We start from the raw sequence: 56,152 nt of genomic DNA, 5'->3' as shown, positions 1-56,152 counted from the left end.
AAGGGGCGTTGATCGCAAAGCGCTGCGATAACGCCCACCGGCTCCTTCATGGCCAGCGCAACGCCGCGGATGGGGACGCCGTGAACTTGCCCGTCATATTTGTCGGCCCAAGCAGCATAAGTGAACAGGGTCTGAAGTGCATCCTCGACCTCGTCCCGTCCTTGCTTGCCTGTCATGGATTTGATCCGATCCGCGAATTCGGAGGCACGGGCAGATAGGTTCTCAGCCATGTAATAGAGGATTTGCGCGCGCAGATGACCTGTGGTTTTAGACCACCCGTTCGCCTTGTGCGCTGCTTCGACGGCATTGCGCAGATCCTTGCGGTTGGCCAGCGATACCTCCCCCAAGGCATCACCCTTCGGGCCGTAAACGATGCGGGAATACCCGCCATCGGGGCGCGCTTGCTTGCCGCCGATGTAAAGTTTCGCGGTGCGGTCGATAGGGTCTGAAAGCCCGCCCTTACCCTCAAACGCTGCGACAGGCTTGGCTGGTTTCGGGGCGTTCTTTGCTCTTGTATAGCTGGACAACCCCTCCCATCCGCCTTCGCGACCGAAGCCGCTTTCGCGAACGCCTCCGAAACCTGCGGCAGCGTCCATGAGGTTGGTGGAGTTAACCCACACAATCCCTGCGACCAGCTGTGGTGCGATGTCGAGCGCCAGGTTCACATTCTCGGTCCATACTGTCGCGGCAAGCCCGTAGCGGGTGTCATTGGCCATTGCGACGGCCTCCGCGGGTGTGCGGAACGTGGTCGACACCAAGACGGGGCCGAAGATTTCTTCCTGCATAAGGTTCGAGGACGTGGTGAGGCCCGTGATCAGCGTTGGCGGGTAAAAGCATCCGTCCGGGGCGGTAGTTTGGTATGTTTCGCCCTCCGTGTTGGAGGCGACCATATCCGCGATGGTTGCGCGCTGGATCGGGTCGACAATCGCGCCGACATCAATACACTTGTCCAGCGGGTCGCCAATGCGCAGCCCGTCCATGCGGGATTTCAGCTTACGGTAAAACGTGTCGGCAACGCCTTCTTGCACCAACAGGCGCGAGCCCGCGCAGCAGACTTGCCCTTGGTTGAACCAAATGGCATCGACCAACCCTTCGACAGCGCTGTCGATGTCCGCATCGTCGAAGACGATGTAGGGGGACTTGCCGCCCAATTCGAGGCTGAGAGCTTTGCCCGATCCCGCAGTCGCCTTGCGGATGATCCGGCCGACTTCGGTGGAGCCAGTAAAGGCGAGCTTGTCCACGCCCGACGCGGTAATCATCTCCCCCACTGCGCCATCACCAGTCACGATGTTCACGACGCCTTTAGGTAGGCCGACTTGCTCGCATATCTCGGCAAACAGCAACGCGGTCAGCGATGTGTATTCCGCAGGCTTCAGAACCACGGTGTTACCCATGGCCAAGGCGGGCGCGATTTTCCATGCGAGCATCAGCAGCGGGAAGTTCCACGGGATGATCTGGCCGCATACCCCTAGCGGTTCGCGGTCGGGAAGTTCCGCATCCATCAATTGAGCATAACCCGCATGATGGTAGAAATGGCGCTGCGCCAGTGGCACGTCGATGTCGCGGCTCTCGCGGATCGGTTTGCCGTTGTCTAGGGTCTCCAGAACAGCGAAAAGCCGAGCGTGCTTCTGTAATGCGCGCGCTAAGGCATACAGGTACTTCGCCCGTGTGTGGCCGGACTTGGCCCAAGATTTTTGCGCTTTTCGGGCGGCAATTACGGCGGTGTCTATGTCGTCTTGCCGGGCTTGGGATAAACGGGCGAGGACTTCGCCAGTGGCAGGGTTCTTTGATGTGAAGTCCTGTGTGGGCGCGGTAAATTTGCCGTCAATGTAGTGCCCAAACTGTCGGGATTTGCTGTCCAGCCAAGCTAGCGCCTCCGCAGCGCTTTCAGGGGCGGGGCCATAGTCCATGGTCTCGAGGATGTTTTTTACGGTCATGTGCTTAGCCCATTGGGTGACGGTAGGAGGCGGAATATGCGCCGGTGACGTAGTGCTCTAGTTGGCGTTCGATATCGTTCAGCAGCGACGAGGCCCCGAAACGAAACAGATCGGGTTGCAGCCAGCGGTGGCCCAACTCGTCCTTCATCAGGGCCAGATAGGTTATCGCGTCTTTCGCTTTAGAGATGCCGCCCGCAGGCTTGTATCCGATGTGGAATCCTGTGGCGTCATAATAGTCGCGAATAGCGCGGATCATCACGAGGCTGACGGGCAGGGTTGCGTTGACGCTTTCCTTACCAGTCGATGTTTTGATGAAATCGGCGCCTGCCATCATGCAAATCAATGAAGCACGCGCGACATTTCGCAAGCTGCCCAACTCGCCGGTGGCCAGAATGGCTTTCACATGGGCATCACCACACGCCGCACGAAAGGCGCGCATTTCGTCATAAAGCGCCTGCCAGTTTTGTGTCAGCACATGGCGGCGCGAGATCACAATGTCGATCTCGCGCGCGCCAGCTTTGACGCTTTCTTCAATCTCAGCCACGCGCAGATGGAACGGGGACAATCCCGCCGGAAAACCGGTGGACACGGCGGCGACAGGTATGCCCGTGCCGTCCAGAGCCTGCACAGCAATTTCGATCATATCATGGTAAACGCATACAGCCCCAGTGTGGATGCCGCTTATGCCAAGTGCCTCTTGTATGTCCGCGCGAATAGGTTGGCGGGCTTTTGCGCAAAGGCGCCTAACACGGCCTACGGTGTCGTCGCCGGACAGCGTTGTGAGATCGATGCAAGTGACGGCTTTTACAAGCCACGCCGCTTGGTAATCTTTTTTGACGCTCCGTCGTCCGGGGAGCGTTGCCGCACGGCGCTCAATGGCCGACGTGTTCGCTTGGACCCGCGCGACCCAATCAAGATCAAGCGCCATTCCAGGATTGCGGGGCAGATGCACTTGCGGCAGTTGCGTCGGGGTCTGTGTCAGGGTGCTCACAATTGGCGTCCTTCGGGTGGAGAAGGACGAAACGTGGCACGTGCGCGGGATTGTTGCAAGACGCAGCCTACCTTCCCAAGCGGGAGCCTGCAGGTTAGGACGGGGCGACAGATGCACAAAGGGATTCTGCTATGACCATCGACCGTACCGTAAAAATCGCCCCCTCCATTCTTGCGGCGGATTTCGCCAATTTCGGTGCCGAAATCGTTGCAGTCGAGGCGCAGGGCGCTGATTGGATCCATGTGGACGTTATGGACGGCCATTTCGTGCCTAATATCACCTTTGGTCCGTCGACCTGTGCCGCGATCCGGCCCCATATCAAAACCGTCATGGATGTGCATCTGATGATTGCACCCGTCGATGCCTACATTGAGGACTTTGCCAAAGCTGGCGCAGATATCATCACTGCCCATGTTGAAGCTGGCCCGCATATTCACCGCACATTGCAGGCTATTCGCGGCGCTGGCGCAAAAGCGGGGGTTGCCTTGAACCCGGGCACACCTGCGTCGGCCATCGCGCATTTGCTGGACGTGGTGGATTTGGTGTGCGTCATGACTGTGAACCCCGGTTTCGGCGGCCAAAGCTTCATCCCGCTAGAAAGCAAAGTTATCGAGTTGCGCGAAATGATCGGTGATCGGCCCGTTCATATTGAGATCGACGGCGGCGTGACACCTGTGACTGCTCCAGGTCTGGTGAAAGCTGGTGCAGATGTGTTGGTAGCAGGATCAGCCGTCTTTAAAGGTGGCTCGGTCAGCGATCCGGCGCCCTATGGAGAAAACATGCGCGCAATTCGCGCGTCCTACAGCTAGAGCTTCAAGAAAAACGGGTCCTCTTCGCGCCAATATATTGAGAGATCGCGGCCAGTGGGCGCGAAATTCCCTCGCATTTGAAGGGCGAAAAGGTCGCTGGAAAGCAGGGCTGCCACGCGGAAGGTTTGCTGTACTTCCGCACGTGGCTCTGGTTCGGCGCCGAAAACCTGTTCAATTGCGTGGGCGGCGCTCACGAGAACAAATACAATTTGCGCGCCAGTGACATCAGGCCATTTCCGGGCCAGATCACGCACGACAGAGCGATGGCCGTCCGGTGTGGTCGACACCTCTGCAATCGCGAAGTCCACCATCGTGTCGATTTGCTGAAGGCTCACCTAGTCTTCGTCCTAATCGTTAAAATTCACTTTCCACCAAAGGGGGCGGGCCAAACAGTTGACAGTGAAGCGTTATAAAATACTTCGTGCGGCATAGAACGTTACGACGAATTTAACCAAATGTTTATACAAATCAACGCACAGAGATGCGTTGCACAGCCCCCTTACGTTCCTGCACAGAACTCTGGCTTTCCCTTCGGGGCGCCGCTGCCTACAACACCCGTGAGTTTTAATCGGGGGACGCATGTCAGCAATTGTACAAGCCAAGGACGTCACAAAGACCTATGAGGGCGGATTTCAGGCCCTCAAAGGGGTGTCATTGGATATCGAGCAGGGTGAGATTCTTGCGTTGCTTGGCCCGAATGGTGCAGGGAAAACCACCCTGATTTCAGTGATTTGCGGCATGGTCAACGCCTCTTCAGGCTCCATCACGGTGGGAGGGCATGACATCGTCCGTGACTTTCGGGCAGCACGACGGCTGATTGGGTTGGTTCCGCAGGAAATTGCATTGGAGCCCTTTGAGACTGTCATCAACTCCGTGCGGTTCTCACGCGGGCTGTTCGGCAAACCGCGAAACGACGCCTATATCGAACGTGTTTTGCGGCAGCTGTCACTCTGGGACAAGAAAGATGCCCGCGTCAAAGAACTGTCCGGTGGCATGAAACGCCGTGTTCTGATCGCCAAGGCGCTGAGCCACGAGCCGCGCGTGTTGTTTCTGGATGAGCCTACAGCGGGAGTTGATGTAGAACTCCGCAAGGACATGTGGGGAATCGTGCGCGGCTTGCAAGCGGACGGCGTGACCATAATTCTAACAACCCATTATATCGAAGAGGCTGAAGCCATCGCAGACCGAGTGGGCGTCATCAATGGCGGTGAAATTCTTCTTGTTAGCGATAAGGCAGATTTGATGGCGCAAATGGGTCGAAAGGAACTTCGGATCGAACTTCAAGCGCCAGTGACGGAGATTCCTGAGGCTTTGGCGCGTTACGACCTGAAGCTTGGAGCAAACGGCGAAAGCCTTGTCTATTCCTACGATACTCATAGTGAGCGGACGGGTATTACGGCACTGCTTAGCGATCTGGCGGAGCAGGGGCTAATCCTGAAAGATGTTTCGACATCACAATCCTCACTTGAGGATATTTTCGTCGGTTTGGTGGAGGGCGCGTCGTGAATTTGACTGCGATAAAGGCAATCTACGTTTTTGAGATGACACGGTTTTTTCGCACCTTGTTGCAAAGCTTCATCTCTCCAGTGATCTCAACCTCGCTCTATTTCGTGGTGTTTGGTGCTGCGATCGGCTCCCGCATCGAGTCGGTCGAGGGCGTCAGCTACGGCGCGTTTATCGTCCCGGGTTTGATCATGCTGTCGGTGATGACGCAGAGCACGGCGAATGCCAGCTTTGGCATTTATTTTCCGAAGTTTGTGGGCACAATTTACGAGTTGCTGTCTGCGCCTGTGTCATTCGTGGAAATAATGATAGGCTATGTCGGCGCTGCGGCTTCAAAGGCTCTGATGGTCGGCTTGATCATACTTGCCACTGCGCATCTGTTTGTTGATCTGAACATTGTGCACCCCGTCGCTATGGTCGCGTTTTTGACTTTGACGTGTTTCAGCTTTTCCCTATTGGGGTTCATCATCGGGATTTGGGCTAAGAACTTCGAGCAACTCCAGTTGATTCCCTTACTCGTGATTACACCGTTGGTTTTCTTGGGCGGGTCTTTTTATTCGATCTCAATGCTTCCGCCCGCATGGCAATCCGTCGCCATGTTCAACCCCGTGGTGTATCTCGTGTCCGGATTCAGGTGGTCTTTCTTCGGCACCGCAGAGGTTTCGATTGGGATAAGCCTGTTCGCAATTGCCTTGTTTACGGGCATCTGCATTGCAGTGATTGGATGGATATTTAAAACAGGTTACCGACTGAAAGGTTGAGAGCGATCCCGCCCGACCGCTTGTTTGGACGGTGAAAAGGACAAACTCGGTGCCGCTCATCTGTTCAAACCCAGTTTAGAGGAAGCTTAACGCTTCGGCAGATCATTAGGACCGGTTTTTGCTCAGCCAGTCGAAAGACCGTCGTATTGACCGTATCTCTAAGTCTTTGAAAAATATGTTTAATGCGTATGTTTCTGAAAGATTTGATCTGCAGGCCCACTCGAACCGAGTTCGGGAAATTAAGGGAAAGTAAACGCTTTGTTAATCTTTTCTATGTCAGTCTTGCGTGGCAATTCCGGATCATCGACACCGTTAATTAGTCTACTTGTTTGTTTTTTCACGAAGATCGAGAGCGCTCATGTTTACCTCAAGAATCCTTTGTTCACTGTCGGGCGAAAGCCTGGTTGTCGCGCTGTCGAGAGAGCTGGCCGGTGCTTATCGAGTCCGGTCGGTTGAAGTCGAGACAGACGATATGCGAAAAAGCTATGCCTTCCGAAGCTATCGGGCGATCGAGAGCGTTTTTGTGCCTCGGTTTGCGGACTGCCTAACAGAGCTTTTGCAAGGCCAAACAGATCAGACGCGTTCGGTTCAGCTGCCAGGATTCGCGTTTTCGGGAGCAGGCGTTGGCTTGTCGGGCCTACGCATCCAACCAGTAATCGAAGGTGGTGAACCACGGGGCATCACGCTTTTCTTCAAGAGATATATTGGCGACGCCGGACAGTTGCTGAACTTCGAGGCGTCGACCGAGTTAACACCAGCTGCCGTGCGAGAGCGCATCGCAGTAGAAGTTTTGAGCGATATTGTAACTCCAATTTTCGACATGATGTCCCTGACAGAGCCCAGCTCGAAAGGTATCTTGATGGACCATGGTGACGAGATTGAAGCACGACTTCAAAAACTGGCTGAGCAGCGCAAGGAAATACAATTCTATACCGGATTGTTGCAGCGTTACGTGGCCGGTTGCCAAGAGGATGCCGCGAAGCAGGCGCAGGCAGAGCCTGACGCTCGTCTTTCGCCCGAATGCAATCGCGCTACACTGGTGGACTGATCAGGTCTCGCGTCGGCTGCGCCTTGGTTCATTGGACGCGCCAATGAAGGGATCTGACTGATATCCGACGCCTGCCAAATACAAACCTGCTGCCGGACAAACCGGGCCGCAGGCCGCGCGGTCACGGGCCTCTAAAGCATGTTTCATTTGGATCGGGGTCCAAGACCCGCAACCGACACGCTCCAAAGACCCGACAAAGCTGCGGACCTGATTGTGCAGGAAGCTACGCGCGCGGATCGAGAAACGATACTCCGCGCCGTAAGGGACTTCTATCTCTTCGATTTCAAGGGCATCGAGAGTTTTCACAGGAGACAGCGCCTGACAGGTCGAGGAGCGGAACGTGGTAAAATCATGCTGTCCGATTAGATTGCTCGCCGCCTCACGCATCGGATTTATCTCAAGGGGATAATTGATCTGCCACACAAGGCCTTTGTCATGGGTTGCAGGTGCGCGGCGATAGAGCAACCGGAACCAGTAACGCCGCTCGGTCGCGTCGAAGCGAGCATGCCAGTCGTCAGCGACCTTTGCCACCTCGAGAATCGAAATGGGATGCGGCTTGAGGTGGTAATTCAGCGCTTCATTGAGACGGAACACCTCCCAATCGCGTGACAGGTCCGCATGGGCGACCTGCGCCAGTCCGTGAACTCCTGTATCGGTGCGCCCGGCGGCGGCGATCTTGTCGAAGTCCGGCTGCAATTTGCGCAAAGCATCCTCGATCGCGCCTTGCACTGTTGGCTGGCCATCTTGACGTTGCCATCCATTGAACGGCTGACCGTTATATTCGATTTTTAGTGCATATCGGGGCATGGCAGACAGGTAACCTGAGTATGACGTCGTGCCAAGGCCCTACACACAGCGCCTCGCGCGCCTTATGTAGTCTGTAACAACCCAAGGGGCAGACGTGATACTTTACGATATTGTTGATAGCATTGGCCGTAGTGTCGAGGGTGCGACGCAGTCTGTCACTGGAGTTTTCGAGCCTACAATCAGGCTGGGCGTCACGGGTCTGAGCCGTGCAGGCAAGACAGTGTTCATCACGTCGCTGATTGCGAACCTAATGGACCGCGCCCGCATGGGGCAGCTACGCGCGGCAGCGGATGGTGGCATTCAAGCCGCTTACCTGCACCCGCAACCCGATGACACAATCCCGCGTTTCGACTTCGAGAGCCATTTAGCTGCGCTTACGGGGGCAGAGCCGAAATGGCCTGTCTCGACACGCTCGATATCAGAATTGCGTTTGTCGATGCGCGTGCAACCGACGGGCTTGATGGGCATGGTCTCGGGGCCGCGCACGGTGCATCTAGATATTGTGGACTACCCCGGGGAGTGGCTGCTGGACTTGGGCCTTATGGAAAAGTCTTACGCAGAATGGTCGCAAGAGGCTCTGACGCGTGCGGACACCCGCGATGCAGGGGCGTCTTTTGCATCTTTGGCGCGATCAACTGATGGCGCTGGTAGGCTTGATGAGCCGCAGGCCAAGCGGATTGCCGAGGCTTACACTGCATATCTACAAGCGATCCGCGATGCAGGGTTTTCTGACTACACTCCGGGTCGGTTCTTGCTGCCGGGTGACCTCGCAGGATCGCCGGTGCTGACCTTTGCCCCGTTGCCTTCGCCCGAAAAAGCGCGACGTGGCTCGTTGTATCGAGAGTTCGAGCGGCGCTTCGAGGCTTATAAGTCCAAGGTGGTGAAGCCGTTCTTTCGTGATCACTTCTCCCGCATCGACCGGCAAGTGGTGCTTGTGGACGCATTAGGCGCGATCCATGCGGGGCCACAGGCGGTAGATGATTTGCGAAATGCTATGGCGGATATCCTTGGGGCGTTCAGGCCTGGGGCGAACGCGTGGCTGTCGCAGATGTTGTTTGGCAAACGTGTCGAAAAGATTCTTTTCGCCGCGACCAAAGCAGACCACTTGCACCACTCGCAACACGGGCGCCTGACAGCAATCATGGAGGCGCTTTTGCGGGACGCGCGCGACCGCGCCGACTTTGCTGGTGCGAAGACGCAAGCTATGTCGATCGCGGCGCTACGCGCCACGACAGAGGACCACCTTCAAGGGCTTGATGTCGTACGCGGTCGGTTGATGGACACCGGCAAGCAAGCTGCTTTCTACCCCGGTGACCTGCCGTCCGATCCAGCCAAAATTATCGGCGCAGCGCGCGATGGGGCACAGGCGTGGTTAGATGCTGAATACTCGGTGATGAATTTTGCTCCGGCAAAGCTGGATCTGGCACCGGGGGAAGGGCCGCCCCATATCAGGCTAGACCGCGCCGCCGAATTTTTGATTGGAGATCGTTTGAGATGAGCAAACGCCCTGTATTGATCGAGCTTGATGAACCTGCTGCGATAACCCCTGCGACGGCCCCTGTAATTGCTGACGAGGTGCCGCAAGGCCGCGCGATGCAGTCGGTTGCGGCATTGGCCGCGCGCAAGCCGTCTCGTCTGGCCAAGTTCTTCTGGTCTGCTTTGGTGGCGTTGGTGAGCTTTGTGGCGAGTGTCGCGGCATGGGATTTCGTCAACGGACTGATAGAACGCAGCCCGATCCTTGGCGCGATTGCAGTTGGGCTGACAGGCTTGTTTGTTCTGGCGTTGCTGTTGATCGCCGGAAAAGAGTGGCTGGCGATTGGAAGGCTAAAGAAAATCGACGGGCTTCGCAAAGAGGCTGAATCTGCTCTTGCGACGGGTGATCTAAAGGCATCCCGTGCGGTGTCGGCGCGCCTGATGACGCTCTATGCGAACCGGCCGGAACTGGAGGCTGGCCGCGCCGCAGTGAGGGCGCGTGACGGAGACAAGTTCGATGCGGACGCAGTCTTGGGCGAGGCGGAAACGCAGCTGCTTGTGCCGCTGGATGCCTTGGCCCGTTTGGAAGTTGAGGCTGCGGCACGCCAAGTGGCGACCGTTACAGCCATTGTGCCCTTGGCGCTTGCAGATTTGGTCGCGGCCTTGACATCTAACCTCAGGATGATCCGACGCATTGCCGAAATCTATGGCGGGCGGTCTGGTACATTGGGAAGCTGGCGTCTGACGCGAGCGGTTCTGACGCATTTGGTTGCCACCGGAGCTGTCGCTGTGGGTGACGACCTGATCGGCTCCATCGCCGGTGGGGGCGTCCTGTCCAAGCTGTCACGCCGCTTTGGTGAAGGTGTGATCAACGGGGCTTTGACCGCGCGTGTCGGTGTCGCTGCAATGGATGTGTGCCGGCCGTTGCCATACACCACGCAAGCCAAACCCTCCGTCTCAGGGCTTGTGCGCCGTGCTCTGACGGGACTTTTCCCGACGGGCTAATCGCGTGGGGTAAGGGATGCCATAGGGGGTATCATGTCGCCACGTACAAGTCGGGTAAGTATCTTCGGGACCGGTGGGATCTGGCTAACTGGAAAAAGCGCGCGATCCCTTAGGGCGGGAAGAATGCGGCTGTCGGACTGATACTGCGGCGTAAACGCCCATGACATCGCCTGATAGATGCGCACATGCCAACGCCGTGCCATGGCGTAGGCGGGCAGGGCATCCAGCAAAGGATATTGTGCTAGCGCCTTGGCCAACGCCGAGGCATCCAGCATGGCCATATTCGCCCCTTGTCCCAATTGCGGTGAAGCTTTGTGGGCGGCATCGCCAATGATGGCGAGCCCGTCTGAATAGGGCCTGCGCAACGTGCCATGCGCGTAGCGGGCCATAGTCATTTGGTCATGGCTGGTGATCTGACTGAAGATCGGTTGCGCCTCAGGCCAAAGCTGCGCGATTTCCTCCTGCCAGTCCGAAAGGGGATGTGTGCGCCATGCTTCATATGCGTTGCGCGGCATCGACCAGAAGATTGCGGCCTGCTGGTTGTCAGAGTCAGGCAATGTGCCCGACGGCATGACGCCGATCATCCGGTCTGCGCGGCGATAGACCTGCGTCAGTTGATCCTGTGGCAGTCCGCACTCGCGCCACGGCACGGTGCCCCAGATCGCGCCATATGGCAGGGGTCTTGCTTGGATCGGCGACAGCGGCGATGACGCGCCTGAGCTGTCGATCACAAGATCAAACGGGCCTTCTGGTGCGCGACCGTCAAAATGCAGATGACCGTCTTTGTAGCCGGTGATCGAGTGCGACGGGGTGATGGCGACGCCAGCCTCTGTCGCGGCGCGATGCAGAACGTCGAACAAGCTGGCGCGGTGAATAGCGAGGCCGAAATGCGCGCCGTCCGGATCGTGATCGTAGGTCACATCAAGGACGCGGCGACCGTTGTCCGCTTCATGGCCCAGCATGCGCCGCAGCGGATTGCCCTTGGCGCGGGCCGCATCGCCTGCGCCGATCTCATTTAGGACCGCTTGGCCGACAGGTTGCACCACAAGTCCAGACCCGACGGGTCGGGGTGCGTCGAACTGGTCGTAAATGCTAATTTGATGACCCTGTCGTGACAAAAGGGCCGCGGCAGTAAGGCCCCCAATGCCGGCGCCTGCGATAGCGATATTATAGCTCATACCCCGCAACTTAGGTGGTTAAGTCTTGGACGTCATGGGATAAATGAACGCAGTTAGAGGCTTGGTGGTGCTCCTGCAGGGGCGCGCAAATCCTCGACCCCCATGCGCAGTCCGCGGGCAATCCGATGTGCCAGTGCGGAGAAGGCGCGCGCGGTTTCCGGCGGCAGTTCCTGTGATAGGACCCCATCGAACAGCGACAGCCAGCGCGGGAAATGCTCACCATGGACGTCCCGCGCGGCCATGTGCTTTTGCATTGGGTTTCCGTCATAGCTGCGCTCATACAGGATAGCGTTGCGCCAGAAGCTTGCGATCTTGGACTCATGTGCGGGCCAGCCGCCCTCTGGCACATGCGCCGCGAAAACGGGGCCGAGCACGGAATCAGCGCGGACCCGCCCATAGAATTTCATCACAACGTTGTCGATTTGGTGAGGCGTGATGTCGAAACGGGGTGGTTGGGCTGTCAAAGAACGATCCATACAATCGGAAGAAGGACGCAGAGGTAGATCAGCATGTTAAACATGGAGCGGATCAGGCCCATGTCGTCGGTCGGCGGCACGCCAAGGTACTGGCAGATTTTGGTGCCCGGCCAAAGCAGGATATCGGCGACCTTCTCGGCGGTGGAAGCAACGGACATGTAGTTTCCCCTTATTGGGTATTTAAGATGCGGAATAACTATCGCTTTTAATTGCGCATTGCAAATGCTAATTAAGCTGTATGCAACTTGATAAATTCACCGACTATGGGCTGCGTGTCCTGATTTACCTCAACGTCTGTGACACCGGCAGAGCCTCGGTGACCGAAATCGCGACGAAGTTCTCTCTATCCGAGCATCACCTTTCCAAAGTGGCAACGGCCTTGGCCTCGGAAGGGTTCGTAAAATCCACACGCGGCCGCTCGGGCGGGCTAAGTTTGGCGAAACCTGCAAGCGAGATCCGAATTGGTGCTGTTGTGCGCAAACTCACGCGCAATTCGTCTGTGGCAGAGTGCTTTGCTAACAACGGTGCTTGCGTGATTACCCCTGCCTGCGGTTTGCGCGGGCCTTTGGGGGAGGCGCAAGAAGCCTTCTTCACAGTATTGGACGGCTACACTCTGGAGGGCGTCAGTCAACAGCGAGGCAGACTGGCAAGGTTGCTTGGGATGGATGCTGCAAGCGCACTGGACGAACCTGCATAGCCAAGGCTATAAGCGGCACATGACCTGTTATACCGTCATTATTCGAATTATATCCCCGGCGCTCTGATCCAGATGAGACGCCGGGCCAAGGTGTTTGAGCTGCTCGCACCGTCCCCATTCCGTATTACCAATTCGACGACAAAGGACGCCTGACATGTGCGCCGACACCACCGAAACCGTTTCCTATAAAGACACGCTGAACCTTCCCAAGACCGACTTCCCGATGCGCGCGGGCCTTCCCAAGCGCGAGCCGGGCTGGTTGGAACGCTGGGCTGCGATCGGTGTTTACGAAAAGCTGCGCGAGAAAGCCCGCGCCGAGACACGCCAACCTTTCACGCTGCATGACGGCCCGCCCTATGCCAACGGGCATCTGCATATCGGCCACGCGCTGAACAAAATCCTGAAGGATATGGTTGTCCGCTCGCAGCAAATGATGGGGCGTGACGCGCGTTATATCCCGGGCTGGGATTGCCACGGTCTGCCGATCGAGTGGAAAATCGAAGAGAAATACCGCTCCAAGGGCAAGGACAAAGACGCTGTGGACGTGGTGGAGTTCCGCCAAGAATGCCGCGAGTTCGCCGCGGGCTGGGTCGACATCCAGCGCGAGGAGTTCAAGCGTCTGGGCGTCACCGGCAATTGGGACGATCCGTACCTGACGATGAACTTCCACGCGGAGCGCGTGATCGCCGAAGAGTTCCAAAAGTTCCTGATGACGGGCACGCTGTATCAAGGTTCCAAGCCGGTCATGTGGTCGCCAGTCGAGAAAACCGCATTGGCAGAGGCTGAAGTCGAATATCACGACCACAAATCTGATATGATCTGGGTGAAATTCCCAGTGATCGGCATCGCGGGAACAGAGGCTTTGGTGGCCGAAATCACCGGTGGGGACGACAGCAAAACCTCCGCGGCTGCGCAGGAAATCGGTGCCGAGTTCGCCAACACCAATGTGGTGATTTGGACGACGACTCCTTGGACTATCCCGCAGAACCGCGCGGTCTGTTTTGGTCCGAAGATCAGCTACGGGCTGTATCGGGTGTCCGAGGCCGCAGAGGACAATTGGGCCAAGGTTGGCGAAAAGTACCTGATGGCGGATGCGCTTGCGGAAGCGATCTTTGCACAAGCTCGCGTGGACGGGTTCGAGCGGCTGCGCGATGCATCGCCAGCGGTACTGGGAGCCTTGACCTGCAAGCACCCGCTGCGCGGCGTGCCAGACGGGCAGGGCGAGTGGGATTACGATGTCCCGATGCTGCCCGGTGACCATGTCACCGACGATGCAGGTACGGGCTTCGTGCACACAGCACCTTCGCATGGGGATGACGACTATCAGATCGGCCTGAAGTTTGGCCTTCCGATGACCTATAACGTCATGGAAGACGGCTCCTACCGCGCGGACTTGCCGCTGTTTGGCGGTAAGGCAATCCTCAAGCCGAATGGCAAAGAGGGCGATGCGAACAAGGCGGTGATCGAGGTTCTGGCCTCCGGCAATCTTCTGATGGCACGGGGACGTCTGACGCATAGTTACCCACATTCGTGGCGCTCCAAAGCTCCGGTGATCTATCGGAACACGCCGCAATGGTTTGCCGCGATCGACCGCGAGGTCGGCGACGGTCAGGATACCTATGGCAAAACCATCCGTGACCGCGCTTTGCGCAGCATTGACGAGCTTGTGACGTGGACGCCAAAGACAGGTCGCAACCGTCTCTTTTCGATGATCGAGGCGCGGCCCGACTGGGTGCTGTCCCGCCAACGTGCGTGGGGCGTGCCGCTGACCTGCTTTACCAAGGTCGGGGCCAAGCCGGATGACGCGGACTTCCTGCTTCGCAATGAAGAGGTGAACGCCCGCGTCTTAGAAGCTTTCGAGGCCGAAGGCGCGGACGCGTGGTACAAAGACGGTGCGAAAGAGCGGTTCCTGAGCGGTATCGTGAACCCCGATGACTACAATCAGGTGATGGACATCTTGGATGTGTGGTTCGATTCCGGCTCCACCCACGCGTTCACGTTGCGCGACCGCGATGACGGCTCCGAAGACGGTCTGGCAGATCTCTACCTAGAAGGCACCGACCAACACCGCGGCTGGTTCCACTCGTCGATGTTGCAGGCCTGCGGGACCATCGGGCGTGCCCCCTATCGCGGCGTTCTGACCCACGGGTTCACTTTGGACGAGAAGGGCATGAAGATGTCCAAATCCGTCGGCAACACCGTGGCGCCTGAAAAAGTTGTGCAGCAATACGGCGCGGACATCCTGCGTCTGTGGGTTGCGCAGTCGGACTACACCGCCGATCTGCGGATCGGGGACGAAATCCTAAAGGGCGTGGCGGATAGCTACCGCCGATTGCGCAATACGATGCGGTATATGCTGGGCTCGCTCAGCGATTTCACAGAGGCCGACCGCATTGAGGCGGCCGACATGCCGGAGCTGGAGCGCTGGGTGCTGCATCGCCTGTCCGAACTGGACGGGGTCGTGCGCGAAGGCTACGCCAAGTACGATTTCCAAGGCGTGTTTCAGGCGATCTTTACCTTTGCGACCGTGGACTTGTCGGCGTTCTATTTCGACATCCGCAAAGACGCGCTGTATTGCGACGGCGATACTGTTCGTCGCCGCGCAGCCCGCACGGTGCTGGATATCTTGTTCCACCGGCTGACAACGTGGCTGGCACCTGTATTGGTGTTCACCTGCGAAGAAATCTGGCTTGAGCGCTTCCCGGGCGATGACTCCTCCGTGCATTTGGTCGATATCCCGAACACGCCTGCCGACTGGCGTGACACCGAGCTGGCGGCCAAGTGGTCGACCGTGCGCAAGGTGCGCCGCGTTGTGACGGGGGCTTTGGAAGTCGAGCGGACGGCAAAAGTCATCGGCTCGTCTCTGGAAGCCGCGCCGACTGTGTTCGTTGGGGCAGACGTTGCCGAAGTGCTGAAGACCGTCAACTTCGAAGACATGTGCATCACGTCTGGCATAACGGTATCGACCGACATCGCGCCGAATGACGCTTTCACATTGGAAGACGCGGATGGCGTGTCCGTCGTGTTTGCCAAAGCCGACGGTGACAAATGTCAGCGCTGCTGGAAGATTCTGCCGGATGTGGGCACGCATAGCCACGAGGGTGTCTGCCAGCGCTGCGACACAGCGCTGGAGTAAACGATGGACGACGGGGCGAAAGCACGGCTTGAAAGCCCCGTCGGACCAATCACCCTGATTGAACGGGATGGCGCGATTGTCGAGTTGGAATGGAACAGTTCCGGCGATGTCGCTGGGACGGGTGTTTTAAGCCAAGCAGTCACTCAGCTACACGAGTATTTTGCCGGCAACCGACGGCAGTTCGACCTTCCTTTGAAGCCACGCGGTTCCGGTTTTCAGCAGAAATTCTATGCAGCGTTGTGCGCGATCCCTTATGGCGAAACGCGGACCTATGGTGATCTGGCGGCGGAGTTGGGGGTATCTGCCCAAGCCATCGGGCAGGCCTGTGGGGCGAACCCGATCGCCATTCTGATCCCATGTCACCGCGTTTTGGGAGCGTCTGGTTTGGGTGGCTTCTCTGGCGCTGGCGGGGTTGAGGCGAAGGTCGAGCTGTTGAAGCTGGAAGGCGCGGCGTCGCTGCTGATTTAGCCGTCTTTGCCGTGGATGACCTGTTGCGCGACACCCGCAAAAAGCAAGTAGATCGACGTCACAACCAGACCCCAATGCGCCCAGCTTTGGGGGTCGAAATTCACCCACGCGGCCCAACCTGCGAAGAAAGTCCAAGCCAATGCCGTTGGCAGCGTGACCATTCTCCAGCGCTCCGTTCGGACAGGGTGGACGAACTTGAGCGGGATGAACATTGTGATCGCGAGTGCCGTGACGAGTACAAGGATGATCCAGAAATTCGGCTGCAACGCAAAGACGACTATTGCCACCATGTTCCAGCACCCCGGAAAGCCGGAGAATGAATTATCTTTTGTTTTCATCCGGTTGTCCGCGAAATACATGGCAGATGTAAACGTGATGACAATAATCACGAACCAACCTGTCCAACCCTCGAACAAGCCTGATTTGAACAACGCAAATGCTGGGATGAACACGTAGGTCAGGTAATCGATGATCAGATCCAGCAACACACCGTCGAATTGAGGGGCGTTTTGCTTCACGTCGTATTTTCGGGCGAGCGGGCCGTCGATGCCATCAACGCCGAAGGCGACGACGAGCCACAGGAACATCAAAGACCACTTCTCATCAACTGCTGCAAGCATCGCCAACATGGCAAATACGGCACCGGTGGCGGTCAGAAGATGGACGGATAGGGCTTTGATCTGCGGTGTCATTGCCTCTCATGGCCCAAAATGACGCAAATTGTAAAGCCCAAGGGATAGTGCTGTTTCAGATTGCAGGCGTGCCGCGACCGGCACGCCCTGACATGTTCGGGTCGCGGCGCTAGTTGCTGACGCGCACCTCTTCTAGCGGATAGGCAAGCATGTCTTGGTCGGGATATCCTGCATGACAATCATGGCAGAAGCTTTGCTTGATCTTCATGACTTTGCCATTCGGCTGAATGCCGGCATAGAGCCAATCCGCAGTCTCTGGGATCGAGCCGTCTTCCATCTTTGTCATGATGAACAACGGACCAACAACGGCCTGCTTCTTTTTCTTTGAAATGGTGATCGATTCCTTCGCCAGAACCGAGCCAACGGGCATCTTCACGCCTTCTTCTTCGAATTTCAGATACTGCGCGGCGGCGATGTCGTTGGCAAAGGTTTGCAACAGGCGGTTTCCGTGAGGACCAGCCACAGCAGGGCGGGTTGAGGTAACAGTCCAAGCGCGGAAATTCGATGCAACCGCGTCGCCTTCCTTTGCATAGCCTTCCGCCATCGCATCTTTCAGGCAGGAATAAATCTCTTCGATCTGAGCAGCCTCAAGATCAAACGGATCTTCGACATCGACAGCACAATCAGCAGCGTTCGCAGCGGTGGCCGTAAGGGCGGTGACAGTTGCAGTGGCGGCAATAAAGGTACGGATGGTCATGAATAGGTCTCTCCCAGCAAAGTGATGTTTGACAGCTTGTCGCAGGTGAGAGTGGTCATCTCCAAGACAACTGTCCTGACGAAACCACACAATGGCGTGAGAGGTTTGCTTTGGGGGGAGCGGGATTTGGATTTTTTGGGCCCTACGTTTGGCTAACTTACCCGTGCTTTAGTCCCTTTGGATGCGCGTTGTCGTAGACCTCCATCAGGCGGGCTGTGTCGACTGCTGTGTAGGCTTGGGTTGTCGACAGGGAGGCATGGCCAAGCAGTTCCTGAATGGTGCGCAGATCGCCGCCAGCTTCTAACAGATGCGTCGCAAACGAATGGCGCATCGCATGTGGGGTCGCTGTCGCAGGTAGTCCTAACTGCATCCGTGCGGTTTCCATCGCTTTGGCGATCACGCGCGGGCTGAGTGCGCCGCCACGCACACCGCGAAACAGGGGATCGTCGCGCTGCATTGGGAACGGCTGTTCGGCGAGATAGCGGTCCACCGCGGCTCGGGCCGGATTGATCACTGGCACAATCCTGTCTTTCCCGCCTTTACCGGTAATACGAAGAACTTCGGGCAATGGTGTGTCTGCAAATGTCAGACCAAGTGCCTCTGATATCCGCAAGCCGCACCCGTAAAGCAAGATCAGAACCGCGGCATCGCGCGCGGCGACCCAGTCTTTAGATGCCTGCGTGTCGACTGTATCTATCATCGCGCGAGCAGCGTCTTTGGCCAGCGGGCGGGGCAGCTTCTTTTGGAACTTCGGCGAGCGGGTGGCCAACACGGCCGTCGGCTCAAACCCTTCGCGCTCTGCCAGCCAACGATAGAAGCTTTTGACCGAGGACAGCTCGCGCGCCAAGGAACGGGCCGCAACTCCGCGCTTGCGTTCATGCGCCATCCAAGCACGCATATCAGTTGGCTTCACACGGGCAAGCGGCTTCAAACCGGTGCTGTCGCCGAAATGTGATGTGATGAAAGTCAAGAAGCCCAGCACGTCGCAGCGATAGGCCTCGACCGTATTCTCGGCCACACCGTCAAGCGATTTGCGATGGATAAGCCACCCCTCCAGCGCGTCGCGGGAGGCGGCGGAGATCAGCATTACGCCAGCCAGCGCTTGATTGCCCGCTCAAAGGCGGCGCCAAAGAACGTAAGCAAATCGGTGCCTTGATTTGGTCGGAACTGATGTGGGTCTTCGGAGCCCATGACCAGCAAAGCGGGCAGCCGGCCTTGGCCTAGATCTAGCCGTAGCAGGGCTTCGGATTTGATGTATGCGGCATTATCGCCGTAAACGTCCTCAGACGCTGGCGAGACCTGACGCAAGCTGACAGGGCGCACTGGGATGTCGCGGCCAGCGGTGATGTAGTGATCGACAACGCCCGGCTCGACGATGGACAGCACGTCTTCGAACCCGATCGACGGGCTGTCGTGTTCTTTGGACTCAAGGATCAGCCGCAAGCGGGAAACGCGAAGCGATTCCAGAAGATCACCTGACAGTGTTGTCAGAAACGCTGGAAAATCGGTAGGCTCCAGCACTTTCAATATCGCGTTGTGAATGAGGTTTGTGCCGGCCAAATTCTCGTAAGCGGCGGCGATGACTGAACGGTGGGTGTCCTCAAGACGATCAAGGCGGCTTTCCAGGCGTTCCATAGCGATTCCGCGCAGGTCGACAATGTTGCCGCCAAGAGAGCGCTCGTTCGCATCGATCAAAGCCCGCATAAGGTCTTGATCTTCCAGAATAACTTCCGGGTCAGAAAGAATCTTGTTGCGCAGCGCGTCCAGCACTTCGGCCTGCTCAATCATGCTCGTTGCCTTTGTTTAGGGCGTTGGTTTGCGGGACTATAGCCCAAGGGTTTCGCTTTTTCCACGCTCAGAATGTCCAAGAGCGTTGCGTGTCACAAATCTGATTCACCCCTGTTATGAACCCGCAAGTTGCGTCGCACCCCTCCGCAACAAACAAACTCGGGACCAAGCTAGTCATCGCCCAGAATAATGGCAGCGGATGCGCCCTATCCGCTACCCTTGGCGCTTGGGCGTCTGACGCTTGGCAAGCTGGTTTTCCCGCCACACGGTATACAGCCCAGAGGTGAGGATCAGCGCAATGCCCATCCATGCGACCGCGTCGGGCCATTCATCGAAGATCAGCATTCCCAGAATAATCGACAAGGGCAGGGCGAGGTACTCAAACGGGGCGACCAGTGCGGCCTCGCCCGTGCGATAGGCTAAGGAAATGAAGTAGCCGCCAACTGCGGCGAACACCCCAAGCACAAGGATAAACGGGACATCGCTTGTCTCCGGCCAGACCCAAGGGCGGAACAGAAATTCCAACGAGGGGTTTTCGGTGGTTGCGAACTTCCCGTCGCCCATGACAAGCCCCAGCACACAAGTCGCCAGAATGAACATGAGCTGGATGTAGAACACCATGGATACAGTGGTTTCAGTGTTGCGCAGATAGCGGGTCATGATGTGCAGCCCGCCGTAACCGAATGCTGCTGCGATGGGCAACAGGGACGCAAGCTGGAATGCCGAAGTGCCGGGGCGCAGGATAATCAAAACGCCGATCAATCCAACCGCCACGGCCCCCCAGCGTCGCGGCCCGACTGCTTCACCCAGAAACAGGACCGAAAAGATAGTGATTACGAAGGGCGAGACAAAGAACAGGGCCACGGCGTCCGCCAATGGCAGCGCTGCGAGCCCAAGAAAGAACGTCATGTTGGCGAAGAACACCATTCCCGCGCGCGCCATCTGCGCCCCGATACGGTTGGTTCTCAGGGCAGTGAGTCCACCTTGGAACGGGACCATGACCAAGAGCACTACAGCCATGCCGACAATGGAACGGATCAGCACAATCTGGTGCAGCGCATAGCCGCCAGACAGGAACTTCATGGTCACGTCATTCAACGAAAACAGCGTCACCGCAATGGATGCAAAAATCGGGCCAAGGGCCGCTGGGGAAAGCTTCATCAGGCGACGCTAGGACAGGGGGCGCAGTTGGTCCAGCGTCAAAACTGCGCCGCGCTACTTGCCGCGTAGTCTGCCCCAAGTCGGGATTAAGATCTTTGTTGCGATGGGGATGAGGATTAGACCAAGCCCAAGACCAAATATGCCGTCCATGGTGGCTTTGGTGATCCATTGCACCGCACCCTTTGCGGTGCCGATGGCGTCGGCAGCGGCGTAGGACACGTCGTGAATAATATGTTCTGGCCAGCTGAAGCCGAGGCTGTCCAGTCCGTGGATAACAATGGACCCACCGACCCAGAGCATCGCCGCGGTGCCGACGATCAGCAGAAGCTGCAAGAAGCCGGGCATGGCTTTGACGATGCCGCGCCCCAAGGCCCGTGTCGCAAACAGGCGGCCGCGCTCAGCCATGGTCAACCCTATGTCGTCGGCCTTCACGATCAGCGCGACGGAGCCGTAGACCAGTGCCGTTATGCCGATGGCCACAGTGACAAGGGTTGCGGCCTCCATCGCGAAACTGCTTTCAGGGATGGCGGCAAGGGCTATGGTCATGATCTCGGCCGACAGGATGAAGTCGGTCTTGATTGCACCTGCGGCTTTTTCTTCTTCAAGATGGGCAGGGTCTTGGGGCATATCGGCGGGCTGATCCGCGTCATGGGTTGAATGAACGAACAGATGGGCGATCTTCTCGGCACCTTCAAAGCACAAATAGCCGCCGCCGAGCATTAGAAGAGGCGTGATCGTCCAAGGTGCGAAGTTGGAGAGCAACAGGCCGACCGGCAGCAAATAGAGCAGTTTGTTCTTGAGCGACCCCTTGGCGATCCGCCAGACCAGCGGCAATTCTCGCGAAGCCTCGAACCCGTGCAGGTATTTTGGTGTCACCGCCGCGTCATCGATCAACGCACCCGCGGCTTGCGCGCCAGCTTGCGTTGCCTGGCTCATGACGTCGTCGACGGAGGCTGCGGCGATTTTGGCGATGCCAGCCACGTCGTCAAGGAGGGCAAGTAATCCGCTCATAGATACTCCGATAGATAAGGCCGTGCGCTCGGGGTGAACACACGGCCTTCTAACATAGGTTTTCGGCGCCGTTTAGACGATTTTGATGTTTGCCTTGGCGACGTCTTTCATGAACCCGTCCAAGCCCTTGTCCGTCAGAACGTGGTTTGCCATCGCTTTGATCACGGCAGGTGGCGCAGTAGCCACATCTGCGCCGACTTTGGCGCAATCCGACATGTGATTGGCAGAGCGGATGGAAGCGGCCAGAATTTCGGTCTCGAAGCCGTAATTGTCGTAGATTTCGCGGATGTCGGCGATCAATTCCATGCCGTCGAGGTTCAAGTCATCCAGACGTCCGATGAACGGCGAGATAAACGTGGCCCCAACCTTTGCCGCCAGCAGCGCCTGGTTGGCCGAGAAGCAGAGCGTCACGTTGACCATGTGGCCTTCGTTTGTCAGCACGTTACAGGCTTTCAGCCCGTCCCAAGTCAGGGGCACTTTCACAGCGATGTTGTCGGCAATCTTCGCCAGCTTGCGGCCTTCCGCGATCATGTCGTCCGCGTTCAGTGCAACCACTTCGGCTGACACGGGGCCAGAAACGATGTCGCAGATTTCCTTAGTCACTTCGAGAATGTCGCGGCCGGATTTGGCGATCAGCGACGGGTTGGTGGTGACCCCGTCTACGATGCCCAATGCGTTCAATTCTTTGATGTCGTCAATTTCGGCAGTGTCTACGAAGAATTTCATGGGGAATCCCTTTCGGTGGGCGTTTGGTCTGGTTAAGTGTGGCTTTACCTCAATTCTGTAGGTGAGAGCAAACGGTGAAGGGGCAGTCGTGAGCGGGTTTTTCCATGAAGGCGAATTGGTGGGGGTCGTGACCACCCAGCCCTTAGACCGCATGCTCGACTACAAAGCCCCGGAGGGCGGCTGCCACTTAGGGGCGTTCGTCGAAGTCCCGCTCGGACCGCGCAAAGTGCTAGGTGTCGTTTGGGGACCCGGAAAAGGCGACTTCGATTATTTCAAAATCCGTTCTGTCATCCGCGTTCTCGACGTCCCACCGATGCGCGACGAGATGAAGGAATTCCTGACCCGCGCAGGGGCTTACACTTTGACACCGCTGAGTGCGATGGTTCGACTTGCGACGCGCTCTCCGGGGCTGGGCGATCCGCCAGCGATGCGAAAAGTATTTCGCATGGGCACGGGAGAGGTCGACCGCATGACCCCAGCCCGCGAAAAGGTTCTGGCGGTGCTGGAAGAGTTTGGGGGGCTGTCCTTCACCCTGAAGGAATTGGCAGAGCAAGCAGGTGTCGGGTCGTCCGTCGTCAAAGGCTTGGCCGCGCAAGGTGCCGTGCGCGAAGAGGACAGCCCCCGCGACTTGCCTTTCGCGCGGCTGGACCCGTCCCGCCCCGGGAAAGAGTTGACCGAGGACCAAGCAACTGCCGTGGTGGCTTTGGACCGCGATGGCTATTCCACGACGCTGCTGAAAGGCGTCACAGGGTCGGGCAAAACTGAGGTTTATCTAGAAGCTGTGGCGGCTTGCCTGCGAAAAGGGCGGCAAGCCTTGGTGCTGTTGCCGGAAATTGCACTGACCTCTGAGTTTCTGACACGTGTGGAGGACCGGTTCGGCGCGCGTCCCGCAGAATGGCATTCCGGCGTGACCATGACAGAGCGTCGGCGCGTCTGGCGCATGGTTGCGGATGGCGGCGCGGAGTTGGTTGTCGGCGCACGATCTGCGTTGTTTCTGCCCTACCGCGATCTTGGCTTGATCGTTGTGGATGAAGAGCATGACAGCTCCTACAAGCAGGAAGAAGGTGTGCTGTATAACGCCCGCGACATGACAGTTCTGCGCGCATCGCTCTGCGGTGCTCAGGTGGTTCTGGCCTCCGCCACGCCATCGCTGGAGACTTGGGCCAACGCAGAGGCTGGGAAATACGCACGGGTCGAATTGACCTCGCGTTTTGGAGATGCGGTGCTGCCCGAAATGCGCGCCATTGATATGCGCCGCGAAGACCTTCCAGGATCACGCTGGGTGTCGCCGACCTTGCAAAACGAGATCGCAAAAAGGATCGAACTCGGTGAGCAGTCGCTGGTCTTCCTGAACCGCCGTGGCTACGCGCCAATGACGCTTTGCCGCGCCTGTGGGCACCAAATCGTCTGCGAACACTGCGACGCGCGAATGGTCGAGCATCGGTTCCTCAAGCGCTTGATGTGCCACCAATGTGGCGAAACGAAACCGATGCCCACCGCCTGCCCGTCCTGCGAGGCGGAGGACCGGTTGGCCCCTATCGGCCCGGGTGTGGAGCGGATGGGCGAAGAGTTGGCCGAACTGTTCCCTGACGCTCGCGTCGTGGTGTTGTCCTCCGATCTCTATGGCACGTCGCGCGAACTCAAAGCGCATATCGAAGCGATTGCAGAGGGTGGCGCGGATATCATCATTGGCACGCAACTTGTGGCCAAAGGGCACAACTTCCCGCATTTGACCTTGGTGGGTGTCATCGATGCCGATCTTGGGCTGCAAGGCTCCGACCTGCGCGCAGCAGAAAAGACATTCCAATTGATGCGCCAAGTCGCAGGGCGGGCAGGGCGCGCAGAGAAACGTGGCGTGGCATTGCTGCAAACTTTCCAGCCGGAACATCCGGTCATCACCTCAATCCTCAATGGGGATGAAGAAGCGTTTTGGAAGGCCGAAGCAGCGGAGCGGGAACAAGCCGGTATGCCGCCTTACGGGCGTATGGCAGGAGTTATTTTGTCAGGTCCGGAAGTAGGACCTGTGTTCGATCTGGGCAACGCATTGGCGCGCAATGATGGCGCGCTGAAGCGAGTTGGCGCGCAGGTTTACGGCCCCGCGCCCGCGCCAATTGCGCGCATTCGCGGGCGACACCGCGTGCGGCTTCTGGTGAAAGCCCCGAAAGGGGCGGCGTTGCAGGGGGCGTTGGCGGAATGGATCCGGCCCGTGCGCTTGAAGGGCGATTTGCGGTTGCAGATCGACATTGACCCGCAAAGCTTCTTTTAGGCCCACAGTATTCAGTGACCGAAATACGTGCCGCGCGCCCAAAGGTTGCGTCTTTCCAACGCCGCTTTGGCTGGTTAGAACAGGCGGAACTTTGGGGATGCCAGACATGACGATCACGCCGCAGCCGGGGATCATGGATATTAAGCTCTACCAATCCGGCGCCTCGAAGATCGAAGGCGTCTCGGAAGTGGTGAAGCTGTCATCCAACGAGAACCCGCATGGCCCGTCGAAACGGGCTTTGGATGCGTTCCGCCAAGCCGCGGGAGAGCTGCATTTATATCCCTCGACCGACCATGTAGACCTGCGAAACGCGATTGGCGAAGTGCAGGGGATGGACCCGCAAAAAATCACCTGCGGCGTCGGGTCGGACGAGATCATCTCCTTCATTTGCTATGCTTATGCAGCACCCGGAGATGAGGTGCTTTATACGGAACACGGGTTCTCGATGTATCGCATCTCTGCCTTGGCCGCGGGTGCGACGCCCGTTGTCGCGCCAGAGACGGAGCGGCGCACGGATGTCGACAAGTTGCTGGCAGCTGTGACTGAGCGGACCAAGCTTGTGTTCATCGCCAACCCGAACAATCCCACAGGCACTATGATTGATGAGGCCGAAGTCGCGCGACTGGCCGATGGCCTCCCAGAGGGCTGCCTGTTGGTGCTGGACGGGGCTTACGCCGAGTTCGTTGAGGGCTTCGACGCTGGCAAGGCGATCGTGGATGCCCGCGAGAATGTGTTTATGACACGCACCTTCTCGAAAATTTTCGGGCTTGGCGGTTTGCGAATTGGCTACGGCTATGGCCCGCAGGAAATCATCGATACGTTGAACCGCGTCCGTGGCCCATTCAATCTGAGCGTGCCCGCGCTGAAAGCTGCAGAAAGCGCGATGCGAGATGTCGGCTACACCGAGTGGTGCCGGAAAGAGAACGCGCGAATGCGCGAGTGGATGACCCTGAAATTGCAAGCCATGGGTGTCGAGCTAGATCCCTCCGAGGCGAATTTCGTACTCGCCCGTTTCAAGGATCAAGCGAAAGCGGAGGCTGTGGATGCCCATTTGAAGTCAAAAGGGCTGATCGTGCGCCTCGTGGGGGGCTACGGTTTGCCCAACTGTTTAAGGATCACCGTCGGAACCGAGGAAGCGTGCAAGCGCGTCATTGCGGCCATCAAGGAGGTGCTCTGAATGGCACAACTCTACAATCGGGTCGCCCTAATCGGGTTGGGCCTCATAGCGGGGTCCATGGCACATGCTATGAAACGCGCGGGCTTGGCAGGCGAAATTGTTGGCTATTCACGTTCCGCCGAGACACGTGATGTCGCGCGCGAAATTGGCCTGTGTGATCGTGTGGTCGATAACATGCTGGATGCGGTTGATGGCGCAGACTTGGTGATGCTCTGCGTGCCGGTCGGCGCGATGGGCGCTGTGGCAGCCGAGATTGCTCCTGCCTTGATGCCCGGTGCATTGGTGTCCGACGTTGGCTCCACCAAAGGCGCGGTCATCGAAGCCGTAACCCCTCATATGCCTGCAGGCGTTCACTTCATTCCTGCGCACCCACTGGCAGGGACAGAGCAGTCCGGCCCGCGCTCCGGCTTTGCCGAGCTTTTCGACAACCGCTGGTGTTTGCTGACCCCGTTGGAGGGGACCGATCCCGAGGTGCTGTCGCGTTATAAGTCCCTTTGGGAGCAAATGGGCTCGAATGTCGACGAGATGGACGCACCGCACCACGATCTGGTGCTGGCTGTGACATCGCATACGCCGCACCTCATCGCTTACACGATGGTGGGCGTCGCTGACGACTTGCAGCGGGTGACAGACAGCGAAGTGGTGAAATATTCTGCCGCCGGGTTCCGGGATTTTACGCGGATCGCAGCATCCGACCCGACGATGTGGCGGGATGTGTTCTTGGCGAACAAAGAGGCGACGCTGGAAATCCTTGGTCGCTTCACTGAAGAGCTGTTTGCTTTGCAGCGCGCAATCCGCACCGGTGATGGCGAGCACTTGCACGATTACTTCACTCATACTCGCGCGATCCGGCGTGGAATTATCGAGGCGGGGCAGGATATCGATGTGCCGAACTTCGGGCGGAACGCCAAATGAAGCGGCTGGTGGTGGCATTGCTGCTGCTGGCTGGGGCGGCGCAGGCGAATACGTCAACCTCTCTGCGACCTGTGCCACGTGAACCGGTCCCGCAGGCACCGGACCGCGCGATCATCGTTGAAGTCTCGCAATCGCAACTGGCGCCTAGGCGTTCGCTCCGGCCGGTCTCTCGCGGCGGGAAGACGACGCGCCAATCTTCTACCAATGCGAAGCCCAACACATTCGGCCAGCAATTGAAGCAGGCCTTCAACAAAAAGCCAGGGACGCGCGCGCGTGCTTCATCGAAAAACACCGCTTCGTCCAAGCGGGTCGCCAAGGGGCTGCAAGGGTCTGTCTGCGGCGATCCGAACATCCGGGGAGAAAAGATCGGTCCAATCCCCGCAAAGCTTAATGGGTGCGGGCTGAACAATGGGGTGAAGGTAACCGAGGTGTCCGGTGTCGCACTGACACAACATGCCAAGATCGACTGCAATACCGCCAAAGCCTTGAGGAGCTGGGTGGAAAACGGTGTGAAGCCGGCGGTAGGGCGCAGGGGTGGCGGTGTGAAGTCGATACAGGTTGTGGCGCATTACGCCTGCCGGACCCGCAACAACCAGAAAGGTGCGAAAGTCTCCGAGCATGGCCGCGGTCGTGCGGTGGACATCGCAGCAATCAACTTGAAGGACGGCTCTTCGATGACTGTCCTAAAGGGATGGCGCAGTGCGCAGAACGGGCCCGCACTGAAGAGAATGCATAAGGCAGCCTGCGGTCCTTTTGGAACGGTGCTTGGCCCGAATGCCAACCGCTTTCATCAGGACCACTTCCACTTCGACACCGCGCGGTATCGTTCGGGCACCTATTGCCGTTAACGCAGGTTTAGCGATGGGGCTGTTCCGATCGGGATCGGCCCCAGAAACACGCGCCCGTTCGAAAAACCAAGCGGTGCGTCGAGTGAGTTTTCCGAACCTGAAAGCTTCGCGAGAAATCCCAATCCGAGTTCGGCCGCTGATGCGGCCTCTGTCGGGATAGCACCAGCGCTGACAGCGAGGGCCAGCATTTCGCGCCAGTTTCTGGCGTTCAATGCAACCTCGCCATTTGGGAAGCCCTCAGCATCAACTGTCAAATCGCCCTTGGCGCGCAATTGCAGCTCGCCCCAGGTCCCGCGCGCGTCCTTGATGTTAAGGATTGTGATATCGGGGCGGTTCTGCTCAATCACTCGAATATCGAGAGGGCGTGCGAATCCGATCTCTGTGTCGAAGGTGATACCTTCGATGACGTCAGGCAAGGTGCCACCTGCATCCAGCATGTCGCGCAACGCATCGCCGGGAATGACCGTGTCAGCCTGTGCCGCGATGTCGTAGGTCATGTCCTTTCCCGCGGTCCGGCGGATGGCGGCGTTGAACTTGTCCGCGCCTGCTTTCCACCCTTCGGAGGAAGTCAGTGTCGCTGCCTCTACCACAATCGTCGCGCTGTCGAGCTCGAGCGTGCTGTTGGGTAAAACTTTAAGTGATGCAGTCATTGCATTGGTTTCAATATCAATTTTTTGAAATGGCGTCGCCAAAGACTGAGTGTTTGGCCAAGCGGCGATCAAATGGTTAGGCTGGTAGCTAAGTGAAAATAGCTGAAAGAACGGCGCCGACCAACTCAGGCCGGTTTCTGGATCGGTCAGTTGGATACCGGTGATGGTGGTGTCGAACCGGTTGGGAAAGCCGCGCACTTTGAGGTCGGAATATTCAACCTGCCAGCCCTCAGCGCGGCGTGCTTCAAGCCATCCCTCGGTTGCCTTCTGCGAGGCTGTTGCCCCGACCACCCAATAGGCGGCCCATGCGCTGGCGGCCACCAGCACGACAATGATCAGCTTGCGCATATGGAATATCCTTTTCCCGAAACCCGTGATGCTGTTTACAGGGCCGAAGATGGAAGGACCAGATGATGAACGACACTGCGCCCCTTTGGGTCTTTGGCTACGGCTCTTTGATGTGGAACCCGGGCTTCGAGCCTGCCGAGCAGGTCTTGGCACGGCTTTCTGGGTTTCATAGATCCTTTTGCATGTGGTCGATCCACCATCGCGGCTCGGAAGACGAGCCCGGTCTCGTGTTGGCTCTGGATGAAGCCGACGCGGTATGCGAGGGCGTCGCAATGCGCGTCGCGGATGAAGAGCGTGATCGGGTGCTGGAGTATCTGCGCGAACGGGAGTTGGTCTCCGCTGCTTATGTCGAACAGGTCCATGATCTTGAACTGCGTGACGGCCGCAAAGTGCCCGGCCTGTGCTACGTGATCGAACGCGACCACATCCAGTATTGCGGTGGGCTTGAGCTGGAGCGGCAAGCGCAGGTTATTGCAACGGCCGTCGGGGGGCGGGGGCCGAACACCGAATACCTCTACAATACTGCGCAGCAGTTGAATGCATTCAAGATTGAGGACGCTGACATGGATTGGCTCGTGACGCGAGTGCGGCAGCTGGCGGGCTAGTTTCTCCTTTGAAAACCGCCTTGGCCCGCCTATCATGACCGCCATAAAAAGAAGTCCGAGCATGACAGAGGCCCCAACCTGATGGATACCCGAGCCGAGCGGGAACGCACGCCGCAATTTACGCAGCCTGTGCGACAGATCATTCTTATGTTGGTTATCCTCGCCCTTGTGGTCGCAGGTGGTTATCTGATCTTTCCGGCGGTCTCTCCGGTTTTCTTGTCTAGTCCTTATCTGAATGGCGTTATTTTCACCGTCTTCGTAATCGGTGTTCTGGCGTGTTACTGGCAGGTTCTGCAGCTGATTTCGTCCGTGTCATGGATCGAGAGCTTTGCGCAGGATCGCGCAGACCATGACGCGTTTCGTGCCCCGCGCTTGTTAGCGTCGCTCGCAGGTTTGCTGCGATCGCGGGGCGCACGGATGCAGATCAGCTCTGGCTCCGCGCGCACCATCCTGGATTCTGTGGCAACGCGGATGGACGAAGCCCGTGACATCACGCGCTACATCGTCAACCTTCTCATTTTTCTGGGATTGCTGGGCACATTCTACGGCTTGGCCACCACGATCCCCGGCGTGGTCGATACCATTCGCTCTTTGAACGTCAAAGAAGGTGAAAGCGGCGCAAAAGTTTTTGGTCAACTGATGACGGGGCTGGAAGGCCAGCTTGCCGGTATGGGCACTGCGTTCGCATCGTCGCTGCTGGGCCTTGCCGGGTCGTTGGTCGTCGGGTTGCTGGAACTGTTTGCAGGCCACGGGCAAAACCGCTTCTACCGCGAAATGGAAGAGTGGCTCTCTACCATCACACGTGTGGGTTTTTCCTCGGGCGAGGGCGAAGGCGGCGGTGCGTTCGATCAAGGCGTTGTCGCCACCGTTCTGGACCACATGGTAGAGCAGATCGACAGCCTTCAGGGGTTGTTTGTGCAAGGCGAAGCCAGCCGCTCTGCAACTTCTGAGAAGCTCGATGGTTTAACAAATTCTCTGCGGCATTTGACCGACCGGTTGGATATGACGATTGATCCTACCGAAGCACTGAACCGCGTGGCCGATGGGCAGGAGCGGCTGCTCGCCAAGCTTTCGGAGACGAACGAGGATGGCGTCGATCCAGAAAGCCGAATGAGGCTCCGCTCCATTGATGTGCAGTTGCTGAAAATTCTCGAAGAGATGTCGTCGGGACGTCAAGAAAGCATGTCTCAACTGCACGGGGATCTCACGCAAGTCACGCAAGCTGTGCGCCAGCTGACGCGGGAGCGTCGCCCGTCAAACACCCGAAGACTGCCGGACCGCGAGCAGGGGGAGTAGCCGCATGGCGCTGTCTCGTCGCAACGGCCAAAGGTTCGAGGCCAACATCTGGCCAGGGTTCGTTGATGCAATGACCGCACTGCTTTTGGTGTTGGTGTTCGTTCTGTCGATTTTCATGATCGTGCAATTCATGCTGAGCGAAACCATCACCACGCAAGACAGCGAACTGGATCAGCTTACGGGTGAGGTCGCCTCTTTGGCGCAGGCATTGGGGTTGGAGCAACAACGCAATTTCGGACTTGAAGAAGACATCACCAAGCTGGATGCCGAGAAGGCGCAGCAAGCCGCATTGATCGCTTCTCTGTCGTCGCAGAACCAATCGCAGGCCGGGCGGATCGCCAGTTTTGAGGAACAGGTGGCAGGGCTCTTGCGCGACCGCGAAGGGCTTCAAGGCCAAGTGGCAGCGCTTTCCGGTGACTTGGAAGCATCGGAAACTCGGGTTGCCGGACTTAGCGCGCGGATCGAAGATATTGAGGCAGGCTTGGCCCTTGAGATTTCCGAGAAAGAAGCTGCGCAATTGGCGTTGGCCTCCGCCCGTCAGGAAATAAGCGAAAGTGAAGAAACGGCGCGCTTGGCGGCAGCACGACGCGAAGCGTTGGAAGCATTGGTCGCGGATTTGGAAACACAAACCAACGAGCAGGCCGAAGCCATCAGCGCCGCCGCAGCCGCAAAGCTGGTCGATGCTGCTGCGGCTCAAGCCTTACGTGACCGCCTGCAAAATGCGGATGCCGAATTGACCGCGATGACCTTGGCCTTGGAGGCCCAACGCAAAGACGCTGAAGACACGCTCACGCTTCTGGCCGCCGCGCGCGCCGCAGAAAAAACGCTTCAGGAGGAGCTTTTGTCCGTGAAGGCATCCGAGGAAAGCCTTGATGACAAGCTTGCGGCAGCGTTGGCGGCTCAGGTGCAAGCCAGCGCTAACCTAGAGGCCTCAACCGCCGCTGAGGATGCGTTGCGGGCAGAACTCGCTGCCGCTTTGACGGCGCAGGCCGAAACGGGCGCCAGTCTGGCGCAAACCCAAGCGGATCAAGAAGAGTTGCGTCGCCAACTCGTCGCGGCCCTCGCGGCCAAGGTCGCGGCAGAAGCAGGTACGGGGGAGGCACTGAGCGAGGCCGAACAGCGCGCGGCGCTTCTGGCTGCGGCCCGCACCGAGCTTGCGGACGAGAAGGCGATCAGCCTCGAAAGCCAACGCCGCGTCGAGGCACTGAACCAACAGGTGGCAGCTTTGCGGTCCCAGTTGGGATCGTTGCAATCCATCCTTGATGAAACCGATGCGCGTCGTGAAGCGTCCGACGTTCAGGTGCAAAATCTCGGATCCGAGTTGAATTCGGCCTTGGCTTTGGTCGCCTCGGAACAGCGCGCGCGCGCGAAGCTGGAAGAAGCAGAACGGGTGCGGCTGGAAGCAGAAGCCAAAGAGCTAAAAAACTATCGCTCCGAATTCTTCGGCCAATTGCGCGCGTTGCTGGGCAATCAGGACGGAATTCGCATTGAAGGCGACCGCTTCGTCTTCTCGTCGGAAGTCCTGTTTCAACCGGGACAAGCGGTCTTATCGCAGGCGGGCAGGGGCGAAGTCGCCAAGGTGGCCGCGATCCTGTCACGCGTTGCAGGCGACATACCGGACACGCTGGACTGGGTGATCCGTGTCGATGGCCACACAGACAACGTTCCATTGTCTGGATTTGGGCAGTTCAAGGACAACTGGGAGCTGAGCCAAGCCCGAGCACTGTCTGTCGTTCGCTATATGAGCACTGAACTCGGTATCCCGCCAGACCGGCTGGCGGCGAACGGTTTCGGTGAATACCAGCCGATCAATTCTGAGGACACGACTGAGGCGCGGGCGCAAAACCGCCGGATCGAATTGAAACTCACTGAGAAATAGTGACGCTCAGAGTTTGCTGACCCAAAACAATGTCGCCGCGCGACAGTGTGACGGTGCCAATATATGCGCCGTTTGGCCAGCCACCTTCTGGCTGCTTTCGGCCAGAGGCGCGGAACAACTGGGCTTGGTTCTTGCGGAACTCAACCAACTGGTCATGCCGCCAACCATCTGGGCCTTTGATGTTGAATTCCATCACGTCGCCCGTTTGAGTGCCGAAGGCGTAGCCCCAAAGGACCAGGCCCGCCACTTCGGGGCTAAGGGCGGCGGGGTCGTCCATACCGGCCTTGATTTGGGCGAAATCCGGCACGTTTCCGGCGAAGCCCGCGTCCAGCAAGCCGCCGGGCTGATAGGGGATCGGGTCTTCCCAGAGTGTCTTTTTGGACGCATTGCATTTGCCCGGAGTGGCGTCAAGCGCGAAGGGGTCGATGACCTCGCCGTCTTGGCGGATCGACATGTGGATATGGGGGAACTCTGTGCGCCCGCTCAAGCCGACCTCGCCCAAGGGCGTGCCCTTAGCGACGCGCTGGCCTTTGGCGACGGAAACAGAGCCTTCTTTCATGTGGCAATACTGGGTTTCCCAGCCGCCGCCATGGTCAATCACGAGACCGTTGCCGCAGTCTTTGCCGCCTAAGTCGGGGGCATTCGGGGCGCTGGAGGCGATGTCGGCCATGCCGTCGCGGATGGCGCGGACGGTGCCGGGGGCCGCGGCGAGGACGGCGACCCCGGCCTCCATATCCGCCAGCGAGATCAGGCGAATGTCGGTGCCTTTGTGGCCGTCATAGCTGAGGGGGCCGCAGAACGCATCAAGATGCGCCTCAGACGGATCAACATCAACGTAATTTTGGATGAAACAGGTCTCGCCCAGATCGCAATCAATGGGCAGTGAGAATAATGGATCTTTCGCGGCCACGGGGGCCGCGAAAGCGATCAATGACAAAGCCAAAAGAGGCGTGCGCATTACTCAGCGGTGAGCAGCGGTGGCTTCTTCTTGGACGTGATCCGTGCAGCTTCGGGTTCGAGGATCGTGAGATCGATCTTACCCTTCTTGACGCCGACCTTGACCACACCGCCTTTGGCAAGTTTGCCGAACAGCAATTCCTCGGCCAGTGGCTTCTTGATGTGCTCCTGGATGACGCGGCCCAGCGGACGTGCCCCCATCTTGTCGTCGTAACCCTTGTCGCCGAGCCATTCGGCCGCGGCTGGAGTCAGCTCGATCGTCACGTTGCGATCCATCAGCTGCGCTTCGAGTTGCAGCACGAATTTCTCAACCACACGTGTGATGATCTGTTTGCCAAGTGGGGCGAAGCTGATCACAGCGTCCAAACGGTTGCGGAATTCCGGTGTGAACGTCCGCTCGATTGCTGCGGTGTCCTCACCTTCGCGGCGATCACGGCCAAATCCGATGGCCGATTTGGACATCTCCATGGCACCCGCGTTAGAAGTCATGATCAAGATCACGTTTCGGAAGTCCACTGTCCGGCCGTTATGGTCGGTCAGCTTGCCGTTATCCATCACCTGCAAGAGGATGTTGTAGACGTCCGGGTGGGCTTTCTCCATCTCGTCAAGCAGCAGCACACAGTGTGGGTGCTGGTCCACTTGGTCGGTCAGCATGCCACCTTGGTCAAACCCGACATAGCCGGGAGGCGCGCCGATCAGTCGGGAGACCGCGTGCTTTTCCATGTATTCAGACATGTCGAAACGCAGAAGCTCCACACCCAGAGTGCTGGCCAACTGTTTGGCGACCTCGGTTTTACCGACACCGGTTGGGCCTGCGAACAGGTAGTTGCCGATGGGTTTCTCCGGTTCGCGCAGTCCCGCACGGGCCAGCTTGATCGCCGAAGATAGCGCCTCGATCGCAGCATCCTGACCGAAGACCACGCGTTTGAGCGCTTTCTCCAGATCTTTCAGCACTGCCGCGTCGTCTTTGGAAACGTTTTTCGGCGGGATACGGGCAATCTTAGCCACGACGGCTTCGATTTCCTTTGCACCGATTGTTTTGCGGCGTTTGCTTTCGGACACCAGATGCTGCGCGGCGCCTGCTTCGTCGATCACATCGATCGCCTTATCTGGCAGCTTGCGATCGTGGATATAGCGGGCGGACAGCTCCACCGCCGACTTGATCGCGTCGGTGGTGTATTTGATGTCGTGATGCTCCTCGAAATAGGGTTTCAGCCCCTTGAGGATCTTGATCGCGTCATCGACCGATGGCTCATTCACGTCAATTTTCTGGAAACGACGCGACAGGGCGCGGTCTTTTTCGAAATGCTGACGGAACTCTTTGTACGTGGTTGAGCCCATGCAGCGCAGCTTGCCGCCCTGAAGGGCAGGCTTCAGAAGGTTGGACGCGTCCATTGCGCCGCCCGATGTTGCACCGGCACCGATAACTGTGTGAATTTCGTCGATGAACAGAACTGCATCGGGATGTTCTTCCATCTCGGTCATAACGGCCTTCAGCCGTTCCTCGAAGTCGCCGCGATAACGTGTTCCTGCCAGCAAGGCGCCCATGTCGAGTGAATAGATCGTTGCCCCAGCCAAGACATCAGGTGTCTCACCAGCAACGATTTTATGGGCCAGACCTTCGGCGATGGCCGTTTTTCCCACACCGGGATCGCCCACCAGAAGCGGGTTGTTCTTGCGACGGCGGCACAGCACTTGAATGCAGCGTTCAACCTCTTCGGCACGACCAATCAGCGGGTCCACGTCGCCTTTCATGGATTTGGCGTTCAAGTCGACACAGTATTTGGCCAGCGCGGATTCCTTGCCGTCACTCTCCACTTCATTCGCGTCGGATGCAGCGTCTTCATCAAAGTCTGTCGCACCTGTGATGGGGCGGGCCTCTCCGAAGTTGGGATCTTTTGCGACGCCATGGGCAATGAAATTGACCGCGTCGTAGCGCGTCATGTCTTGCTCTTGCAGGAAGAAAGCGGCGTTGCTTTCACGTTCTGCAAAAATGGCGACAAGCACGTTCGCGCCGGTAACTTCGGTGCGACCCGACGACTGGACGTGAATAGCTGCGCGCTGAATGACGCGTTGGAAGGCGGCCGTGGGTACGGCTTCTGAGCCTTCGACATCTGTAACAAGTGTAGACAGTTCATCCTCGATGAATTCGACCAAAGTCGATCGCAGGATGTCCAAATCCACACCACAGGCGTTCATCACCTTCGCTGCGTCTGGTTCATCGATCAACGCCAAGAGAAGGTGCTCTAGGGTGGCGAGTTCGTGGCGATGAGTGTTTGCCTGCGCCAAAGCAGAATGAATGGCCTTTTCGAGAGTGTCAGAGAATGACGGCACCCTATGCTCCTTTTTTATCGAGGGCAGGTTCCGGGTTGAGGACCCGGTCTCTACCATTGCCTCTTAGACCTTACAGTTCGGTTTAAATCGCCAAGCTTCAAGTCTTTTCTTTTCACAATGGGCGTGATTGACCCGAAAAGAAAGAGAGGATTGCACTGGTGGGTAAACCAGCTGTTGTTCTTCAGGTAAGACGCGCCGACGGCTTTGCAAGTGCACAAAAGAGATGCAATGTGATGTGACGCGCAAAGGGAATGCTGATGCATCTGGATGTTCAGGATCTGAAGAAGTTCTACTACCGCACAGGCCTTGGCCGTGTGGCGCAACGCGCGGTGCGTGATCAAGTGCGTGATTTTTGGCCCGACACCAAGGGGCAGACAGTTGTTGGGTATGGCTTTGCAGCGCCTTTGCTGCGCCCGTTTATTGGCGAAGCGCGCCGTGTGATCGCCCTAATGCCGGGGCCGCAAGGCGTCATGCACTGGCCAGCTGGGCAGGGTAATATGTCAGTGCTGTGCGAGGAAACTCTATGGCCCCTACAGACGGGGCAGGCGGATCGCTTGGTGCTTTTGCATGGGCTGGAGACGTCCGAGAACCCCACGGCGCTGCTGGAGGAATGCTTCAGGGTGTTGGGCCCCGGCGGGCGGGCGCTGTTTGTTGTCCCCAACCGTGCTGGGCTTTGGTCCCGCCGCGATGCCACGCCATTTGGGTTTGGCCGGCCTTACTCCTTGACCCAGCTTGAGGCGCAGCTGAAGCGCCATTCGTTTACGCCGGAGCGGCACCGCGCGGCGTTGTTCGCGCCACCCAGCCAGCGCAAGGTCTGGTTGAAGTGGTCCAGCAGCCTAGAACGCATCGGGGGCAAGGTGTCGTCGTATTTTGCCGGTGGTGTTTTGATCGTTGAGGCAAGCAAGCAGGTCTACGCGCCGAAGAAAAAGGGGCTCACCGTTGACGTGCGCGCGCCGCTTCGGGTCTTGGAAGGGGCCGCGAATCCTGTTGCAGGTCGTGGCGTCACGCAGCGGATAGCAAGCGCAGTTTCGGGTGACTCGGCGCAGAAAAGCACCTAATTTTGGTCAAGAGGGTCCAAATAATGCGGCTTCAATCGGTCGCACCCTTAACTGAAAATGCGAGATCGCCAACAAATCAAGGGTATGCGGCGGTATTCTAATACACTTTTATATTGGCCTTCCCTGTTGCGGTAAGCACACCGCTTTGCTAGATCACCACTGATTTTGAAGGCCGCGGGGTGCGCGGCCTTTCTTGCAACGGCCTAGTAGGACTTCGCTTGAGTTTGCTGGCCTCGTTATCGGAAGGGTGGACGTGTCCGAACCAGTCTCGATCTCCACAGGCATCGCCGGACGCTATGCGACCGCCGTGTTTGAGTTGGCCAAAGAAGGCAAGAAGCTGAAGGCGTTGGAAACCGACGTCGACACTCTGGATGCCGCACTGGCCGAAAGTGCTGATTTCCGCGACCTGATCGCGTCGCCGCTGTATTCTCGTGAGCAGCAGGCGAACGCCGTCGAGGCAATCGCCAAGAAAATGAAACTTTCGCCAGTGGTGGCCAATACGCTGAGCCTGATGGCCGGCAAACGCCGCCTTTTCGTGTTGCCTCAGCTCGTCGCGTGTCTGCGCGGGTTGATCGCTGACGAAAATGGCGAAGTCACCGCTGACGTTACCGCCGCCAAGGCAATGACCAAGGCGCAACAAGACAAACTTGCCAAGACGCTGAAAGAGGCTGTTGGCAAAGATGTGAAAATCAAAATGGCCGTCGATGAAAGCCTCATTGGCGGTCTTATTGTAAAAGTGGGCTCCAAGATGATCGATACCTCGATCCGCTCGAAGCTCGCCTCCCTCCAGAATTCCATGAAAGAGGTCGGATAACATGGCGATCCAAGCTGCAGAAATCTCTGCGATCCTGAAGGACCAGATCAAGAACTTCGGTAAAGAAGTTGAAGTGGCCGAAGTTGGCCGCGTGTTGAGCGTCGGCGATGGTATCGCCCGCGTGTACGGCCTCGACAATTGCCAGGCTGGCGAAATGGTCGAATTCCCCGGTGGTATTCAGGGTATGGCCCTGAACCTCGAGAGCGACAACGTCGGTGTGGTTATCTTCGGCTCCGACCGCGACATCAAAGAAGGCGACACCGTCAAGCGCACGAACTCCATCGTGGACGTTCCTGCCGGTGACGAATTGCTGGGTCGTGTTGTTGACGGTCTGGGCAACCCGCTGGACGGCAAGGGCCCGATCAAAACCAAAAACCGCGCAGTGGCTGACCAGAAAGCCCCCGGCATTATCCCACGCAAATCGGTTCACGAGCCAATGGCGACTGGTCTGAAATCCGTGGACGCCATGATCCCAGTTGGCCGTGGCCAGCGCGAATTGATCATCGGTGACCGTCAGATCGGTAAAACAGCGATCGCGCTCGACACGATCCTGAACCAGAAGTCTTACAACGACGCCGCCGGCGACGATGAAAGCAAGAAACTCTACTGCGTCTACGTTGCTATCGGTCAGAAGCGCTCCACTGTGGCGCAGCTGGTCAAGAAGCTCGAAGAATCCGGCGCGATCGACTATTCGATCGTAGTGGCTGCGACCGCATCCGACCCGGCTCCAATGCAGTTCTTGGCACCTTACGCCGCAACCGCGATGGCCGAGCACTTCCGTGACAACGGCCGCCACGCGCTGATCGTTTATGATGACTTGACCAAACAGGCTGTGTCTTACCGTCAGATGTCGCTGCTGCTGCGCCGCCCACCAGGGCGTGAAGCTTACCCTGGCGACGTTTTCTACCTTCACTCCCGCCTGTTGGAGCGGTCGTGCAAACTGAACGAAGACAACGGTTCCGGCTCCCTGACGGCTCTGCCGATCATTGAGACCCAAGGTGGCGACGTGTCCGCGTTTATTCCGACCAACGTGATTTCGATCACCGACGGTCAGATCTTCTTGGAAACAGAGCTGTTCTACCAAGGTATCCGTCCCGCGGTGAACACCGGTCTGTCGGTGTCTCGTGTGGGCTCCTCCGCTCAGACCAACTCGATGAAGTCTGTTGCCGGTCCGGTTAAGCTGGAATTGGCTCAGTATCGCGAGATGGCGGCCTTCGCTCAGTTCGGCTCCGATCTGGATGCAGCGACCCAGCAGCTGTTGAACCGTGGTGCGCGACTGACCGAGCTGATGAAACAGCCTCAGTATTCGCCACTGACCAACGCTGAAATCGTTTGCGTCATCTATGCAGGCACCAAAGGCTACCTCGACAAGATCGCCGTCTCCGACGTTGGTCGTTTCGAAGCTGGTCTGCTGGCCCACATGCGTGGCAAAGCATCCGACGTTCTGGACTTCATCACCAAAGAAGATCCCAAGATCAAAGGTGAAGCTGAAGACAAGATCAAAGCTGCTATCGACGCGTTCGCCGCAGACTTCGCATAAGGGGGGCTTAGGCAGATGCCAAACCTCAAGGACCTTAAAAACCGGATCGAGTCGGTCAAATCGACCCGCAAGATCACCAAGGCGATGCAAATGGTCGCCGCCGCAAAACTGCGCCGTGCGCAGGAAGCGGCGGAGGCTGGTCGTCCTTACGCTGAACGGTTCAATGCCGTTATGGCGCAGTTGGCCAGTGGCGTTTCCGGCGACAGCGGCCCTAAGTTGCTGGTCGGGAACGGCTCCAACCAGACGCACCTGCTGGTCGTAATGACTGCAGAACGCGGCCTGTGCGGCGGCTTCAACGGCAACATCGCTAAACTGGCGCGTTCGGCTGCAAACAAACTGCTCGCTGAAGGCAAGACGGTGAAAATTCTCACCGTTGGCAAAAAAGGCCGAGAGGCGCTGAAACGTGATTTTAGCGCCCATTTCATCGGCCATGTGGACCTGTCAGGCGTGAAGAAGCTGGGCTATGACGATGCTGCTGGCATCGCTCAGGACTTGCTGACGCGCTTTGATGCTGGCGAATTTGACGTCGCGAAGATCTTCTATTCGAGCTTCCAGTCCGTCATCAGCCAGACCCCCACAGAGCACCAGATCATCCCAGCCGACTTCAGCGACGTTGATACCGGCGAGGAGAGCACGCTCTATGACTACGAGCCAAGCGAGGAAGGTATCTTGACCGACTTGCTGCCGCGCGCAGTTGCCACGCAAATCTTCTCGGCTCTGTTGGAAAACGGCGCTTCGGAGCAGGGTGCCCGGATGTCCGCTATGGACAACGCCACCCGCAACGCAGGCGAGATGATCGACAAACTGACAATCCAGTATAACCGCTCACGTCAGGCTGTGATCACCAACGAGCTTATTGAAATCATTTCGGGCGCTGAAGCGCTCTAGACCCGGAGAACCTCATCATGGCCAATGCAAAAGGCAAGATTACACAGGTCATCGGCGCTGTTGTCGACGTCCAGTTCGGCGATCACCTGCCGCAGATCCTGAACGCTGTTACGACCCAAAACCAAGGCAAGACCCTGGTGCTGGAAGTGGCACAACACCTTGGCGAAAACACTGTTCGTACCATCGCTATGGACGGCACCGAAGGCCTCGTTCGTGGCCAGGAAGTGATCGACACCGATGGTCCGATCATGGTGCCAGTCGGTAACGCAACTCTGGGCCGCATCCTGAACGTTGTGGGCGAGCCAGTTGACGAAGGCGAACCTGTAAACGCCGAAGAAAAACGCTCCATCCACCAAGACGCCCCTGCGTTTGTTGAGCAATCCACGGAATCCACGGTGCTTGCCACAGGGATCAAAGTTATCGACCTGCTGGCACCTTATGCCAAGGGTGGTAAGATTGGTCTGTTCGGCGGTGCCGGCGTGGGCAAAACCGTTCTGATCATGGAACTGATCAACAACATCGCAAAAGTGCACTCGGGCTTTTCCGTGTTCGCCGGTGTGGGTGAGCGGACCCGTGAAGGTAACGACCTTTACCACGAGATGATTGAATCCGGCGTTATCGTCCCTGACGACCTGACCAAGTCCAAAGTGGCACTGGTTTACGGTCAGATGAACGAGCCTCCAGGTGCACGTATGCGTGTTGCTCTGACCGGTCTGACACTGGCCGAACAGTTCCGCGACCAATCCGGTACCGACGTTCTGTTCTTCGTGGACAACATCTTCCGCTTTACACAAGCGGGTTCCGAGGTGTCCGCGCTTCTGGGTCGTATCCCGTCCGCTGTGGGCTACCAGCCAACGCTGGCCACCGACATGGGCCAGATGCAGGAACGCATTACCTCTACGAAAGCCGGTTCGATTACCTCCGTGCAAGCCGTTTACGTGCCTGCGGATGACCTTACCGACCCTGCACCTGCAACCTCGTTTGCTCACCTTGATGCGACCACCGTTCTGTCGCGTGCGATCTCCGAGCTGGGTATCTACCCCGCTGTTGACCCACTCGACTCCACATCGCGTCTGATGGACCCTTCCATCGTTGGTGAAGAACACTACAAAGTGGCCCGTGACGTTCAGGGTATCCTGCAACGCTACAAGTCGCTGCAAGACATCATCGCCATCCTCGGCATGGACGAACTGTCCGAAGAGGACAAACTGACCGTGGCACGTGCGCGTAAGATCCAGCGCTTCCTGTCGCAGCCGTTTGACGTGGCGAAAGTGTTCACCGGCTCGGACGGCAAGCAGGTTCCGCTGGAAGACACTATCGCGTCCTTCAAAGCTGTTGTGGCTGGCGAGTATGATCACCTTCCAGAAGGCGCCTTCTACATGGTTGGCGGCATCGACGAAGTGATCGCCAAAGCCGAGAAAATGGCTGCTGACGCAGCTTAAATTCAAGGAGGCCAATTAGATGGCTGAGATGATGCAATTCGACCTGGTCTCGCCCGAACGGCGTTTGGCCTCTGTGCAGGCCTCCGAGGTGCAAATCCCCGGAGCCGAGGGTGACTTCACTGCTATGGCGCTTCACGCGCCGGTGATCACGACCCTGCGCCCTGGCGTGTTGAAGGTTGTTACAGCGTCCGGAACCGATGAATATCTGGTGACGGGCGGCTTCGCCGAGGTTGGCGCGGCTGGCACATCCGTGCTGGCGGAACGCGCATATGCCAAGGCAGATGTGACACCCGAGTTGCTGGAAGACCTCATCAAAGAGGCCAACCTGCAACGCGACGCAAGCAATACAGACATCGCGGCGAAATACGCTGATGATCTGGTCGCCGCGAGCATGCAGATTTCTGCCTGAGTTAGGGCAGTCTGGCACCTCAGGCGTAATACATTAAGAAAAGCCCTGCTTTGTCAGGGCTTTTTTTATGCTTTCTCAAAGGGTAAGGCTTACGTGGGGGCAGTCCGCCATAGTGTCGCCGGAATTAATGAGTATCGAGACCGCCCAAAGGTGAATGATGCAGCGACTTACCAACAATAATATCGGAATTTCTCAGGGCTCTCGGGTTCTGTTTTCCGATTTCATCGATGACGGTCCAATGTGGACCGGGACTGGCCCGCGGGAACACCGTTTCGAGGTCGAGTTCGAACAGGCCTATGCGGAAATCCCCAATGTGATGGCGTCCATCTCGATGTGGGACAGTGACACAAAAACCAACCAACGCATGGATATCGCAGCCGAAAATATCACCGAAGCCGGTTTTGATCTGGTGTTTCGGACATGGGGCGACAGCCGTGTTGCCCGTGTGCGGGCAAACTGGATCGCAATTGGGCCGTTGCCCAACGAAGACGACTGGCAACTGTATTAGATTGCAGGCCCATCCAAGCGCACCCACCGTGCGCTTGGGAAGCATCGGGCAATCCGGCCAATTACGAGGTCGGGTAGAAGCTCTCGTAAATTGGCTCCAAGGTCGCGTTGTCAAACAGCGACGAAACCGACATCCCACCCGCAATGTTCAAGATCGCCTGCGCGAACATTGGTGCCGTGGGAACGATGCGGATATTAGTGCAGGACTTAACCGCATCTGTCGGTTCGATGCTGTCGGTGATCACAAGACTTTTCATCACAGAGTTGGTGATACGCTCAACTGCAGGACCGGATAGAACCCCGTGGGTGATGTAGCTGTGTACTTCGGTGGCGCCAGCCTCCATCAACACTTCCGCCGCTTTGCACAGCGTGCCTGCGGTGTCGCAGATGTCGTCCACGATGATACAGCGTTTGCCTTTCACATCACCAATAACCGTCATTTCGGCAACTTCGCCCGCCTTTTCGCGGCGCTTGTCAACGATGGACAGCGGAGCCTTGATGCGCTGCGCCAGTTCACGGGCACGGGCCACACCACCAACGTCAGGGGAGACGACCATAACGTCTTCGACATCCTTGAAGTGGTGCAGGATATCGAGGGCGAAGATCGGCGAGGCATAGAGGTTGTCCACCGGCACGTCGAAGAAGCCTTGGATCTGGGCGGCGTGCAGGTCCATGGTCAGGACCCGCTCGACACCGGCTTTCTCGATCAGGTTGGCGACCAGCTTGGCTGAAATCGGAGTGCGGGCTTTGGTGCGGCGGTCTTGGCGGGCGTAGCCAAAATAGGGAATTACTGCGGTGATGCGGGCAGCTGAAGAGCGCTTGAGCGCGTCGCTCATGATCAGCAGTTCCATGAGATTGTCATTGGCGGGGTTCGAGGTGCTCTGGATGATGAACATGTCCTCGCCTCGGACGTTCTCGAAAACTTCCACGAAGATCTCGCCGTCATTGAACCGCTCAACCCGTGTATCGATCGGTTTGACTGCTTGCCCGCGATGCATCGACATGCGTTTGGCGATGGCGTCGGCAAGCGGTTTGTTGGAATTACCCGCGATGAGTTTCGGATCGGTGTTGACTGGCATGTGGTGTCCCCGTTTGGCAGCTATCACGGACCCGTGTTCCCCCGTCGGACCGCGTTGCGCACCCCGTAGCACCCGACTAGGATTCGCGCAAAGGCTTAACCTCAGAAGGACGTCCAAATGCCACACATAGATTACTATTTCGCGACCCTGTCTCCCTACACCTATATGGCGGGGACACGTCTGGAAGATGTGGCAGCCAAACACGGAGCGACCATTACATATAAGCCAATGGACATTATGGGGCTGTTTGCCCGCACTGGTGGCACGCCCCCCCCGCAACGCCACCCCAACCGTCAGGAATGGCGCTTGCAGGAAATGCGCCGCTCCGCCAAGAAACTGGATCTGCCGATCAACCTGAAACCTGCGCATTGGCCCACAAACCCCGCGCCATCTTCCTACGCGATCATCGCGGCGCAAGAGGCGGGCGGTGATGTGGGCGGCCTTGTACATGCCTTCACCCGCGCCTGCTGGGCCGAGGAGCGTGACATCGCAGACGATACCGTCGTGCGCGACGTTCTTGAAAAATGCGGCTTCGATCCAGCTTTGGCTGATAAGGGGCTTCTGGCAGGGGCGGAACAATACGGCCGCAACCTTGAAGATGCCGTGCAAGCCGGTGTGTTTGGCGCGCCGACTTATATCACCGACGGGGACGAGCGGTTCTGGGGGCAGGACAAGATCGAGGATCTGGACTTGCATCTTTCCGGCAAGCTTTGAGTGACGAAGGCAATACTGATACACGGCATGCTCGCCGACAGGCGGGTGTGGCGTGAGGTTGTGCCCGCGCTGCCTCACCTAGAGGTCAGTCCGCTCGAACTCCCCGGGCACGGGCAGGCTCCGGCTTGGAACGGCAACGACTACCAGACCCAAGCCTATCTGATGACTGAAACTCTGTGCGACGAGCCAGTGCATCTGGTCGGCCACTCTTTCGGGGCCTCGGTTGCGCTGCGCCTTGCGGTGGAACGCCCTGAACTTTTGCTGAGCCTGACGCTGGTTGATCCGGTGTTTTTTTACGCGGCCAAGCAAGCGGCACCGGATTTATTTGCTGCATACGCCGCGCGGGCGACGCCCGTTCTGGCTGCGATTGCACAAGGCGACGTCCTGCGTGCGGCAGAGTTGTTTCTGGGCGACTGGGGTGTCGATGGAAGTTGGCCAATGCTGCCAGTCGCCGCGCGCGAGGCAATCGCCGCAAAGATGCCGTTGATCGGGGTCACCGCTGATAGTCTGGCAGAAGATACAGGCCGCATCTGGCCGCGCCTGAAGAATGTGAAGTGTCCCGTTCTGATCGTCACAGGCGGCAAGTCCGATCCTGTGATGCCCGGGGTGGTGCGAGGTTTGCAGCAACAGTTCTCGAATTGCACTAGCGTTCAATTTGAGGATGCGGGCCATATGATTCCAGTGACCCATGGCAAACAATTGGGTCAGCAGATCGCGGCGTTCACGGCCTAACCGCGCAGAAGGGCGATCAGTGCATCGATTTCAGCGTGTGACTTGTTCCAGTCGCACACCATGCGGCAACGGATCAACTCGTCATCGGGACCTTCCAGCGATGCGTCGAACGGGAACAAATAATACAGCGCGCCTGCCTCCATTGCGCGGCGGTGGGCCGCGCGGGGCAGGTGGGCAAAGACCATATTCGCCTCTGGGCGGTCAGGGATGTCCGCGCCCTCGACTGTTTCCAGCCCCTTGACCAAACGGGCGCAATTGGCATTCGCCTTGGCGCCCAGTTCCAACCAAAGGTCGCCTTGCAAATAGGCCTCCATCTGGGCGGACAGGTAACGGTGTTTGGAAAACAGATGCGCCCCGCGTTTGCGGCGCAACTCGAATTCCCATGCCTTTTCGGGGTCGAAGAAGATTACCGCTTCTACGCCGGCACAGCCATTCTTGGTGCCACCGAAAGAGACCATGTCGATGCCGGCGTTCCACGTCATCTCTGCTGCCGTGCACCCCAGTGCGGCGCAGGCATTGGCAAACCGCGCCCCGTCCAGATGGGTTTTGAGCCCGTATTCCCTTGCGATGGCGGTGATCTGCGCGATCTCCTCCAAACTGTAGAGCGTGCCGACCTCCGTGGCCTGCGTGATCGTGACTGGGCCGCGTTGGACGCCGTGCACGCCTTTGTCGCCGGTATGGGTGATCGCGTGGCGCAGGCTGTCTGGGTCCATCTTGGCCCCTGCGCCATCGACCAATGTGATCCGTGCCCCGTTGGCATAGAAGTCCGGCGCGCCGCATTCGTCTTCTTCCACATGCGACACACGGTGGGCAAACATGGTGTCCCAGCTGTTGGTGTAGGTCGCTAGGGCCAGTGCGTTGGCGGCTGTTCCTGTCGCCACAAGGTAGACGGCGGCCTCGGGGGCCTCAAAGGTCTTGCGAACCAGATCGCGGACGCGCGGCATGATGGTGTCATTGCCATACGGCATTTCGTAGCCGGTGTTGGCCTTGGTGATGGCGTCCAGCACGCTTGGGTGCATCGGGCCTGCGTTGTCAGAGGCGAAGTTCATAAGCCTAGTCCTCGATGATGTAGTTTTCCCACTCGTCTTCCGGCACCTCGAATTCCGGTACGGTCCAACCTTGCACCGAAATGCCTGCGTCATGGACCGACTGCGCGGTGCCTGAAATAAGCGGGTGCCAGTCATACAGCGCCTTGCCTTCGTTGAGCAGACGATACGCACAGGTTGGCGGCATCCAATAGCCGATGTCGTCAATATTTTTAGGGGTCAGCATCACGCAGTCCGGTACAAACTGTTTGCGGATGTCGTATTGCGCGCAACGGCAGGTGTCGCCATCCAGAAGGCGACAAGCCACGCGGGTGAAGGCGATCTCCATAGTCTCATCGTCTTCGAGCTTGTTCAGGCAGCAGCGCCCGCAGCCGTCGCAGAGCGCTTCCCATTCCTTCGGAGCCATGTTTTTCAGCGGGACTTTTTCCCAAAACTTGTGGCGCAGACCATCGCGTTGGATCGGGTCGTTCATAACGCAGCCAGAATGTTGCGCGCACGGGTGCAGTCGGCATCCATCTGCGTGATCAATGCGTCGAGTCCGTCAAACTTCTCCTCGCCGCGCAGGTAATCGACCAAAGCGACCGAAAGAGTCTCGCCGTAAAGGTCGCCCTTGAAGTCGAACAGGAAGCTTTCGCAATTTGGCGTGTTCACCCCGAACATCGGGCGGACCCCGATGGAGGCGGCGCCGTGATAGCTGCCTTTGTGCGGGCCAGTCAGTACGTCCACCAGAACGGCGTAAACGCCAAATTTCGGCGGGTGTAGCCCGTCGATAGACATGTTTGCGGTCGGGTATCCGAGCTCGCGGCCGCGTTGGTCGCCTTGGATCACAGCGCCTTCGATCCGGTGCCAATGGCTTAGCATTTCGGCTGCGTCTCTGGGGCGTCCTTCCGACAGGGCCGCACGGATATTGGTCGAGGAGACTTGCGCCGTATCTTGCGTGACCAGATCGGCGATAGTGACGCCGAAGCCGTATGTCTCGCCAAATTCTTTAAGCATTTGGGCGTTGCCAGAACGGCCTTTGCCAAAGCAGAAATCCGCACCAACAACCACATGGGTCAGCCCAAGCCCTTTGGCGATGACATCGCGGGCGAATTCTTCCGCCGTAAGGCCTGACAATCCGGTATTAAAATTCAGCTGGTAAAGCCGCTCGACTCCAATTTTCTCCAGCCGATGCGCCTTGGCAGCCGCGTTCATCAAACGGAAGGGCGGGGCATCTTTGGCGAAGAACTCGCGCGGATGCGGCTCGAACGTGACGATGCCAAGTGGGGCGTCAGGGGCGGCTCGTCGCGCCAGATCAATCACCGCTTGGTGGCCAATATGGACGCCGTCAAAATTGCCAATGGCCGCGGTTGCCCCGCGGTCCTCAGGTCGTACAAATTGGTAGTCTCGAATGATCCTCATAGCGTTTGGGTAAACGCCCTATGAGGCGGACGCAACCGTCAGTCGAATTTCCGGCTTGGGGCAAGCACAATGGCCTCGCCTTTCAGCACGTTCTTGCCATCAACTTCGCAACGGGTCTGCATCGTCACGCGGCGTTTCGCGTGATCGATATCGGTCACTTCGACCTCGGCCAGCACCATGTCACCTGGGCGCACAGGGGCGAGGAATTTCAGTGATTGGCCAAGGTAGACGGTGCCATGTCCGGGAAGTTGTTCACCAATAACGGCAGAGATCAGGCCCGCAGTCAGCATCCCGTGAGCGATGCGGCCCTCGAAAATGGTGTCTTGGGCATAGTCGTCGTCAAGATGGACCGGATTATGGTCGGTAGAGATTTCAGCGAACATTTCGATGTCGCGATCCGTGACCTGCTTGCGCAGATGGCGCTTCATGCCGATCTCAATGTCTTCGATGCATATGGTGCCGCGAGGAAGGTTGTCGGTTCGATGAACGTCGAGCATGGCGCGTAACTTTCAAACAAGGAATGGTTCGTGTTTGAAAGATAATTACTTTGCAGTTGCAGCAAAGTCCAGCCTTTTTTGCCCTACCGAAGGTAGCCTATAGTATAGGTCGGCGACACCATTTCCTTGTCCAGATAGGCACTTAGCAGGTCTGGGTCGGGCTGGTGCGTCGTTTTGGTCTCTTCGGCCGCAAGGCCTCCAGAGATGAAAAGAGAATCAAGATCTTCGCCCATAGCGCCGCGAATATCGGTCAGCACGCCGTCGCCAATGCACAGGATGCGGTCATCTGGAACCGCTTGTCCCAAAGCGGACAGCCTGCGGCGGGCAAGGTCGTAGATTGGCGGATGGGGTTTGCCGAAGTAGAGGCTTTCGCCGCCCATTTCGGTGTAAAGTTTCGCCAAAGCTCCTGCGCACCATTCGCGTGTTTCACCGCGATCCACGACGATATCAGGGTTTGCACATAGCAGCTTCATGCCCTTTTGCTTGGCGTAAAGAAACTCGGGTCGCATCACATCAGGGGCGGCCAGTGGGTCGAACGGGCCACAGCAAATGATGCCTTCGGCTTGCTCAAGCGGAACTTGCTCAATCGCAACGGGGTCCTCAACGATCTCCAACGGATCGAAGAAAGCTTGGTCATGCGGCTGCCCGATGAAATACACCTTGGAGCCGACAGCCCCGTTAAACATCGCAAAGCGCGCACTGTCGCCAGACGTCGCAATCGCGTCCCAGCTATCTTCGGCAACGCCGATTTTGTCCAGTTGGAGCGCGACAGAGCCACGGTGGCGCGGGGCGTTGGTCACGAAGATCACCTTGCCCCCTTTTGCGCGGTAGGCTTGCATTGCTGAAACGGCATCAGCAAAAGGCTCCAGCCCATTGTGAATACACCCCCACAAATCCACGAAGAGCGCGTCGTAGCGGTCAGAAATTTCGGACAGATGGGTGACAATCTGGGACATGTTGAAGCCTCTCAAAAGGGCAGAGTTATGAGCGCCACTTGATGGAGCAGCCCATAGACGGGGTTTGATCGCGCGGGCCTTCGCCTGTTTTAGAAATCTCTAGCATGGCGTCGACCAGTTCGCGAATGCGGCCTTCGGGCGGGCGCATACCCGCACTGTCGAGCCGCCCGCGATACTGAAGCTCCAACGCAGCGTTATAGCCGAAAAAATCAGGTGTGCAGACCGCACCGTATGCCTGACCGACAGACTGATCTTCATCCACAAGGTAAGGGAATGTCCAGCCGTGTTTGGCCGCAAAGGCGCGCATGTTGTCGGGGCTGTCAGCCGCGTAGTCTCGGTAATCGTTGGACATGATCGCGACAACGCCGATGCCATTGTCTTGCAGTTCTGTGGCGTCGTTCGCGAGACGGTCCGCCACCGCGACGACGTAGGGGCAATGGTTGCAGACAAACGCGACGAGCAGCCCGTTCGGGCCCGCAACGTCAGCTAAGGAATGAACGCGCCCGTCAGGCTCAGCCAGAGAGAAATCCGGCGCCGCAGCGCCGAAGTTGCAAAGGGGCGTGTCCAGTAGAGCCATCTTACAGCTTGAGGCTAGGGATGATCTGCTTCTTGCGGCTCATGATGCCCGGCAGAACAACAGTGTCGCCATTCACATCGGCACCGAAGGATTTTTCCGCCACGCGCTTGGACAGATCGTTCGGAATCAGCATGGTGGCTTCTTCATTCAGGATATCCACGACGAATAACAGGACCTCGTTCACTTTGTCCTCGCCAGCAACCTGAGGCATCGCTTCCATGATCTCGGCCTTGCGGTCGAGCACCATTTTCGGGCTGGTGGTCTCCAGAACCGAAACGCGGAAGTTGACGCCGTCTACCGCGTATTCCTTGCTGTCCATGCGCAGAAGCTCTGCTGCGGAGAAGGCCGACACGTCAGATTTCGCAGCGAACATTTCGGCGGCGTAGTCCGCGATGTTGATGCCCAGATCTTCGGCAAGGCTTTCGGCCACTGTGCGGTCAATCGGGGTCGTCGTCGGGGAGCGGAACTCCAGCGTGTCGGAAACGATACAAGACAGCATTGCGCCTTTGATGCTTTCAGGCATGTCTTTGACGTGTTCACCCATCAGGTCGTGCATGATGGTGGCGGTGCAAGCCAGAGGGCGGATTGTGATGTCGATGGGACCAGCAGTTTCCAGACCGCCCACCAGTTTGTGGTGATCGATGATCGCACGGACGTCAGCGCCATTGATATTCGCAGGCAGCTCGGCAGGGTTGTTGGTGTCAACGATCACGCATGGTTGGCCGTCGGCCACGTTGTCGATGATTTCTGGCTTGGCAAGGTTCCAGCGGGTCAGCATGAAGGCGGCTTCGGTGTTGGGCTCTCCCAGAAGCTTGGCGGCGGCGGTTTGGCCAGTGTGGTTCATGAACCATTCCCAGATCAGCGGGGAGCCGGTCGAGTCAGTGTCAGGGGATTTGTGGCCAAAGACAAAAGTGGTCATTGCGGATGCGTCCTTAGTGATAAATGTATGGTCTTTGCGCGCCTTATAGGAGCCACAGTAAGCGTTGTCACGATAGCACCGATGCGGCGAATTAAGCGGCGGCGAACCGTGCGACTTTTATATCGGGCGTGAAGGGGATCGGAACAAGTTCTGGCGCCAGATATGCGAGGAGCGCGTCGTTGTAGATGTTGGCCTGACGCTCTGCGACCGGCAAACACATGCAGCCTTTGATGAGCGCACGGTCGCTGAACGGGTTGACCAAGAAGTTGCGCGTATAGCCGTAGAACTTGGGCTGCCAGCCCGGCAACAGGCTTTCCATGAATGCAAAGTCATAGGCGACGCGCTTTGCAGCGTCCGGTAACGTCGCGTGCCATGCCAGATAATCCGGCTTGAAAGTTGCCACGGTCTGCGCGCCGCCATCAGGGAAGATCGCCAAGCGTTCGGTGGCGTAATCGGCGTCGTGGCCATCGGGATCAGCGGCGTCATGGGCCAGCCCGCGTTTCCAGTGATTGGCCTTCAGTAACTCCATCACGTTGCCGCGCAAAACCACGCCTTTGGGCAACTTACGGGCGAGCCCGTCCAGAACATCGTTATTGGGATCACCGACATAGCCGCCAGCGAGCCTGAAGGCCAGTTTCTGCCGAATGCGCGCAGCCCGGGGTAGCGTGTCCCGCTCTCGGGCCGAGCCAGAGTATGATGCGTATGTCTGATGTGACAGGCCCAGAGTGTCGGCAATCTGTTTCGCCACTTCAGCGTCAATCTGGCTCTGCCAGTTGTACACGAATGTGTAACTGTGGGCGATGTGGGGCAGATGGGGCTTGGCGGCAGCGGCTAGGTTGCGGCTGTCACGCCCGCCCGACAATGGCAGCAGGGTGGGGTGGCCCAAGGCGATGGCCCCAATCACATCGCTGAGCCTTTTGCCCATCGCGGCGACGGTCTCTTCAGGCGCATCGGTCGGGAAGGTGGCGTCGGGCCGTGGCCAAAATCGCGTTAACGCGAAGGTGGTCAAATCCAATCGGTGGTTGGGCACAACGCCCCTCACATAGGCGTCACGGGTAAACCCAAGCGCATAACTGCCGCGCCCCGCTTGAATCGCGTCAGGGTCAAAGCGCGGCGGATCAATCAAAGGCCGGTTTACGCACATCAGCGGGGTGGACGCCACCGTGCGCGTGCCCGCGTCATAGACCACGCCCATTGATCCCGTTGGGTCGGCGTAGACCGCACCATCCGCATCAATCAGCACATAGCGCCCTGCGGCATCAGTCGCGAATTCCTCAAACGAAGATGTCAGCGTGGACCCGTCGGTGACAAGCTGCCCTTCGCCATCAACCGCAATGCCCAGCACAATTCCCGCAAACTCGCCCCGCGCGGTGCGTAGTCTTGCGTAGGGCAGGGCGCGGCAATGATGCAGCCGCCATCCGTTTCCCAGATCGGTGACACGGTAGCCTTCAATAGAAAGCTCGGTGGATTGGCTGAGGGTGAACTGCCCGCGAAACGTGCGTGCAAAATCGAGCTTTGCTTCGTCGCAGGCAAGGTGGGCCGCTAAAGGGGCGGTCAGCATATGGGATGGCTCCTTTTAGGGGCTCTGTTGGTCTGCTCTTGTTACGCGGATGATACACCATGACAGGGCTGGTTGGCAAAACCTTGTTGCGCCCCATCTGGCGCGTGTAGCGTCTATCTATGACAAAAGAGACAGAGCTTTACGGCCCGGTGAAGGCCTTCCTTGAAGGGCAAGGCTACGAGGTCAAAGGCGAAATCGGTGCATGTGATGTTGTCGGCGTCCGTGACGGTGACGAACCGGTGATCGTTGAGCTGAAAACCAGCTTCTCGCTCAGCCTGTTTCATCAGGGCGTGGCGCGGCAGTCTATCGTCGATGACGTCTATGTCGCGGTGCCGCGCAAAACGGGCAAGCTCTTCCTTAAAGCCATAAAAGACAACACGGCGCTGTGCCGACGGTTGGGGCTTGGGCTGATCACGGTGCGTCTGTCGGACGGTTTGGTTCAGGTCCATCAGGATCCGGCCGCTTATGCGCCGCGTAAATCAAAGCCGCGCAAGGGCCGGTTGCTGAAAGAGTTCGCGCGACGGGTGGGCGATCCGAATGAAGGCGGGCAAACGCGGGTGGGGCTGATCACCGCCTACCGCCAGGACGCGCTCAAATGCGCACGCTATCTGGCCACAGTGGGGGCGTGCAAAGGCTCTCAGGTCGCCAAGGCCGCTGAGGTGCCCACTGCAACGCGTATCATGGCAGATGATCACTATGGATGGTTCGAGCGTGTAAAGATCGGCCATTATGCGCTGACACCCAAAGGCGAAAATGCGCTTGGGGAGTTTGAAGGCATACTGGAAGCCTGAACGATTGCGCGCGGCTTGCCCCTCTCGATCAGGGCGAGCGCTGGGTGTCACATATTTTTCGGAAAAATTTCACATGAATCCCGTTGACACCTTAGGGTCACCTCCTTAGCTACCACGTGTTGGCACTCGCATTGGATGAGTGCTAACGGCCCTGATCAAACGGGGCCATGGGAGTAACATTGGAGCTAAGGAGCACCAAACGATGGCATTGAAACCGCTTCACGACCGCGTTCTTGTAGAACGTGTTGAAGGCGACGAGAAAACCGCTGGTGGTTTGATCATCCCCGAGAGCGCAAAAGAGAAACCTGCTGAGGGCATGATTGTTGCCGCTGGTGAAGGCGCGCGCAAAGAGTCGGGCGACCTGATCCCGATGTCCGTCAAAGAAGGCGACAAAGTCCTGTTCGGCAAATGGTCCGGCACGGAAGTCACCGTAGACGGCAAAGAGCTGCTGATCATGAAAGAAAGCGACATTCTGGGCATCCTGTCCTAATCGCACTTTCCCCATCACTGAAATTCAAAGGAGCACATGAAAATGGCTGCTAAAGACGTCAAATTCGATTCCGACGCCCGGAACAAGATACTGAAAGGCGTTAACATTCTGGCTGACGCTGTGAAAGTCACCCTTGGCCCCAAAGGCCGGAACGTTGTACTTGATAAATCCTTCGGCGCCCCGCGCATCACCAAAGACGGTGTATCCGTTGCCAAAGAGATCGAACTGGAAGACAAGTTCGAGAACATGGGCGCCCAAATGGTGAAAGAGGTTGCCTCTCGCACCAATGACGAAGCCGGCGACGGCACCACCACTGCGACCGTTCTGGCTCAAGCCATCGTTAAAGAAGGCATGAAGTCGGTTGCTGCTGGCATGAACCCAATGGACCTGAAGCGCGGCATCGACATGGCAACTGCCAAAGTCGTCGAAGCCATCAAAGCTGCTGCACGTCCGGTCAACGACAGCGACGAAGTTGCGCAAGTTGGCACCATCTCCGCCAACGGCGAAGCTGAAATCGGTCGCCAGATCGCTGACGCGATGCAAAAAGTTGGCAACGAAGGTGTTATCACTGTCGAAGAAAACAAAGGTCTGGAAACCGAGACCGACGTTGTGGAAGGCATGCAGTTCGACCGCGGCTACCTGTCGCCTTACTTCGTGACCAACCCTGAAAAAATGACCACCGAGCTGGAAGACTGCCTGATCCTGCTGCACGAGAAGAAACTGTCTTCCTTGCAGCCAATGGTTCCACTGCTCGAAACCGTCATTCAATCCGGCAAGCCACTGCTGATCGTCGCTGAAGATGTTGAGGGCGAAGCCCTTGCAACTCTGGTTGTGAACAAGCTGCGTGGCGGTTTGAAAATCGCTGCTGTCAAAGCTCCTGGTTTCGGCGATCGCCGTAAAGCCATGCTGCAAGACATCGCGATCCTGACTGGCGGCCAAGTGATCTCCGAAGACCTCGGCATGAAGCTGGAGTCGGTGACCATGGACATGCTTGGCACCGCCAAGAAGATCCAGATCACTAAAGACGAGACCACTATCGTTGACGGTGCTGGCGAGAAAGCTGAGATCGAGGCACGCGTGTCCCAGATCCGTCAGCAGATCGAAGAAACCACGTCCGACTACGACCGTGAGAAGCTGCAAGAGCGCGTTGCCAAACTGGCAGGCGGTGTTGCTGTGATCCGCGTTGGCGGCATGTCTGAAATCGAAGTGAAAGAGCGTAAAGACCGCGTTGACGACGCGCTGAACGCAACCCGCGCAGCTGTCCAAGAGGGCATCGTTGTGGGTGGTGGTGTTGCTCTGGTTCAGGCCGCTAAGGTTCTGGAAGGCCTTGAAGGCGTCAACAACGACCAAAATGTCGGCATCAACATCGTGCGCAAGGCAATCGAGGCTCCTCTGCGTCAGATCGCTGAGAACGCTGGCGTTGACGGTGCTGTTGTTGCTGGCAAAATCCGCGAGTCGAACGACCCGACTTTCGGCTTCAACGCTCAAACCGAAGAATATGGCGACATGTTCAAGTTCGGCGTGATCGACCCAGCCAAAGTGGTCCGGACTGCTCTGCAAGATGCGGCTTCGGTTGCAGCCCTGCTGATCACCACGGAAGCTATGGTTGCTGACAAGCCATCCAAAGAGGGTGCTGGCGGCGGCGGCATGCCTGACATGGGCGGCATGGGCGGCATGATGTAATAGGGCTCACGCCATATTACGCCAAGTTCAGGGCCACCCGTCTGGGTGGCCCTTTTTTGTTGACCGCATTGTGACCGCGAAAGCTTCGGACAGGGGCATTTTCGAATGTTCTCTTGCGATAATTCGCCCTATGCCAATGCCATGCGTCTCTTTTTACTCACCGCCCTCACCATGGTCGCGTTTGCAGCCAACTCCGTGTTGAACAAGCTCGGCGTGTCGCGCGGTGGGATGGACCCGTTAGATTTCAGCATGCTGCGTGTGTGGAGCGGCGCGATCGTCCTGCTGGCGCTCGTCTGGATGCGCCGAACCGATCAAAAGGAGCGCGGAAGCGTGGTCGGAACCGCTTCGCTGCTGGTCTACATGCTTGGCTTCTCTCTGGCCTATACCACGCTAGATGCGGGCGTCGGTGCGCTTATACTCTTCGGGGTCGTGCAGATCACGATGTTCGCTGCAGCTGTGATGGGTGGCGAACGCATCCGGGCGATGCGGTATCTTGGGTGCGGTGTCGCGTTTGCCGGCCTTGCGGTTTTGCTCTGGCCTGCAGGCGGTGCGGCTCCCGACATGTGGGGCGGCGTTTTGATGGCTGCGGCGGGTGTGGGCTGGGGTGTCTACACATTGGCGGGGCGCGGAAGCCAGTCACCTTTGCTGCGGACAGAGCAGAATTTCCGCTACGCAGCGCTTTTGATGATTGTAATGTTCCCCTTTGTGGGCCTGCCAACAGGACCCACGGTGGGCTATATGGCGGCCCTAGCTTCTGGCGCGATCACGTCGGCTTTGGGGTATGCGTTGTGGTATCGTGTTCTCCCGATGCTGGAGACAACGACCGCAGCGGTGGCTCAACTCACCGTGCCGGTCATCGCTTTGATGGGGGGCATGGCATTCTTGGGCGAAGATTTGACGGTCCGCTTTGCCCTTGCCAGTTTGCTGGTGCTTGGCGGCATCGCGCTGGCCCTTTGCAAGGCGCGCTAGTTCAACCGCGATAACAGTCCGCCGGGTTGGCGCTCGATCTTCCCTTCAAGTTCCAACAAGGTCAGGGCAGGGGCCAGCGCTCCGGCGTCCATCTGCAAATCACGCAGCAATTGATCCTCTGCGACAGGCGTCGGGCCAAGCAGCCCGAGAATGCGCGCATGAGCGTCGCCATGCGGATGAACGGGTGCCTTAGGACGCGGCGTTTGGTGCGGTGCCGGCGCGGTTTCAAGACACGCGCTGCCAATCGAAGCGATCACATCTTGTGCCGAACGGACGAGCGTAGCGCCATCACGGATGAGCAGGTTGCATCCGGCAGCTCGCGCATCAAGTGGATGACCCGGTACCGCCATCACGTCGCGACCTTGATCCAAAGCGTTGCGTGCAGTGATCAGGCTGCCGGATTTGGCGGCAGCTTCGATCACCACGACCGCGCGGGACAG

General features: G+C 58.0%; 56 protein-coding genes (2 of these 56 cut by a window edge). 29 read left to right on the top strand and 27 right to left on the bottom strand.

Annotated features, from left to right (window positions below; genetic code table 11):
- A protein-coding gene (locus BM352_RS17410) for an aldehyde dehydrogenase family protein (RefSeq protein WP_090219457.1) crosses the window boundary here: on the bottom strand, positions 1-1,937 show its 5' portion. It extends 364 nt beyond the left edge of the window; only the first 1,937 of its 2,301 coding nucleotides appear in the window; it begins with the start codon at positions 1,935-1,937; its stop codon lies off the left edge, out of view.
- A 4-nt stretch (positions 1,938-1,941) separates the two neighbouring features.
- Positions 1,942-2,928: a deoxyribose-phosphate aldolase gene (gene deoC / locus BM352_RS17405; protein WP_425434545.1), complete on the bottom strand. Its 987-nt coding sequence runs from the start codon at positions 2,926-2,928 to the stop codon at positions 1,942-1,944.
- A gap of 131 nt (positions 2,929-3,059) precedes the next feature.
- On the opposite strand from deoC, the gene rpe reads away from it, so the two are divergent.
- Positions 3,060-3,737: a ribulose-phosphate 3-epimerase gene (rpe, locus tag BM352_RS17400; protein ID WP_090219455.1), complete on the top strand. Its 678-nt coding sequence runs from the start codon at positions 3,060-3,062 to the stop codon at positions 3,735-3,737.
- Here the strand turns inward: rpe and BM352_RS17395 are convergent.
- A complete protein-coding gene (locus BM352_RS17395) occupies positions 3,734-4,072 on the bottom strand; it encodes a hypothetical protein (RefSeq protein WP_090219452.1) in 339 nt (112 codons plus the stop codon). The genes rpe and BM352_RS17395 overlap by 4 nt on opposite strands.
- Before the next feature lie 244 nt (positions 4,073-4,316).
- On the opposite strand from BM352_RS17395, the gene BM352_RS17390 reads away from it, so the two are divergent.
- The 3 genes from BM352_RS17390 (at position 4,317) to BM352_RS17380 (ending at position 7,049) form a co-directional block, all read left to right on the top strand.
- On the top strand, positions 4,317-5,243 hold the full coding sequence (locus BM352_RS17390) for an ABC transporter ATP-binding protein (protein WP_090219450.1): 927 nt from the start codon (positions 4,317-4,319) through the stop codon (positions 5,241-5,243).
- On the top strand, positions 5,240-6,001 hold the full coding sequence (locus BM352_RS17385) for an ABC transporter permease (RefSeq protein WP_090219447.1): 762 nt from the start codon (positions 5,240-5,242) through the stop codon (positions 5,999-6,001). Before BM352_RS17390 ends, BM352_RS17385 begins: the two co-directional genes overlap by 4 nt.
- A 358-nt stretch (positions 6,002-6,359) precedes the next feature.
- Positions 6,360-7,049, top strand: a complete 690-nt coding sequence (locus tag BM352_RS17380; RefSeq protein ID WP_090219445.1) for a hypothetical protein — start codon at positions 6,360-6,362, stop codon at positions 7,047-7,049.
- On the opposite strand, the gene truA is transcribed toward BM352_RS17380, so the two are convergent.
- Positions 7,050-7,856, bottom strand: a complete 807-nt coding sequence (truA, locus tag BM352_RS17375; RefSeq protein WP_090219442.1) for a tRNA pseudouridine(38-40) synthase TruA — start codon at positions 7,854-7,856, stop codon at positions 7,050-7,052.
- Between the two features lie 94 nt (positions 7,857-7,950).
- Between truA and BM352_RS17370 the strand changes: the two genes are divergently transcribed.
- Positions 7,951-9,354, top strand: a complete 1,404-nt coding sequence (locus tag BM352_RS17370; protein WP_090219440.1) for a YcjX family GTP-binding protein — start codon at positions 7,951-7,953, stop codon at positions 9,352-9,354.
- Positions 9,351-10,334, top strand: coding sequence for a YcjF family protein (locus BM352_RS17365; RefSeq protein WP_090219437.1), 984 nt, complete (start codon positions 9,351-9,353; stop codon positions 10,332-10,334). The genes BM352_RS17370 and BM352_RS17365 overlap by 4 nt, the downstream gene beginning before the upstream one ends.
- Here BM352_RS17365 and BM352_RS17360 read toward each other — a convergent pair.
- Genes BM352_RS17360 through BM352_RS19040 form a run of 3 tightly spaced genes read right to left on the bottom strand, consistent with a single transcriptional unit; the run spans position 10,331 to position 12,146 of the window.
- Complete coding sequence (locus BM352_RS17360; RefSeq protein ID WP_090219435.1) at positions 10,331-11,512, bottom strand: FAD-dependent oxidoreductase; 1,182 nt, start codon at positions 11,510-11,512, stop codon at positions 10,331-10,333. The genes BM352_RS17365 and BM352_RS17360 overlap by 4 nt on opposite strands.
- A gap of 53 nt (positions 11,513-11,565) precedes the next feature.
- A complete protein-coding gene (locus tag BM352_RS17355; RefSeq protein ID WP_090219433.1) occupies positions 11,566-11,988 on the bottom strand; it encodes a group III truncated hemoglobin in 423 nt (140 codons plus the stop codon).
- On the bottom strand, positions 11,973-12,146 hold the full coding sequence (locus BM352_RS19040; protein ID WP_175500719.1) for a hypothetical protein: 174 nt from the start codon (positions 12,144-12,146) through the stop codon (positions 11,973-11,975). Before BM352_RS19040 ends, BM352_RS17355 begins: the two co-directional genes overlap by 16 nt.
- Before the next feature lie 80 nt (positions 12,147-12,226).
- Between BM352_RS19040 and BM352_RS17350 the strand changes: the two genes are divergently transcribed.
- The 3 genes from BM352_RS17350 to BM352_RS17340 all read left to right on the top strand — a co-directional run bounded on the left by BM352_RS17350 (position 12,227) and on the right by BM352_RS17340 (position 16,289).
- Positions 12,227-12,685: an Rrf2 family transcriptional regulator gene (locus BM352_RS17350; RefSeq protein WP_090219430.1), complete on the top strand. Its 459-nt coding sequence runs from the start codon at positions 12,227-12,229 to the stop codon at positions 12,683-12,685.
- 154 nt (positions 12,686-12,839) lie between these two features.
- Positions 12,840-15,821, top strand: coding sequence for an isoleucine--tRNA ligase (ileS, locus tag BM352_RS17345; protein WP_090219428.1), 2,982 nt, complete (start codon positions 12,840-12,842; stop codon positions 15,819-15,821).
- Positions 15,822-15,824: 3 nt separating this feature from the next.
- The gene (locus tag BM352_RS17340; protein WP_090219426.1) at positions 15,825-16,289 is read left to right on the top strand and encodes a methylated-DNA--[protein]-cysteine S-methyltransferase; all 465 of its coding nucleotides are present in this window, start codon (positions 15,825-15,827) and stop codon (positions 16,287-16,289) included.
- Here BM352_RS17340 and BM352_RS17335 read toward each other — a convergent pair.
- From BM352_RS17335 to fsa, 7 genes are all read right to left on the bottom strand, one after another.
- Positions 16,286-16,981 (bottom strand): CDP-alcohol phosphatidyltransferase family protein, encoded by a 696-nt coding sequence (locus tag BM352_RS17335; protein WP_090219423.1) that lies wholly within the window; start codon positions 16,979-16,981, stop codon positions 16,286-16,288. The genes BM352_RS17340 and BM352_RS17335 overlap by 4 nt on opposite strands.
- A 109-nt stretch (positions 16,982-17,090) precedes the next feature.
- On the bottom strand, positions 17,091-17,678 hold the full coding sequence (locus tag BM352_RS17330; protein WP_090219421.1) for a cytochrome P460 family protein: 588 nt from the start codon (positions 17,676-17,678) through the stop codon (positions 17,091-17,093).
- Positions 17,679-17,835: 157 nt separating this feature from the next.
- Positions 17,836-18,765: a tyrosine recombinase XerC gene (locus BM352_RS17325; RefSeq protein WP_090219419.1), complete on the bottom strand. Its 930-nt coding sequence runs from the start codon at positions 18,763-18,765 to the stop codon at positions 17,836-17,838.
- Entirely contained in the window at positions 18,765-19,466 is a 702-nt protein-coding gene (locus BM352_RS17320; protein ID WP_090219416.1) for a DUF484 family protein, read from the bottom strand. The genes BM352_RS17325 and BM352_RS17320 overlap by 1 nt, the downstream gene beginning before the upstream one ends.
- Positions 19,467-19,679: 213 nt before the next feature.
- A complete protein-coding gene (locus BM352_RS17315) occupies positions 19,680-20,627 on the bottom strand; it encodes a DMT family transporter (RefSeq protein WP_090219414.1) in 948 nt (315 codons plus the stop codon).
- 54 nt (positions 20,628-20,681) lie between these two features.
- Positions 20,682-21,638 (bottom strand): DUF808 domain-containing protein, encoded by a 957-nt coding sequence (locus BM352_RS17310; RefSeq protein ID WP_090219412.1) that lies wholly within the window; start codon positions 21,636-21,638, stop codon positions 20,682-20,684.
- Positions 21,639-21,710: 72 nt separating this feature from the next.
- Positions 21,711-22,364 (bottom strand): fructose-6-phosphate aldolase, encoded by a 654-nt coding sequence (gene fsa, locus BM352_RS17305; RefSeq protein ID WP_090219410.1) that lies wholly within the window; start codon positions 22,362-22,364, stop codon positions 21,711-21,713.
- An 88-nt stretch (positions 22,365-22,452) separates the two neighbouring features.
- On the opposite strand from fsa, the gene BM352_RS17300 reads away from it, so the two are divergent.
- The 4 genes from BM352_RS17300 to BM352_RS17285 all read left to right on the top strand — a co-directional run bounded on the left by BM352_RS17300 (position 22,453) and on the right by BM352_RS17285 (position 27,570).
- Positions 22,453-24,630 carry a primosomal protein N' gene (locus BM352_RS17300; protein WP_090219408.1) on the top strand — a complete coding sequence of 726 codons (2,178 nt, stop codon included), beginning with the start codon at positions 22,453-22,455 and terminating at the stop codon, positions 24,628-24,630.
- Positions 24,631-24,736: 106 nt separating this feature from the next.
- Positions 24,737-25,807: a histidinol-phosphate transaminase gene (hisC, locus tag BM352_RS17295; protein WP_090220398.1), complete on the top strand. Its 1,071-nt coding sequence runs from the start codon at positions 24,737-24,739 to the stop codon at positions 25,805-25,807.
- The gene (locus BM352_RS17290; RefSeq protein ID WP_090219406.1) at positions 25,808-26,722 is read left to right on the top strand and encodes a prephenate/arogenate dehydrogenase family protein; all 915 of its coding nucleotides are present in this window, start codon (positions 25,808-25,810) and stop codon (positions 26,720-26,722) included.
- Positions 26,719-27,570, top strand: coding sequence for an extensin-like domain-containing protein (locus tag BM352_RS17285; protein ID WP_090219404.1), 852 nt, complete (start codon positions 26,719-26,721; stop codon positions 27,568-27,570). The genes BM352_RS17290 and BM352_RS17285 overlap by 4 nt, the downstream gene beginning before the upstream one ends.
- Here BM352_RS17285 and BM352_RS17280 read toward each other — a convergent pair.
- A complete protein-coding gene (locus BM352_RS17280) occupies positions 27,567-28,568 on the bottom strand; it encodes a DUF2125 domain-containing protein (protein WP_090219401.1) in 1,002 nt (333 codons plus the stop codon). The two genes, BM352_RS17285 and BM352_RS17280, sit on opposite strands and share 4 nt — an antisense overlap.
- 62 nt (positions 28,569-28,630) lie before the next feature.
- On the opposite strand from BM352_RS17280, the gene BM352_RS17275 reads away from it, so the two are divergent.
- The 3 genes from BM352_RS17275 (at position 28,631) to BM352_RS17265 (ending at position 32,348) form a co-directional block, all read left to right on the top strand.
- Positions 28,631-29,173 carry a gamma-glutamylcyclotransferase gene (locus BM352_RS17275; protein WP_425434544.1) on the top strand — a complete coding sequence of 181 codons (543 nt, stop codon included), beginning with the start codon at positions 28,631-28,633 and terminating at the stop codon, positions 29,171-29,173.
- Between the two features lie 81 nt (positions 29,174-29,254).
- On the top strand, positions 29,255-30,469 hold the full coding sequence (locus BM352_RS17270; RefSeq protein ID WP_090219399.1) for a biopolymer transporter ExbB: 1,215 nt from the start codon (positions 29,255-29,257) through the stop codon (positions 30,467-30,469).
- Positions 30,470-30,473: 4 nt separating this feature from the next.
- Entirely contained in the window at positions 30,474-32,348 is a 1,875-nt protein-coding gene (locus BM352_RS17265; RefSeq protein ID WP_090219397.1) for a peptidoglycan -binding protein, read from the top strand.
- On the opposite strand, the gene BM352_RS17260 is transcribed toward BM352_RS17265, so the two are convergent.
- Complete coding sequence (locus tag BM352_RS17260; RefSeq protein WP_090219395.1) at positions 32,335-33,306, bottom strand: M23 family metallopeptidase; 972 nt, start codon at positions 33,304-33,306, stop codon at positions 32,335-32,337. The genes BM352_RS17265 and BM352_RS17260 overlap by 14 nt on opposite strands.
- A complete protein-coding gene (clpA, locus tag BM352_RS17255; RefSeq protein WP_090219392.1) occupies positions 33,306-35,639 on the bottom strand; it encodes an ATP-dependent Clp protease ATP-binding subunit ClpA in 2,334 nt (777 codons plus the stop codon). The genes BM352_RS17260 and clpA overlap by 1 nt, the downstream gene beginning before the upstream one ends.
- A gap of 257 nt (positions 35,640-35,896) precedes the next feature.
- Between clpA and BM352_RS17250 the strand changes: the two genes are divergently transcribed.
- The 7 genes from BM352_RS17250 to BM352_RS17220 all read left to right on the top strand — a co-directional run bounded on the left by BM352_RS17250 (position 35,897) and on the right by BM352_RS17220 (position 42,298).
- On the top strand, positions 35,897-36,697 hold the full coding sequence (locus BM352_RS17250; protein ID WP_139229868.1) for a class I SAM-dependent methyltransferase: 801 nt from the start codon (positions 35,897-35,899) through the stop codon (positions 36,695-36,697).
- 247 nt (positions 36,698-36,944) lie between these two features.
- A complete protein-coding gene (locus tag BM352_RS17245; RefSeq protein ID WP_090219390.1) occupies positions 36,945-37,511 on the top strand; it encodes a F0F1 ATP synthase subunit delta in 567 nt (188 codons plus the stop codon).
- Between the two features lies 1 nt (position 37,512).
- Positions 37,513-39,051, top strand: coding sequence for a F0F1 ATP synthase subunit alpha (atpA, locus tag BM352_RS17240; protein ID WP_090219388.1), 1,539 nt, complete (start codon positions 37,513-37,515; stop codon positions 39,049-39,051).
- Positions 39,052-39,066: 15 nt separating this feature from the next.
- Positions 39,067-39,939: a F0F1 ATP synthase subunit gamma gene (locus BM352_RS17235; protein WP_090219386.1), complete on the top strand. Its 873-nt coding sequence runs from the start codon at positions 39,067-39,069 to the stop codon at positions 39,937-39,939.
- A 17-nt stretch (positions 39,940-39,956) separates the two neighbouring features.
- A complete protein-coding gene (gene atpD / locus BM352_RS17230) occupies positions 39,957-41,381 on the top strand; it encodes a F0F1 ATP synthase subunit beta (RefSeq protein WP_090219382.1) in 1,425 nt (474 codons plus the stop codon).
- 19 nt (positions 41,382-41,400) lie between these two features.
- The gene (locus tag BM352_RS17225; protein ID WP_090219380.1) at positions 41,401-41,790 is read left to right on the top strand and encodes a F0F1 ATP synthase subunit epsilon; all 390 of its coding nucleotides are present in this window, start codon (positions 41,401-41,403) and stop codon (positions 41,788-41,790) included.
- 157 nt (positions 41,791-41,947) lie between these two features.
- The gene (locus tag BM352_RS17220; RefSeq protein WP_090220393.1) at positions 41,948-42,298 is read left to right on the top strand and encodes an H-type lectin domain-containing protein; all 351 of its coding nucleotides are present in this window, start codon (positions 41,948-41,950) and stop codon (positions 42,296-42,298) included.
- 61 nt (positions 42,299-42,359) lie between these two features.
- Here the strand turns inward: BM352_RS17220 and BM352_RS17215 are convergent, their stop codons facing one another.
- On the bottom strand, positions 42,360-43,376 hold the full coding sequence (locus tag BM352_RS17215; protein WP_090219376.1) for a ribose-phosphate pyrophosphokinase: 1,017 nt from the start codon (positions 43,374-43,376) through the stop codon (positions 42,360-42,362).
- 117 nt (positions 43,377-43,493) lie between these two features.
- On the opposite strand from BM352_RS17215, the gene BM352_RS17210 reads away from it, so the two are divergent.
- Both BM352_RS17210 and BM352_RS17205 read left to right on the top strand, forming a co-directional pair.
- The gene (locus BM352_RS17210) at positions 43,494-44,090 is read left to right on the top strand and encodes a 2-hydroxychromene-2-carboxylate isomerase (protein ID WP_090219373.1); all 597 of its coding nucleotides are present in this window, start codon (positions 43,494-43,496) and stop codon (positions 44,088-44,090) included.
- Entirely contained in the window at positions 44,091-44,822 is a 732-nt protein-coding gene (locus BM352_RS17205; RefSeq protein WP_139229862.1) for an alpha/beta fold hydrolase, read from the top strand.
- On the opposite strand, the gene BM352_RS17200 is transcribed toward BM352_RS17205, so the two are convergent.
- The 8 genes from BM352_RS17200 to BM352_RS17165 all read right to left on the bottom strand — a co-directional run bounded on the left by BM352_RS17200 (position 44,819) and on the right by BM352_RS17165 (position 51,779).
- Complete coding sequence (locus BM352_RS17200) at positions 44,819-45,871, bottom strand: threonine aldolase family protein (RefSeq protein WP_090219365.1); 1,053 nt, start codon at positions 45,869-45,871, stop codon at positions 44,819-44,821. The two genes, BM352_RS17205 and BM352_RS17200, sit on opposite strands and share 4 nt — an antisense overlap.
- A gap of 4 nt (positions 45,872-45,875) precedes the next feature.
- On the bottom strand, positions 45,876-46,340 hold the full coding sequence (locus tag BM352_RS17195) for a YcgN family cysteine cluster protein (RefSeq protein ID WP_090219362.1): 465 nt from the start codon (positions 46,338-46,340) through the stop codon (positions 45,876-45,878).
- The gene (locus BM352_RS17190) at positions 46,337-47,269 is read right to left on the bottom strand and encodes a bifunctional riboflavin kinase/FAD synthetase (RefSeq protein ID WP_090219361.1); all 933 of its coding nucleotides are present in this window, start codon (positions 47,267-47,269) and stop codon (positions 46,337-46,339) included. Before BM352_RS17190 ends, BM352_RS17195 begins: the two co-directional genes overlap by 4 nt.
- Positions 47,270-47,307: 38 nt before the next feature.
- A complete protein-coding gene (locus BM352_RS17185; RefSeq protein WP_090219359.1) occupies positions 47,308-47,766 on the bottom strand; it encodes a MaoC family dehydratase in 459 nt (152 codons plus the stop codon).
- Between the two features lie 83 nt (positions 47,767-47,849).
- Entirely contained in the window at positions 47,850-48,722 is an 873-nt protein-coding gene (locus BM352_RS17180; RefSeq protein WP_090219357.1) for a TIGR01459 family HAD-type hydrolase, read from the bottom strand.
- 25 nt (positions 48,723-48,747) lie between these two features.
- Entirely contained in the window at positions 48,748-49,299 is a 552-nt protein-coding gene (locus BM352_RS17175; RefSeq protein ID WP_090219354.1) for a thioredoxin family protein, read from the bottom strand.
- 1 nt (position 49,300) lies between these two features.
- The gene (locus BM352_RS17170) at positions 49,301-50,218 is read right to left on the bottom strand and encodes a manganese-dependent inorganic pyrophosphatase (protein WP_090219351.1); all 918 of its coding nucleotides are present in this window, start codon (positions 50,216-50,218) and stop codon (positions 49,301-49,303) included.
- Between the two features lie 91 nt (positions 50,219-50,309).
- Positions 50,310-51,779 (bottom strand): asparagine synthase-related protein, encoded by a 1,470-nt coding sequence (locus BM352_RS17165; protein WP_090219349.1) that lies wholly within the window; start codon positions 51,777-51,779, stop codon positions 50,310-50,312.
- A 119-nt stretch (positions 51,780-51,898) separates the two neighbouring features.
- On the opposite strand from BM352_RS17165, the gene BM352_RS17160 reads away from it, so the two are divergent.
- The 4 genes from BM352_RS17160 to BM352_RS17145 all read left to right on the top strand — a co-directional run bounded on the left by BM352_RS17160 (position 51,899) and on the right by BM352_RS17145 (position 55,712).
- Positions 51,899-52,570, top strand: coding sequence for a DUF2161 domain-containing phosphodiesterase (locus BM352_RS17160; RefSeq protein WP_090219346.1), 672 nt, complete (start codon positions 51,899-51,901; stop codon positions 52,568-52,570).
- Between the two features lie 202 nt (positions 52,571-52,772).
- Complete coding sequence (locus BM352_RS17155) at positions 52,773-53,060, top strand: co-chaperone GroES (protein ID WP_090219344.1); 288 nt, start codon at positions 52,773-52,775, stop codon at positions 53,058-53,060.
- Positions 53,061-53,102: 42 nt separating this feature from the next.
- Positions 53,103-54,743, top strand: coding sequence for a chaperonin GroEL (gene groL / locus BM352_RS17150; protein WP_090219341.1), 1,641 nt, complete (start codon positions 53,103-53,105; stop codon positions 54,741-54,743).
- 141 nt (positions 54,744-54,884) lie between these two features.
- Complete coding sequence (locus BM352_RS17145) at positions 54,885-55,712, top strand: DMT family transporter (RefSeq protein WP_090220391.1); 828 nt, start codon at positions 54,885-54,887, stop codon at positions 55,710-55,712.
- Here BM352_RS17145 and dprA read toward each other — a convergent pair.
- A protein-coding gene (gene dprA / locus BM352_RS17140) for a DNA-processing protein DprA (RefSeq protein WP_090219339.1) crosses the window boundary here: on the bottom strand, positions 55,709-56,152 show its final stretch. The gene runs 687 nt beyond the window's last position; only the last 444 of its 1,131 coding nucleotides appear in the window; its start codon lies off the right edge, out of view; it ends in the stop codon at positions 55,709-55,711. The genes BM352_RS17145 and dprA overlap by 4 nt on opposite strands.

Origin of the sequence: Litoreibacter janthinus (assembly GCF_900111945.1) — a bacterium.
Taxonomy (GTDB): domain Bacteria; phylum Pseudomonadota; class Alphaproteobacteria; order Rhodobacterales; family Rhodobacteraceae; genus Litoreibacter; species Litoreibacter janthinus.
The sequence above is the reverse complement of the archived record's forward strand: the minus strand, read 5'-3'. Positions and strand labels throughout refer to the sequence as shown.

Excerpts from the sequence above, each read along its gene's own strand:
- rpe (WP_090219455.1), top strand. The coding sequence starts at position 3,060 with ATGACCATCGACCGTACCGTAAAAATCGCCCCCTCCATTCTTGCGGCG.
- BM352_RS17390 (WP_090219450.1), top strand. The coding sequence starts at position 4,317 with ATGTCAGCAATTGTACAAGCCAAGGACGTCACAAAGACCTATGAGGGC.
- BM352_RS17380 (WP_090219445.1), top strand. The coding sequence starts at position 6,360 with ATGTTTACCTCAAGAATCCTTTGTTCACTGTCGGGCGAAAGCCTGGTT.
- truA (WP_090219442.1), bottom strand. The coding sequence starts at position 7,856 with ATGCCCCGATATGCACTAAAAATCGAATATAACGGTCAGCCGTTCAAT.
- BM352_RS17365 (WP_090219437.1), top strand. The coding sequence starts at position 9,351 with ATGAGCAAACGCCCTGTATTGATCGAGCTTGATGAACCTGCTGCGATA.
- BM352_RS17360 (WP_090219435.1), bottom strand. The coding sequence starts at position 11,512 with ATGAGCTATAATATCGCTATCGCAGGCGCCGGCATTGGGGGCCTTACT.
- BM352_RS17355 (WP_090219433.1), bottom strand. The coding sequence starts at position 11,988 with ATGGATCGTTCTTTGACAGCCCAACCACCCCGTTTCGACATCACGCCT.
- BM352_RS19040 (WP_175500719.1), bottom strand. The coding sequence starts at position 12,146 with ATGTCCGTTGCTTCCACCGCCGAGAAGGTCGCCGATATCCTGCTTTGG.
- BM352_RS17350 (WP_090219430.1), top strand. The coding sequence starts at position 12,227 with ATGCAACTTGATAAATTCACCGACTATGGGCTGCGTGTCCTGATTTAC.
- ileS (WP_090219428.1), top strand. The coding sequence starts at position 12,840 with ATGTGCGCCGACACCACCGAAACCGTTTCCTATAAAGACACGCTGAAC.
- BM352_RS17340 (WP_090219426.1), top strand. The coding sequence starts at position 15,825 with ATGGACGACGGGGCGAAAGCACGGCTTGAAAGCCCCGTCGGACCAATC.
- BM352_RS17335 (WP_090219423.1), bottom strand. The coding sequence starts at position 16,981 with ATGACACCGCAGATCAAAGCCCTATCCGTCCATCTTCTGACCGCCACC.
- BM352_RS17330 (WP_090219421.1), bottom strand. The coding sequence starts at position 17,678 with ATGACCATCCGTACCTTTATTGCCGCCACTGCAACTGTCACCGCCCTT.
- BM352_RS17325 (WP_090219419.1), bottom strand. The coding sequence starts at position 18,765 with ATGCTGATCTCCGCCGCCTCCCGCGACGCGCTGGAGGGGTGGCTTATC.
- BM352_RS17320 (WP_090219416.1), bottom strand. The coding sequence starts at position 19,466 with ATGATTGAGCAGGCCGAAGTGCTGGACGCGCTGCGCAACAAGATTCTT.
- BM352_RS17315 (WP_090219414.1), bottom strand. The coding sequence starts at position 20,627 with ATGAAGCTTTCCCCAGCGGCCCTTGGCCCGATTTTTGCATCCATTGCG.
- BM352_RS17310 (WP_090219412.1), bottom strand. The coding sequence starts at position 21,638 with ATGAGCGGATTACTTGCCCTCCTTGACGACGTGGCTGGCATCGCCAAA.
- fsa (WP_090219410.1), bottom strand. The coding sequence starts at position 22,364 with ATGAAATTCTTCGTAGACACTGCCGAAATTGACGACATCAAAGAATTG.
- hisC (WP_090220398.1), top strand. The coding sequence starts at position 24,737 with ATGACGATCACGCCGCAGCCGGGGATCATGGATATTAAGCTCTACCAA.
- BM352_RS17290 (WP_090219406.1), top strand. The coding sequence starts at position 25,808 with ATGGCACAACTCTACAATCGGGTCGCCCTAATCGGGTTGGGCCTCATA.
- BM352_RS17285 (WP_090219404.1), top strand. The coding sequence starts at position 26,719 with ATGAAGCGGCTGGTGGTGGCATTGCTGCTGCTGGCTGGGGCGGCGCAG.
- BM352_RS17280 (WP_090219401.1), bottom strand. The coding sequence starts at position 28,568 with ATGCGCAAGCTGATCATTGTCGTGCTGGTGGCCGCCAGCGCATGGGCC.
- BM352_RS17275 (WP_425434544.1), top strand. The coding sequence starts at position 28,631 with ATGATGAACGACACTGCGCCCCTTTGGGTCTTTGGCTACGGCTCTTTG.
- BM352_RS17270 (WP_090219399.1), top strand. The coding sequence starts at position 29,255 with ATGGATACCCGAGCCGAGCGGGAACGCACGCCGCAATTTACGCAGCCT.
- BM352_RS17265 (WP_090219397.1), top strand. The coding sequence starts at position 30,474 with ATGGCGCTGTCTCGTCGCAACGGCCAAAGGTTCGAGGCCAACATCTGG.
- BM352_RS17260 (WP_090219395.1), bottom strand. The coding sequence starts at position 33,306 with ATGCGCACGCCTCTTTTGGCTTTGTCATTGATCGCTTTCGCGGCCCCC.
- BM352_RS17250 (WP_139229868.1), top strand. The coding sequence starts at position 35,897 with ATGCATCTGGATGTTCAGGATCTGAAGAAGTTCTACTACCGCACAGGC.
- atpA (WP_090219388.1), top strand. The coding sequence starts at position 37,513 with ATGGCGATCCAAGCTGCAGAAATCTCTGCGATCCTGAAGGACCAGATC.
- BM352_RS17235 (WP_090219386.1), top strand. The coding sequence starts at position 39,067 with ATGCCAAACCTCAAGGACCTTAAAAACCGGATCGAGTCGGTCAAATCG.
- atpD (WP_090219382.1), top strand. The coding sequence starts at position 39,957 with ATGGCCAATGCAAAAGGCAAGATTACACAGGTCATCGGCGCTGTTGTC.
- BM352_RS17225 (WP_090219380.1), top strand. The coding sequence starts at position 41,401 with ATGGCTGAGATGATGCAATTCGACCTGGTCTCGCCCGAACGGCGTTTG.
- BM352_RS17220 (WP_090220393.1), top strand. The coding sequence starts at position 41,948 with ATGCAGCGACTTACCAACAATAATATCGGAATTTCTCAGGGCTCTCGG.
- BM352_RS17215 (WP_090219376.1), bottom strand. The coding sequence starts at position 43,376 with ATGCCAGTCAACACCGATCCGAAACTCATCGCGGGTAATTCCAACAAA.
- BM352_RS17210 (WP_090219373.1), top strand. The coding sequence starts at position 43,494 with ATGCCACACATAGATTACTATTTCGCGACCCTGTCTCCCTACACCTAT.
- BM352_RS17200 (WP_090219365.1), bottom strand. The coding sequence starts at position 45,871 with ATGAACTTCGCCTCTGACAACGCAGGCCCGATGCACCCAAGCGTGCTG.
- BM352_RS17195 (WP_090219362.1), bottom strand. The coding sequence starts at position 46,340 with ATGAACGACCCGATCCAACGCGATGGTCTGCGCCACAAGTTTTGGGAA.
- BM352_RS17190 (WP_090219361.1), bottom strand. The coding sequence starts at position 47,269 with ATGAGGATCATTCGAGACTACCAATTTGTACGACCTGAGGACCGCGGG.
- BM352_RS17185 (WP_090219359.1), bottom strand. The coding sequence starts at position 47,766 with ATGCTCGACGTTCATCGAACCGACAACCTTCCTCGCGGCACCATATGC.
- BM352_RS17180 (WP_090219357.1), bottom strand. The coding sequence starts at position 48,722 with ATGTCCCAGATTGTCACCCATCTGTCCGAAATTTCTGACCGCTACGAC.
- BM352_RS17175 (WP_090219354.1), bottom strand. The coding sequence starts at position 49,299 with ATGGCTCTACTGGACACGCCCCTTTGCAACTTCGGCGCTGCGGCGCCG.
- BM352_RS17170 (WP_090219351.1), bottom strand. The coding sequence starts at position 50,218 with ATGACCACTTTTGTCTTTGGCCACAAATCCCCTGACACTGACTCGACC.
- BM352_RS17165 (WP_090219349.1), bottom strand. The coding sequence starts at position 51,779 with ATGCTGACCGCCCCTTTAGCGGCCCACCTTGCCTGCGACGAAGCAAAG.
- BM352_RS17160 (WP_090219346.1), top strand. The coding sequence starts at position 51,899 with ATGACAAAAGAGACAGAGCTTTACGGCCCGGTGAAGGCCTTCCTTGAA.
- BM352_RS17155 (WP_090219344.1), top strand. The coding sequence starts at position 52,773 with ATGGCATTGAAACCGCTTCACGACCGCGTTCTTGTAGAACGTGTTGAA.
- groL (WP_090219341.1), top strand. The coding sequence starts at position 53,103 with ATGGCTGCTAAAGACGTCAAATTCGATTCCGACGCCCGGAACAAGATA.
- BM352_RS17145 (WP_090220391.1), top strand. The coding sequence starts at position 54,885 with ATGCGTCTCTTTTTACTCACCGCCCTCACCATGGTCGCGTTTGCAGCC.